The following is a 57671-nucleotide window of genomic DNA, read 5'->3' on the forward strand; positions in this document are numbered from 1 at the left end:
CCCGCCGCCCGCTGCCACTTGGCCCCCCCGCTGTCATGCCCCCGCCCCCCCCTCCCCGCGCCCGTTTCGGGGCCAGCACGCGGACCCCCACCCCCCCCCCCGGGGGGGGGCCCCCCCCCCGGGGGCCCCCCGCCGCTGTCGTGTCGGGATAATCCGTTACCACGTTCCATCGGCCGCTCATGGGTAATTCATAGGAATAGCGGAACCGATAGCCGGAATACCGGGAAAAGTGCTGGCCGCACGTCCTGTCCGCCCGTCAGGGACGGGGCCGCGACACGGTCACTCGTTGGGGTGATTTATCCGTCGGCCATGACCTGATCGGCCCTGAGCGCGTTGTCTCCGGTGCGGGCATGCAGCCCGTGAGGATTTCCGGAAGGCAGGAAAGCGTATGAACAGGGTTGCCCAGAAGGGACTCGTCACCGCCATGGTCGCCGGCGGTCTGTTGGCGGGCGCCGGGTATGCCCACGCCGATTCGGCCGCCCAGGGTGACACCACCGGATCGCCCGGTGTCCTGTCGGGCAATTCGGTGGAAGTGCCCGTCTCCATTCCGGTGAATGCATGCGGAAATACGATCAATGTGATCGGCTTGCTGAATCCGGTGACGGGCAACGCGTGCGCCAACACCTCGGCTCCGGCCGCCACGCACTCCTCCCCCGGCGCCAGGCCGGGACGGCACGCGGGCGCACCGGCCGACGAGCGCGCCGTCCCCGCCGGGACGAACTCGGGCTCGGGCGGCGGCGCACACGCGGCGGGCGGCACCCGTAACTCGCCCGGCCTGCTGTCGGGCAACAGCGTCCGGCTGCCGGTCGACGTGCCCGTCAACATCACCGGCAACAGCGTCAATGTCATCGGGATCGGCAACCCCTCCACGGGCAACACCTCGACGAACGGCTCGACTCCGCCGATCGTCAAGCCCACTCCGGTGCCGACCGCCCCGCCCGCCCCGGCCCACACTCCGGTGCCCGCGCCGCCGAACGTCGAGGACCCCGCAGCCCCGACGCTGGCGCACACCGGTGCGGACGGCCTGCCGTACACGGCCGGTGGCAGCGCCGCCCTGCTGCTCGGCGGCGTCGTGCTCTACCGCCGTTTCCGGCCCGGCCGCGGCTGAACCCGCAGCGCTCGCGGTGCGACGTCCGGGGCCGCTTCCGGCGTCTTCGACGCCGCCGGGGCCTCCGGCGGCGGCGCGGCCTTGCCGTCCAGCGCCCGCTGGGCGTTGAAGTGGGCGCCGACCAGCAGGGCCAGGTTGGAGAACCACAGCCACACCAGGAAGACCACGGTGCCGGCGAGCGGGCCGTAGAGCCGGTTGTACGTGCCCGCGCGGGCGGTGTACGCGGCGAATCCGACCGAGGTCAGCAGCCACAGCAGGACGGCGAGGGCGCCGCCGGGGGCCATCGCGCGCAGGCCGCGGGTGCCGCGTGGACCTGAGCGGAAGAGCACCAGGACCAGCGCGGCGGCCAGGACCAGCAGCAACGGCCAGCGCAACACCCGCCAGGCGGTGATCACGGGGGTGTTCATGTGCGGCAGCTCCCCTATCCGGTGGGCGACCTCGCCGCTGACCACCAGGCTGCTGGCGCTGCACACCAGCAGGACGAGCAGCGCCACCGAGGTGATCACGATGCGCGGGGCAGTGCGCCAGGCGGGGCGGTGGTCGGTCACCCGGTACATCGAGTGCAGGGCGCGCCGGAAGACGCTGGAGTAGCTGCACGCCGACCAGACGGCGCCCGCGCTGCCGATGATCACCAGGGAGAGGGTCGCGGACCGGTCGTCGGCCATGTCCTGGAGCGCGGAGGCGACGATCGGCCGGGACGCGGTCGGCAGCAGGGAGGTGACCTCGGAGGCCAGCTGATTCTCCGAGGCACCGCCCGCCAGGCCCAGCACCGACACGGTGACCAGCAGCGCGGGGAAGAGCGCGAGCACCGCGTAGTACGTGAGGGCCGCCGCCCGCTCCGTGGCGTCCTCCTCCCAGGCCGCCCCTATGGCGCGGCCGAGGGCCCGGATGGCGCGCAAGGTCGCGACGGTCTTCGGCAGCCGTCTTCTGTCAGCCGGCCGCGTGCCGCGGGCCGCGCTGTCCTCAGTGGTCAAAAGTGCCCCTCACAGCGTCGAGCGGTAGGCGACCTGTGGCCCGCAGTGACGTATGCCCGGTGCCGGTCCACCCATGTGCGCCTTTCCGGGTACTGCCCGCCGCGGGGTCGCGGCACCTATCGTCGGCAGCGAACAGCGGCCGAACGCTGGGCACACGACGAAGGGAAGGACCGGACATGGCACAGGAAGTCCGCGCAGTGATCGCACCGGGCAAGGGCGAGCCGGTACGGGTGGACACGGTGGTGGTGCCGGATCCGGGGCCGGGCGAGGCGGTGGTGCGGATCCAGGCGTGCGGGGTCTGCCACACCGACCTGCACTACCGGGAGGGCGCGATCAACGACGACTTCCCGTTCCTGCTCGGACACGAGGCCGCCGGCGTGGTCGAGACCGTCGGCGACGGCGTCACCGAGGTCGCGCCGGGCGACTTCGTGATCCTCAACTGGCGCGCCGTGTGCGGCCGGTGCCGCGCGTGTCTGCGCGGGCGCCCCTGGTACTGCTTCGACACCCACAACGCGAAGCAGAAGATGACGCTCAAGGACGGCACGGAGCTGTCGCCCGCGCTGGGCATCGGCGCCTTCGCGGAGAAGACGCTGGTCGCGGCCGGGCAGTGCACGAAGGTCGACCCGGCGGTGTCGGCGTCGGTGGCCGGGCTGCTCGGCTGCGGGGTGATGGCCGGGATCGGCGCGGCGCTCAACACCGGGAACGTGGGCCGCGGCGACTCGGTCGCGGTCATCGGCTGCGGCGGCGTCGGCGACGCGGCCGTGGTGGGATCGCGGCTGGCCGGCGCGGCCAGGATCATCGCCGTCGACATCGACGACCGCAAGCTCGCCACGGCGTCCGCGATGGGCGCCACGCACACCGTCAACTCCCGTGACCGCGACGCCGTGGAGGCGATCCGCGAGCTGACCGGCGGGAACGGCGCCGACGTCGTGATCGACGCGGTCGGCCGCCCGGAGACGTACAAGCAGGCGTTCTACGCGCGCGATCTGGCCGGGACGGTGGTCCTGGTGGGGGTGCCGAGTCCGGAGATGACCCTGGAACTGCCACTGTTGGACGTGTTCGGCCGCGGCGGCGCGCTGAAGTCGTCGTGGTACGGCGACTGCCTGCCGTCGCGGGACTTCCCGATGCTGATCGACCTGCATCTCCAGGGGCGCCTGGACCTGGGCGCGTTCGTCACGGAGACCATCGCGTTGGACGAGGTGGAGGCGGCGTTCGCGCGGATGTCCGAGGGCGACGTATTGCGTTCGGTCGTGGTGCTGTAGCGGCTCTAAGGTGAAGGCGGGCGCATGCGCGATGAGGCGCATGCGCGCACCTGTACTGCGAAGACGTCATTTCGAGGAGCCTTCAATGGCGCTGCCGCAAGGCACGCTCAGCCACCGCTACCGCGGCGAACACCCCGTCCGTACCCTCCTCTACCTCTTCGAACCCGACCGTCGCCGGGTCGGGTTCGCCGTACTCGCCTTTTTCGCCAAGCACACCCCCGTCTGGCTGCTGCCGCTCATCACGGCCAACGTGGTCGACGTCGTCGTGCAGCACCGGCCGATATCGGTGCTGTGGTGGAATTCGGCCGTCCTGCTGGTGATCCTCAGCCTCAACCTCCCGCTGCACCTGGCGTACGTGCGCTGCATGCAGGGCTCGATCCGCAGGACCGGTACCCGGCTGCGCACCGCGATCTGCCAGCGGATGCAGCAGCTCTCCATCGGCTACCACTCCCGTGTCAGCGCCGGTGTGCTCCAGGCCAAGGTGATCAGGGACGTCGAGACCATCGAGACGGCGGCGCAGCAGACCGCCGACAACGGTCTGGCCGCGATCGCCACCCTGAGCGGCGGCCTGGTGGTGATCGGCATCCAGGCGCCCGCCTTCCTGCCGGTCTATCTGATCGTGGTGCCCGCCTCCGCGATGCTGGTGGTGCGGCTGCGCCGCCGGTTGCGGCACGACAACGAGTCCTTCCGCCAGCAGGTGGAGCAACTGTCCTCGCGGGTCAGCGAGATGACGACCCTGATCCCCATCACCCGTGCGCACGGCCTGGAGAACACCGCGCTGCACCGGGTGGACCGCACGCTGGGCGAGGTGCTGCACGCGGGGCTGCGGCTCGACCGGCTCAACGGCTGGTTCGGCTCGCTGGCCTGGATCCTGCTCAACGCGATCGGTGTGGCCTGCCTGGCGGGCTCGGCGCTGGTCGCCTACTACGGCTGGCTGAACGTTTCGGCGGGCACCGTGGTGATGCTCAGCGCGTACTTCTCCAGCCTCACCGGGTCGGTGACCACGCTGCTGACGCTGACCCCGCAGATCGGCAAGGGCCTGGAGTCGGTCCGCTCGATCGGCGAGGTGCTCCAGGCGCCCGACCTGGAGCAGAACGACGGCAAGGCCGAAGTGAAGGGCGTGGTCGGGCACTTCGAGTTCCGCGGGGTCGGCCACACCTATCCCGAGAGCGACCGGCCCTCGCTGGTCGACTTCGATCTGGACGTGCGGCCGGGCGAGACGGTCGCCCTGGTGGGCGGTTCCGGCGCGGGCAAGTCGACCGTGCTCAATCTGGTGATCGGCTTCCTGCGGCCGACGCGGGGGCGGATCCTGCTCGACGGCGTCGACATGGAGGATCTGGACCTGCGCGACTACCGGACCTGGCTGTCGGTGGTGCCGCAGGACTCGATCCTGTTCGAGGGCACCGTCCGCGACAACGTCACCTACGGCATGACCGATGTGCCGGAGGAGAGGGTCAGGGCGGCGCTGCGGGACGCCAACGCGCTGGAGTTCATCGACCGGATGACCCACGGTCTCGACACCGTCGTCGGTGAGCGGGGCGCCCGGCTCTCCGGCGGTCAGAAGCAGCGACTGGCCATCGCCCGCGCGCTGATCCGCGACCCGCGCGTGCTGGTCCTGGACGAGGCGACGTCCGCGCTCGACTCCCGCTCGGAGGCGCTGGTCCAGCAGGCGCTGACCCGGCTGGTGCGCGGCCGTACGGTCTTCGTGGTGGCCCACCGGCTGTCCACGATCCGCAACGCCGACCGTATCGTCGTCCTGGACGAGGGCCGTATCGCGGAAGTCGGGCCGCACGCCGAGCTGGTGCGCGGCGGCGGCGCGTACGCGGGTCTCCAGGCCGCCCAACTGGCCTGAGCCGCCCGCGCGTCGAAGGACCTGTCGTCCCTCACCCGACGGAGCGGAGCACGCGCTCCGGGGTCTCTCCGTCGGGTGGAGGGCGCGGCGGTCAGCCGTTCAGGGCACGGGCGACGATGGCCTGTGCCTCCTCCTGGACGGTGGCGAGGTGGTCGTCGCCGAGGAAGGACTCGGCGTAGACCTTGTAGACGTCCTCCGTCCCCGAAGGCCGCGCGGCGAACCAGGCGTTGTCGGTGCTGACCTTGATGCCGCCCAGGGCGGCGTTGTTGCCGGGGGCGTGGGTGAGCACGGAGGTGACGGGGTCTCCCGCGAGTTCGGCGGCGGGCACCTGCTTGGGCGAGAGCTCGGCGAGTACGGCCTTCTCCTCGCGGGTCGCGGGCGCGTCGATCCGCGCGTATGAGGGGGCGCCGAAGCGCTCCGTGAGGTCCGCGTAGTGCTCGGACGGTGTGCGGCCGGTGACGGCGGTGATCTCGGCGGCCAGCAGTGCCAGCAGGATGCCGTCCTTGTCGGTGGTCCACACCGAGCCGTCGCGCCGCAGGAAGGACGCGCCCGCCGACTCCTCGCCGCCGAAGGCCAGGGTGCCGCCGAGCAGCCCGTCCACGAACCACTTGAAGCCGACCGGGACTTCGGTCAGCGGACGGCCGAGGTCGGCCACCACCTTGTCGATCATCGAGGACGACACCAGCGTCTTGCCGATCGCCAGGTCGGGCCGCCACTGCTCGCGGTGCCGCGACAGGTAGGAGATGGCGACGGCCAGGTAGTGGTTGGGGTTCATCAGGCCGCCGTCGGGCGTGACGATGCCGTGCCGGTCGGCGTCCGCGTCGTTGCCGGTGGCGATGCGGTACTCGTCCTTGCGGGCGATCAGCGACGCCATCGCGTACGGCGACGAGCAGTCCATCCGGATCTTGCCGTCCCAGTCGAGCGTCATGAAGCGCCAGGTGGGGTCGGCGACCGGGTTCACCACGGTCAGGTCGAGGCCGTGCCATTCGGCGATCCGGCCCCAGTACTGGACCGACGCGCCGCCCAGCGGGTCCGCGCCGATCGTGACGCCCTCGCGCCGTACGGTCTCCAGGTCGAGCACCGACGGCAGGTCGTCCACGTAGTGGCCGAGGAAGTCGTAGCGCCCGGTGGTGTCGGCGGCGAGCGCCCGGGTGTACGGGATGCGTCGTACGCCCTTGAGGCCGTCGGCGATCAGCTCGTTGGCCCGGTCCTGGATCCAGCCGGTGGCGTCGGAGGCGGCGGGGCCGCCGCTCGGCGGGTTGTACTTGAAGCCGCCGTCCGCGGGCGGGTTGTGCGAGGGGGTGACGACCACGCCGTCGGCGAGGTGGGTGGTACGGCCCCTGTTGTACGACAGGATCGCGTGCGAGACGGCCGGGGTGGGCGTCCAGCCGTCGCTCTCGTCAATCAGCACCGAGACCTCGTTGGCGGCGAAGACCTCGAGCGCGGTGACCCGCGCGGGCTCGGACAGCGCGTGCGTGTCGGCGCCGAGGAAGAGCGGTCCCGTGGTGCCCTGCGCGGTGCGGTAGTCGCAGATCGCCTGGCTGGTGGCGGCGATGTGGTCCTCGTTGAACGCGGTGTTCAGCGACGAGCCGCGGTGCCCCGAGGTGCCGAACGCCACCCGCTGGCCGGTCTCGCCGGGGTCCGGGTGCAGCGCGTAGTAGGCCGTGATCAGGCGGGGTACGTCCACCAGGTCGTCCGGCCGTGCCGGTGTTCCGGCGCGCTCGTGCGGCATCCGCGTCTCCTTCGCTGCGTCATCGGTCGGGCCTGCCCTGACCATTCTTACCCCCGATGCGCGCCGGTGATCAGCGGGCGCGGTCGCGGCCGCGTGGCGGGCACGGTCGGGGATGAGCGGCGGGCGCGGTCGCGGGTGCGCGGCGGCGCGGTTCTCACGGCAGACGCGGCGCGGGGCCGCGACACTCACGCCTCGGCTCCCGGCGCTCTATGGTGACGGTCATGAGTAATCCGGAGCCGCCCGCCGAGGGTGTGCGGCTCTCCTCGGCGACCGGGCGCTGGGTGCTGGCCTGCTCGGTGCTCGGCTCGGGCATGGCGATGCTGGACGGCACCATCGTCAACATCGCGCTCCCCCGGATCGGGGAGGGCCTCGGCGCGACCCTGGCGGCGCTCCAGTGGACCGTCAACGGCTATCTGCTGACCCTGGCCGGGCTGATCCTGCTCGGCGGCGGCCTCGGGGACCGGTACGGGCGCAGGAAGGTCTTCGTCATCGGCGTCGTCTGGTTCGCGCTGGCGTCCGCGCTGTGCGGCGCGGCGCCCAACAGCGGCGTGCTGATCGCGGCGCGGGCGCTCCAGGGCGTGGGCGGGGCGCTGCTGACGCCCGGTTCGCTCGCCCTGGTGCAGTCCACGTACCGCCCGCAGGACCGGGCGAAGGCGGTCGGCGCCTGGTCGGGCCTCGGCGGCGTGGCGGGCGCGATCGGCCCGTTCCTCGGCGGCTATCTGGTGGACGGTCCCGGCTGGCGGTGGATCTTCCTGATCAATCTGCCGCTGGCGGCGGTCGTGGTGGCCATCGCCGTCCGGCACGTGCCGGAGAGCCGCGACCGTACGGCGAGCGGGAGCTTCGACATCCTGGGCGCCGTACTGGCCGCGCTCTGCCTCGCGGGCGTCACCTACGCGCTGATCAGCGCGTCCGGCCACCCCTCCCCCGTCGCGGTCGCCGTGCCCGCGGCGGCGGGTCTGGCGTGCGGCTGGGCCTTCCTGCGCACCGAGCGGCGCCGCCCGTCCCCGATGCTGCCGCTGTCGGTCTTCTCCTCGAAGCTGTTCACCTCGATGAATCTGGTGACGCTGTGTCTGTACGCGGCCATCGGCGGGGTGTTCTTCGTGCTGCCGGTGCAGCTCCAGATCGCCGCCGGGTACAGCGCGCTGCGCGCCGGTCTCGCGACGCTGCCGGTGACCGTCCTGATGCTGCTGCTCTCGGCGCCCGCGGGCGCGCTCGCCCAGCGGATCGGGCCGCGCTGGCCGCTGACGGTCGGTCCGCTGGTCACCGCGTGCGGCCTGCTGCTGCTCACCCGCGTGTCGCCGGACACCTCCTCGTACGTCGTCGACGTGCTGCCCGCCGTCGTCGTCCAGGGGCTCGGCATGTGCCTGTTCGTGGCGCCGCTCACGGCGACCGTGCTGGCCTCGGTGGAGGTCGACCACGCGGGGGTGGCCAGCGGGGTGAACAACGCGGCGGCCCGCGTGGCGCAACTGCTGATCGTCGCGGCCCTCCCCCTGGCCGTCGGCCTGTCGGACCACGCCTACCGGTCGCCGCACGCGGTGAACTCGGCGTTCGGGAAGGCGATGCTGATCTGTGCGGGCCTGTGCGCCGTCGCCGCGCTGCTGGCCGCGGTGCTGGTGCCGTCGGGTGCGCTGCGCGAGGACGAGGCGAAGGGGCCGGTCGCGCAGCCGCAGTGCGCGCCGCACTGCGGCGTGCTGGCGCCCCCGGTCGAGCCGGGCCGGCCGGAGCGGCCGCCGCCCGGACAGCCGGAGCAGCCGGCCTGAGGGACGGGGGCAGCCGAGGGGCCACACCGTCAGGGCCAGACCGCCGGGGTCAGTCCGTCGGGGTCCGTTCGGTGAGGAGCAGTTCCAGGACGGGGAGCGCCGCGTCCAGCGTCGCGCGCTGCTCGTCGGTGAGCCACGCCATCCTCCGGGCGAGCAGTGCCGCCCGCTCACGGCGGATGCGCTCCAGCAGGGCGCGCCCTTCCGGGGTGATGCTGACGAGCCAGGAGCGCCCGTCGGAGGGGTCGGCCTCCTTGCCGATCAGCCCGGCCTCCGACAGCGGCCTGACCGTACGGGTCAGGGAGGGGGCGGCGACCTGTTCGCGGGCGGCGAGTTCGCCGAGCCGGATGGGGCCGAACTGCCCGATCCTGGCGAGCGCGGAGAGCTGCGCGTACGTCAGGTTGAGGTCGTCGGCGGACGCCTGGGCGAGCTGGCGGTAGAGCCGGGCCACGATCAGCGCGACCGCGGCCGGAGTGGCGCCCCCGCGCCCGTCGGTGTGGTCCATGGCGGGGGGCGCCTCCTCGGTCGGGTCGGTTACTCCTGCGGGGCGCTGGCCGCGCGGACGGCGCGGCTGCGGATCAGTGACGCGCCCGCCGCGACCAAGGACATCACGATGGCCAGTGCGAACACCACCACGAGGCCGTCGTGGAACGGCCCGGAAATCAGGTGCGGGAAGAATTCACGGCCGGTGAGCGTGTGCTGGTTGGCCGTCGGGAGCTTGCCGAGCAGATCGGGGCCGAGCAGGTGCTGGATCGGGTTGTAGCCGAGGAAGGCCGCGAAGAGCGTGCCGACCGGCGGCAGATTGGCGATGTCGTGCGCGTTGGCCCCGGGCACGCCCTGGGCGACCAGGCCGCTGCTGAGGGTGCCGGGCAGCGAGCGGGCGAGTCCGGCGACCATGAGCGAGAAGAACACGCCGATGGAGAGCACCATGCCCGCGTTCTGGAAGGTGGCGCGCATACCGGAGGCGGCGCCGCGGGCCTCGGCGGGCACGCTCGCCATGATGATCGAGGTGTTCGGCGCCGCGAACAGACCGCCGCCGACCCCGTTGAGGAAGATCAGGAACGCGAAGGCCAGATAGCTGAAGTCGGTGGGGAGCAGCAGCAGTCCCGCGAAGGACGCGGCCATCACCACGAATCCGGCGGCGGCGAAGAGCCTGGCGCCGTACCGGTCGGAGAAGTAGCCCGCGATGGGTCCGGAGACCAGGAATCCGACGGTGAGCGGCAGCAGGAAGATACCGGCCCACAGCGGGGTGTCGACGTAGTCGTAGCCGTGCAGGGGCAGCCAGATGCCCTGGAGCCAGATGATCAGCATGAACTGGAGGCCGCCGCGGGCGATGGAGCCGAGCAGGGTGGCCGCGTTGCCGCCCGCGAAGGCCACGTTGCGGAACAGGCCGAGCGGGAACATCGGCTCGCGCACCTTGGCCTCGACGAGGCAGAAGACGGCGAGCGTCGCGACGCCGCCGATCAGGCCCGCGAGCACCCAGGGGTTGGTCCAGCCCATGGTGTGGCCGCCGTAGGGCTGGATGCCGTAGGTGATGCCCGCCAGCAGCGCGGTCAGGCCGACGGCGAAGGTGACGTTGCCCCACCAGTCGACTCTGGCCTTGCGGCGGATGCCGGTCTCGTGGAGCGAGCGGTAGGCCCAGACGGTGCCGATCAGGCCGATCGGGACGTTGACCCAGAAGATCGAGCGCCAGTCCCACTCGGAGAGCAGGCCGCCGAGGACCAGGCCGATGAAGGATCCGGCGATGCCCGCGACCATGTTCACGCCGAGCGCCATGCCGCGCTGGCGGGCCGGGAAGGCGTCGGTGATGATCGCGGCCGAGTTGGCCATCAGCATCGAGCCGCCGACGGCCTGGGCGACGCGCCAGCCGATCAGCCAGAGCGCGCCGCCGCCGCCCTGCATCGGGTCCAGGGAGAGGATCACCGAGGTGACGGTGAAGATCAGGAAGCCGGAGTTGTAGATCTTGACGCGGCCGAGGATGTCCCCGAGCCGGCCGAGGGTGACCACGAGGACCGCCGTGACCAGCATGTATCCCATCAGCATCCAGAGCAGATAGCTGACGTTGCCGGGCTGGAGGGGGTCGAGGTGGATACCGGTGAAGATCGCGGGGAGCGAGATCAGCACGATCGAGGAGTTGATCGTGGCGATCAGCATGCCGAGCGTGGTGTTCGACAGTGCGACCCACTTGTAGCGCGGATGGTCGGCCGCTATGCGCGGTGGCCTCCGTTGTATTCGTGCCGCCGGCTCTTCGGCCGTCTTCTCGCTCGCCAACCCTCACACCCCACCGGTCGCGCAGGTACTTAACTTAGGTTAAGTAACTCTACCACCGAAGGGTGAACGGCCGACGCCGACACCGTCACCGCCTGCGCATCAGCAGCCCCCGCAGATACGCCGCCTGCCCGGCGTGCTGGAGGTCGTCGGAGACGACGCTGATCAGGCGTACGCCCAGGGTCACCGGCGGATTCCAGCGCTTGTCCACGACGCGGTCGAGGTCGTCGTCGGTCAGCTCCCGCACATGGCGGACGGTGTTCTCGTATACGGCGTCGTGGTAGCCGGTGAGCAGGTCGGCGGAGCTCACCCGGACGGCCGCGACGTCGTCCGGGCCGTCGCCGTAGCCGATCGCCCCGGCGGGGAAGGGCAGGTCGAAGCGGGCGTCCCAGCCTTGCGCGGTCCAGGCCTGTTCGGTGCCCGCGACCTCGGCGACATGGTCGTCCTGGACGCGGGTCAGGTGCCAGATCAGCCAGCCGACGCTGTTGGCGCCCTCGTCCACGCGGAAGGCCAGCTCTTCGGGGGTGAGGCCGTCCACGGCGTCGTGGACCACTTCCTGGATCCGGCCGAAGGCGTCGGCCAGCAGTTCCGTGCTGTTCATCGGGGCTCCTCGTGAAGGATCGACAGCGGGCCACCGATGACAAGCGGCGGCGCCCCCTACTCCTTCCCGCCCCGTGCACATACTCCGCAATAACTCCGCATCACAGTTTTTTTACGTATCCACGTCGATTGTTTGCGACGAGGTCCGTAAGATCACTGCGGTACAGCGCACCGGTCCCGGGCGGGTGACATCGTCCCCGCCCGGGACCGGTCGATTCGCCTGTCCGCTCAGCTAGCGCTCAGCGGACGCGCGGGTCACGAAGGCAGCGTCCACTGCTGGTTCGCGCCGCCCGCGCAGGTCCAGATCTGGAGCCGAGTGCCGTTGGCGGAGCTGGGCCCGGTCGCGTCCAGGCACTTGCCCGAGCCGGTGTTGACCAGGGTGCTGCCGCTGCGGGTCCACTTCTGGGCGGCCGTGCCGTTGCAGTCGTAGAGCTGCACCAGGCTGCCGTTGGCGGTGCCCGCCGCGGCCACGTCCATGCACTTGCCGAGGGCCTGGAGCGAGTTGTCGCTGCCGACCGTCCAGTTCTGCGCGGTGGTGCCGTTGCAGTCGTAGAGCTGGACCGCCGCGCCGTTGGCGCTGCTCGCGGAGGCCACGTCCACGCACTTGTTGGCGTAACCGGACCGGATCGGCCCGGTGGCGCCGCCGGTGGGCGGCGGAGTGGTGCCGCCGCCGGTGATGGCGTTGAAGATGCTGGAGAACTGGTACTGCGACTGGGGTGTGCCGCTGCACGAGTCCGACAACTGGCCGTTGGTGGCGCACGCCTTGTCACGGCCGAGCGACCAGAAGGACAGCTCCTGGATGCCGTTGTTCTTCGCGAAGGTCTCCAGCGACTGCGCGTTGGCGGTCGAGAAGACCTCGTTGGTCGAGTCGTTCACCCCGATCATGGGGGTGTTGCCCTCCATCGCCCAGAGCTGCGCGGAGGTCTTGGTGTTCCAGATCGCGCCGAGCTGGTTGTGCAGCGCGGTGGCCGCGCTGATGGCCGCCTGGCCCATGTCCATCGACGGCCCGTAGTCCATCGTCATGATGTTGACGAGGTTGACGTTGAGGCCGTTGCTCTTGGCGTTGTTCAGCAGGCTGAGCGAGTTGGACTCCAGGCCCGTGGGGTTGACCGGGAGCGTGTAGTCGATGTCGAGCTTCTTGCCGGCCGCCGCGTACTCCTGCTGGAGCTGCGCGAGGGCCTGGTTGCGCCGGTCGTTGGCGGTGGTGTTGTCGAGCGCGCCGCCCTCGATGTCGAAGTCGAGGCGGGTCAGGTTGAGTCCGTCGATCACGCGCTTGTACTGGGTCTTGAGCGCGGCGACCGACGTACAGGAGATGCCGATCTCGGTGCCGCCCGCGCCACCGAAGGAGGCGATGACATCGCCTCCGCCGGACCGCAGGGTGTTGATGGCCGACGTCCAGCTCGCGTCGGTGACCGAGGTACTGCCGTTGAAGGTGGCGTTGCAGCCGCCGCCGTCGATGACGAACGCGAGGGTGAAGTACTTCAGCCCGGTGGCGTTCTTCACCGCCGCCAGCGCCGACGGGGAGTTCCAGACCTCGGCGTAGGGCGCCGCGTACTGCGCGGGGAAGCCGGGGCCCGGATTGGCCGCGGCCTGCGCCGGAGCGCCCGCGGCCAGCAGCAGTCCCGCCGCGAGTGCGGGGACGGCGGCGAGTGCGGTCAGCGCCTTGAGCCGAATGCGCGGTCTGTTCATGGGGGGAGACCTTCCGGTAGCGGACAGCCGGACCCGCGCACCCGGATCGGTTCTGATCCGTGAACGGCGGACTCCGACATGACTGAGGGCGCATCGGCGAAGGTAGGACTAGACCAATGCCACGTCAAGCCCTCACGTTCACCAACTGAAGACAACCGCACGCCTGTTGCTCTCCAACCCCACCCGTGAACGCATGCGGGAGGTGCCCGCGTTCGGGAGCCGAACGCGGACACCTCCCAGCTGACGGCCGCTCCTCAGCGGCTGCTCTTAGTTGTTGACCTTGATGGTGAAGGTCGAGGTGGTGTTCTTGATGTCCTGGAAGTTGTCGCTCAGGTGCAGACCGTTGAAGGTGACGGAACCAACGGCCGGTCCCTGACCGGCCTCCGGCAGCTCATTGGCCCACAGACCGAATCCCGACTTGGCGTCGTACGCGTCACCGCTCTTGTGGGCACCGGTGATCGAGATGTTGGTCAAGATGGTGTCCGTGATCGGGAACTGCGGCTGACCGCCCACGTAGTTGGTCTGGAACATGATGCCGCTGTACGTCGGATCGGTGATGTCCACATCGCTGATGCGGATTCCCTGGAACACCTTCGAGGCCGAGAACAGCCAGATGGCGGGGAAGGTCTGGCCGTTCCAGAAGTGACCGCCCGTTCTGGCGAGCGACACGTTCTGGATGTTGGTCGGCACGGTTCCGAAGCCGTTCATCGCGTAACCGAAGTCCAGCGAACTGACGGTGATTCCGGAGTAGACCAGGGTGTCCGCGATGTAGATGTTCCGGAAGGTGTTGTTGTATCCGCCGTACACCGCGACGCCCGCCGCGCGCCAGGTCAGCAGCGACGTCAGGTTCTCGAACACGTTGTTCTTCTCGTCCGCGCCGCCGGCGTCGATGGCGGAGAACAGCGCGAAGCTGTCGTCACCGGTCGCCCGCGACTCGTTGTTGAAGACGTGGTTGTCCGTGGAGCCGTTCGTCATGTTGACGCCGTCGGCGAACGTGTCACGGATACGGGAGTTGCTGATCACCATGTTGTCGGTGTTGGCACCCCAGTACATGCAGACCGTGTGCTCGACCCAGATGTTGTCGATGGTCATGTTGGCCACGTTGGAGAGGTCGAAGACCTTTCCGGGACCGTCGATGCGCGAGGTGTAGTTGCCGAAGAACGCGAATCCGGAGAACGTCGTCCCGTTGGCGGTGGCGTCCGCGCGGAATCCGGCGTCGGTGTTCGACTGGTCGGCCGGAGTGCGGAACCGGGTGAACCACGGACCGGCGCCGATCACCTTGATCGACCGGCCGTAGACCTGGAACTTCTGGGCGGTCGAGTAGTCACCGGTCGGCAGGTAGACGCCGAGCTTGGTGGTGTCCTGTCGCGCCGCGTCCAGGGCGTTCTGCACGTCCTGCTGGGTGAAGCCGGCCGGCACGACGTACTTCGTCGGGTCCGGGTTCGGGATCACCGTGGCCTGCTCGGTGTTGATGAAGTCGATCGCGTACGTGCTGGTGTTCGCGGCGTCCTTCTGGAGCTTGATCGTGCTGCCCGCCGGGACGGTCGTCCCGAGCAGCAGGTTGGCCTCGTCGTAGATGTGACGGGGGCCGCCCGCACCCGGGCTGTTGCCGGGGCCGGTCTCGTTGCCGTACAGCCAGGCGTACTTGGACGTCAGGTCGATGGCCTTGAGGAACGTGCCGTTGACGTAGACGTTCAGGTTGGAGTTGATGCCGTCGCCGCCCGCGGCGTCCGGGATGGAGTAGCGGACCACCAGCGTGTTGGTGCTGGCGCGGGTGGTGAAGGACACCGACTGCCCGGTGGAGTTGAGCGTCACCGCCTTGCGGCCGGACGCCTCGCCCGCGATGTCGCCGACGGTCCGGTTGGGACCGACGACCTGGGCGCCGCCGCCGAGCACGCCGTCCTCGGCCTCGTACGAGTCGTACGGCATGTTGGCGCCGCGACCGACGAAGAAGGACAGGGTGCTGGTGTTGTTGGCCTGCTTGGTCGCCACCTCGTTGGCGTCGACGGCGATCACCGTCTTCACGGTGTACTTGCCGTTGACCGCGGTCCAGCTACCCAGGTTGATCGGGCTGGTGGTCGCTCCGGCCGCGATGGCGCCGCTGTAGGAGCCGGTCAGCGTCTTGATGACACTGCCGGTGGTGGCGTCGGCCAGGGTGAGCGTGACGTTGTGCGCGCCGCTCGCCGAGGCCACGGTGCCCTGGTTCTTGATGGCCACCGAGAAGTTGACGTTGTTGCCCGCCGACGGGTTGCCCGGCGACCAGGCGACCGGCGAGGCCACCAGGTCGGAGGTGTCGACCGGCTTGACCACCAGGGCGGTGGGGTTGGTGTAGCTGTTGTTGGTCTCGTTCTGCTCGACGACCTTGTTGGACTCGTCGACCTTGGCGGTGAGCTGGTAGCTGCCCGCGTCCTTGGCGCCGATGTTGGCGGTCACGACGCTGCTCGCGCCCGCGGCCAGCGCGCCGACGGTGCCGGTGCCGACCTTGGTGGTGCCGAGGTAGAAGTTGACGTCGGTGGAGGCCGCCGCATCGGTGCCGATGTTCTTCACCGTCGCGCTGAGCGTGATCGGGTCGGTCTCGATCGGCGAGGCGGGCGAGGCCGTCAGGGCGCTGACGGTCAGATCGGGGTTGGGCCCCGGTACGCCGATGACCTGGAACTCGGCCGCCTGGCCGCCGCCCGCACCGGTGTTGGAGCTGAAGGTGAGGCGCACGTCGGCGACCCGGCCGGAGACCGGGATCGTCACCGAGTTGCCGGTGGACGGGCTGAAGTTGTACGCGGTCGCGGGCGAGAGCTGGGTGAACGTGCTCGCGCTCTGCTCCCGGCCGGAGACCGCGATGGTCTGGGTCCGGTTGCCCCACGAGGCGTCGGGGTTGAGCTTGACCACCACGGAGCTGGTGTCCACGTTGGAGCCCAGCGAGACGGTCAGGGTGCTGGTGCCGCTGCCTTCCCAGTACGTCGACAGGCTGTCGTCGTTGGCGTTGGCGGCGACGAAGTTCTGCACGGTGGCGGACGCGACGATCGGCTTGCCGACCGCCAGGTTCGTCCCGCCGACGCTGGTGCCGTTGCGGGTCACCGTGTTGCTGTTCGCCGACTCGTTCCCGGCCGCGTCCTTGGCCCGTACGAAGTACGAGACGGTCGCGGTGTCGGGCTGGCTGTCGGTGTAGGTCAGCACGTTGGCCGCGGTGGTGGCGATCTGGCTGCCGTTGCGGAAGACCTCGTAGCCGGTGACACCGACGTTGTCGCTCGACGCCGTCCAGGTCAGCTTGATCTGGCCGGAGGCGGGCTGGGCGTACGCCAGGCTGCCCGGTGCGGTCGGCGCCTGCGTGTCACCCGAGGTGCCGGTGCGCGTCACGGTGTTGCTGTGCGCCGACTGGTTGCCCGCAGCGTCCTTGGCGACCACGTAGTACGCCACGGTCGCGGTGTCGGGCTGGCTGTCGGTGTACGTCAGCACGTTCCCGGCCACCGAGGTACGCAGCGCGCCGTTGGCGTACACGTCGTAGCCGGTGACGCCCGTGTCGTCGGTGGAGGCGCTCCAGGTCAGCTTGACCTGGCCGGACGCGGGCTGGGTGTACGCCAGGTTGGCGGGCGCGGTCGGCGCGGTGGTGTCACCGGTCGTCGGCCCGTACACCTCGAACTCGGATATCTGGCCCGCGGGCCAGCCGGTGTTGCCGGTGATGTTCAGCCGGACGTACCGGGTCGTCGTCGAGTTGAAGTTGATGGTCACCGTGTTGGCCGACGACGGGTTGAAGGAGTAACCCGCCGAGGCGACGATGTCGGTGAACGTGGTGCCGTTGGTGCTGCCCTGGACGGCCAGGGTCTGCGTGCGGGTCGCCCAGCTCGTGGCCGGCGGCAGCTTCAGCACGACCTGGTTGACCGCCACCGCGGAGCCGAGGTCGACCCGGAGCCACTGCGGGAAGGCGTTGTTGGAGCTCTCCCAGTACGAATTCGCGTCGCCGTCAACGGCGTTGCCCGAGCCGTAGACGTCCGCGTGGCTGGACTCCGCGGTCGGCTTGCCCTTGGCGAGGTTGACCGTCGAGGCCGCGGCGGCCTGCGCGGTGATCTCGGAGAGCTGGGCGGAGGACCCGGCGGAGTTCCCGGTCACCTCGGCGCGCACGTAGTGCGCCATGGAGGCCGGGAAGGAGATCTTGACGGTGTTGCCGGTCGACGGGCTGAAGGTGTACTTCGCCGAGCCGACCAGGGTGTTGAAGGTCTCCCCGTCCTCGCTCGCCTGGATCGAGAGCGTCTCCGACCTGGACTTCCACCCCGAGGGCACCTTGAGCCGCACCTGGTCGATGCGGGTGGTGCGGCCCAGGTCGATCTGCGCCCACTGCGGCAGGGACTTGCCCGAGCTCTGCCAGTAGGTGTTCTGGTCGCCGTCGTTGAGGTGGGCGGCGCTGTTCTTGCCGCTGGTGCTACTGACCGAGACCGCGCTGTCGGTCGCCGGACTCGGCTCTCCCGATGCCATGGCGGGAAGAGCGGACCCGCCCAGGAGCAGCAGGCTCGTCGCGGTCACCCCCGCCATCAGCCGTGGGATGGAGCGCTTCGTTCTCATAGCGTCCCTCTATGTCGTGTCCGGCGCTTCGTCGCGACCGGAGCGGTGGGAGGTTCAGGAGACGGACTATCCGAAACGTGCGGGTTGAGCATGTGAAGTTGCGCTCTTCCCATGCAGATCCATCGTTGTTCTGCGAGAAATTTGCGTTTGTGTTGGCAGAGTGTTACAGACGCGCTACGGCGGCGTCTACGCCTCGGAAGGCAACGATTCATGCCATGGCAAAGCCAGTTGGCGGACCTGCCGGTTTCCGGACATGCCTGAGCGCCCGCGCGTGGGCGGGTCGGGTGACAGTGGGTGCGCGTGAGAGCGGTCTCACGTCACAGCGGGTTCGCCCCCGTACTTCAGGGGAAGGCGCGCAGTGCGGCGCCGAGCGTTACGCGCGGTCGTCGGAGCCGGCCAGCGCCTCTTCGACGGAGTCACGGACGGCCAGCACCATCGGCAGTCCGACCAGGCCGAAAAGCCGGGCGACGAAGGGAGAGGGAGCGGCGATCCACAGGCGGCCGGGGCCAAGATCGACATCGGCCCGCAGCAACTCGTTCACCGTGGAGGAGTCACAGAAAGTGACCTGCGACAGATCGAGCACCACGCGGGGCGCGTCGTCGCGCCTGGCCGCGGCCAGCGCCGCCCGCAGCGGGTCCAGGGTCTCCAGGTCGAGCTCGCCGCGCAAGGCGAGGACCAGTGCGGTCCCGGCCCGGCGGACGGCCACCTCGACCGGTCTCCCGGCACCCTCTCCGCCACCGCTCACAGCGCTTCCTTCACTCTCTGCCGCACCGGCGGCCGTACGAGGCGTTCTGTCGCCCCCGTGCTGCCCGACATGCGCAGTCACGCGTGCCACCCTAGTAAGATCGTTGCCACTTGACAACAATATCCATCGGACAAGAGTCTGTGCCGACGCACACGTGTTCGTGTCGCGGCATGGGTGCGGGTCGGGATGCGAATGCGCGGGCGACAGCGCCCGGGGCGGGGAGCGGTGCGTGATGCTAGGCGGAGTCCGCCGCACGGCGTGCGGGGTCGGCGGTGGTCGCACCGGGTACGGCCGCACCGGCGGCGGCCCGGCGGAAGGCCGTCAGTCCCTCGGCGAGCGCCGCCAGCTCGTCCGGCGCCATCCGGCCCAGCACGGCCTTCACCTCGCGGGCCCTGAAGTCGCGGAATTCGGCGAGTGCCGCGTGCCCGCGCCGGGTCAGCCGCAGTTCCACCTCGCGGCGGCTGGTCGGGCTCGTCTGCCGGTCCACCAGACCGACCGCCTCCAGCCGGTCGCAGAGCCTGCTCACCGAGGATGGCCGCGATCCCAGCGCGTCGCCCAGCGTCCGCAGATTGGCGCCCTCGTACTGTTCGATCGCGAACAGCGCCCGCACCTGCGACGGTGACAGGGGGCCGGACGGTGCGGCCTCCTGGCCTCTCCCCCACAGGACCTCCAGCAGTTCCGACACAGCACTGGCTTCATGAGCGACCTGCTCATGGCGGTGAGGCGGAACGATGTGGGGCACCTGGCCACTGTGCCACTGACGACGGCCGTTTGTCAGCCCGCGCCTCCCCGCACGGGACCCCTGCCACCCGCCGCGCCCCACCTCTTCACCCCGTCCTCACCTCGGCCGCCGTCCCCGACCCCCTTCACCGCCACCGTCCGTCAGCACCGCTTCAGCCCCCCACCCGCCATCTCTCCCACCGACCGCAAAGGCTGTCCCGCCCGTGACGAACTTCCTGGCCGTAGAACGCGCTCTGCGCTCCGCGGCTCCCTACGCTCTGCTGGACACCGCGCGCACCGCGCTGGCCGAGCACTACGGCACGGTCTCGGCCGACCTGCTGCTGGCCGACTACAGCACGACGGCGCTCCAGTCGGTCGACATCTCGGCGCCCGCCAGGCTCTCGCTGCCGGTGCACAACACCCCGCAGGGCAGGGCGTTCGGCAGCCAGCAGCCGGTGGAGCAGCGTGCGGGGCGGGACGGCGAGGTCACCGTGCATCTGCCGGTCACCGTGCGCGGCGACCGGCTGGGCATCCTCACGGTCGTGCTGCCCGCCGACCGGCACGCCGTGCAGGGCGTCGGCGAGCTGGCCGAGGTGGCGGAGCTGCTCGGACGCGAACTGGTGGTCGCCGAGCGGGACACCGACCACTATCTGATCGCCCGCAGGGCCTCCCGCCTCACCCTGGCGGCCGAGATGCAGTGGGAGCTGCTGCCGGGCCGCGCCTTCGCCCGGCCCGAGTACGCGCTCGGCGCCCAACTGGAGCCCGCCTACGCCATCCACGGCGACAACTTCGACTGGTCGGCCAGCCCGGACACCCTGACCCTGGCCATCACCAACGGCATGGGCGCGGGCATCGACGCCTCGCTGCTGACCAGCCTGGCCGTCAACGCGCTGCGCAACGCGCGCCGGGCGGGCATCGGCATCGCCGACCAGGCCGCGCTCGCCGACCAGGCGCTGTGGTCGCGCTACCGCGGCGCCGCCCACGTCGCCACGCTGCTGCTCTCCTTCGACGTGCCCAGCGGTGTCGTGCAGGTGGTGGACGCCGGGTCGCCGCGGCTGTGGCGGCAGCGCGGCAAGACCGTCGAGCGGGTGGAATTCGACGAACAGCTGCCGCTCGGGATGTTCGAGGAGACCCTCTACGTGGCCGAGGAGTTCCAGGTGCTGCCCGGCGACCGGCTGCTGTTCGCCAGCGACGGCGTCTACGCCACGTACTCCCCCGAGGGCGACGCGTACGGCGACCGGGCGCTGATCCGCGGCCTGTCGGCGACGAGTCTGCTGCCCGCCGCCGACGTGCCGGGCGCGGTGCTGCGCGAGCTGCCCGACTACCGGGGGCACGAAGCGGACGACGACGCGCTGGTGGTCTGCCTCGACTGGTTCGGCCCGCAGGAGGAGACCGGGGCCTGAGCCGTACGGTCGTATACGGTCGCCGCGCACGTCAGCCGTGCGTTGACGCAAACTCTCGCGCCGGCCGTCAGCGCAGGACCGCACGGGCAGCGCCCAGCCGCTTCTTGATCATGTGCAGCCAGGGGTGCCGGTCGCTCTGCTCGCGCGAGTAGCGGTCCAGCTCCTCCACCAGGCGCTCCGACCGCTTCTCGACGGCCAGCTCGTCCAGGATGCGGTCGACCTCGGCCAGCAGCGCGCCGTGCAACTGCCACTGCCGGGGGTGCTCACGCACCTTGGCGAGCAGCAGCTGGGCGGTCCTGTCGCGGCTGGCCATGCTGTCGGTGAGGGCCTGGGCCAGCTGCTCCTCCGCCGACTGCGCGTTGGCCGCGACCTGGGTGGTGATCAGTACGGCGAAGCTCTCGATCGCGTGCGCCACGTGGTCGAACAGCTCCTCCAGTTCGACGGCGACGTCGTCGGGGAACAGCGACTCCTCGGTGCGGTGCTTGGCGAGGTCGGTGAGCGTCCTGGACAGCACGCGCAGTACGACCGCGCAGATCTCCAGGGTGTCGAGCCCCGTCCGCAGCACGATCCGGGAGAGCACGCCCTCGCGGACCCGCGGATTCCACCGCAGGCTGTCCTCCGCCTGCCGCAGCGAGGCGTCGACCTCGACGATGTCGTGGTCGACGCGGCGCGCCTCGTGCAGCCGGGCGGCGGCGCGCTCGACGGGGAGGTGTCCGGCCAGCTCGCCGCCCATGTCGCGGAAGAGGGCGCCCATCCGGCGGGACAGCGACTCGATGGAGCCGCCCGCGGACTGCACCCAGACCGGCGGCGCGAACAGCAGGTTGAACAACAGGCCGACGCCCGCGCCGATCAGCGTCTCCAGCACCCGGTCCCACGCGGTGTCCGCGACCCGGGTCACGCCGAGGACGAGCATCGCGCTGATCGCGACCTCGGGCACGAACTCGCCGACCCGTACGACGCGGCCGATCAGCAGCGCGCTGAAGATCGTCAGACCCAGGCTCCACCAGCTCAGCCCGACCAGCGCGCTGAAGCCGATGGCGATCAGGACGCCGACCACCACCGAGTTCACCCGCCGGATGCCGGTGGTCAGCGTGGAGTAGAGGGTGACCTGGACGACCAGCAAAGCCGTCAGGGGCGCGGTCAGCGGGGCGGGCTGCGGGGTGAGCTGGACGGCGGCGGCATAGGCGATGACGGCCGCGGCGGTGGACCTGAGGGTCTGGGCGGCGGCCGGTTCCGTGGTCCACCGGACCAACTTGACCATAGGTTCTGGTACGTCGGGCATCCCGTGCACGTTCCCGCTCTCGGCGATCTCAGTGGTCCGGGCCCACCCTAAAGTCGATCTCCTCCGGAACGGCCGGTGGCGCGCCTCGTACGGTCATTCGGGATTGACGCACGGCACGTCGGGGTTCACCGCCCCGCCCTTATTGACATGCTCACGCTGCACCGCTGAAATGTGGTTGCTTTCGTTCGACCCCGTTGGATTGTGCGCCATTGAAATGACTCGGAGCCGCACATGCCGCACGAACGACACCCCAAAACACACCACCTCCGGCAGCGCCTCGCGGCCTCGGCCGCGTCGCTCACCCTCGTCGCCGGGGCGGGGGCCGGGCTCACCGCACTGGCCGCGACCGCCGCCGTGACCGCTCAGATCGCCGCCGCGCCGCCGGCCGCGGCCCTCGACAACGGCCTGGCCCTGACCCCGCAGATGGGTTTCAACAACTGGAACTCCACCGGCTGCGGGTCCCAGTTCAACGAGGCGATGGTCAAGGGCATCGCCGACCTCTTCGTCTCCCAGGGCCTCAAGGCCGCCGGATACACCTACGTCAACCTGGACGACTGCTGGGCGCTGCCCAGCCGCGACGCCTCGGGCAACCTCGTCGCCGACCCCGCACGCTTCCCCGACGGCATCAAGAACGTCGCCGACTACGTCCACTCCAAGGGGCTGAAATTCGGCCTCTACTCCTCCGCGGGCACCAAGACCTGCAACAGCGCGGGCTTCCCCGGCGGCCTCGGCCACGAGCAGCAGGACGCCAACCTGTGGGCGTCCTGGGGCGTGGACTACCTCAAGTACGACAACTGCAACAACAACAACGTCGACGCGCAGCAGCGCTACAAGGCGATGGGCGACGCGCTGAAGGCCACCGGCCGGCCGATCCTCTACAGCATCTGCGAATGGGGCTCCAACCAGCCGTGGAACTGGGCGCCCGCGGTCGGCAACTCCTGGCGTACGACCGGGGACATCAGCGACTCGTGGTCCAGCATGATCAACATCGCGCACCAGAACCAGCAGCTCGCGCCGTACGCCAAGCCCGGCGCGTGGAACGACCCGGACATGCTGGAGGTCGGCAACGGCGGCATGACCGACACCGAGTACCGCACCCACTTCAGCCTCTGGTCGGAGATGGCCTCGCCGCTGCTGATCGGCAGCGACATCAGGACCGCGTCCGCCGCCACGCTGACGATCCTGAAGAACGCCGACGTGATCGCGGTGGACCAGGACCCGTTGGGCAAGCAGGGCTCGGTGGTCTCCTCCTCCGGCGGGCTCGTGGTGATGTCGAAGCCGCTGGCCAACGGCGACCGCGCGGTGACGCTCACCAATGAGAACGCCTCGGCCCAGACCGTCAGCACCACCGCGCAGGCCGTCGGCGTCGGCGGCGCGTCCTCGTACGCGCTCAAGGACCTGTGGTCCAAGGCGACATCGAGCACCGGCGGCACGATCAGCGCGTCGGTGCCCGCGCACGGCACGGTGATGTTCCGGGTCACCCCGGGCAGTCCGGTGCCGCCGCCGACCGGGCTCAACGAGCTGAGCGACCTGTCGTGGACCTCGGCGGTGAACGCCTGGGGCCCGGTCGAGCGCGACCACAGCAACGGCGAACAGGCCGCGGGCGACGGCAGGACGCTCACCATCGGCGGCACCACGTACGCGAAGGGACTCGGGGTGCACGCGCCCAGTGACATCTCCTACTACGTCGGCGGTCTGTGCGGAAAGCTGACCGTGGACGTCGGGGTGGACGACGAGGTGGGGAGCAACGGCTCGGTGGACTTCCAGATCTACCGCGACTCCACCCTGGTCGCCGACAGCGGGACCCGCACGGGCAGCGACGCGGCGGCGCGTCTGACCGCCGACCTGACCGGAGGGACGACGCTGCGGCTGGTGGCCACCGACGCGGGCGACGGCATGAACTACGACCACGCCGACTGGGCCGACGCCAAGATGGCCTGCGGCAAAGGCCCTTCGGCCGGCACGCACGCCCTCAGCGACCTCAACTGGTCGTCGGCGGTGAGCGGTTGGGGCCCGGTCGAGCGCGATCACAGCAACGGCGAACAGGCCGCGGGCGACGGCAGGACGATCACCGTCGGCGGCACCACGTACAGCAAGGGGCTGGGCGTGCACGCGGCCAGCACGGTCGTCTACTACCTGGGCGGCGGGTGCTCCTCGGTCACCGCCGATGTGGGGGTGGACGACGAGGTCGGCAGCAAGGGCTCGGTGGACTTCCAGATCTACCGCGACTCGACGCTGGTCGCCGACAGCGGGGTGGTGACCGGCAGTGACACGGCCCGCCATCTGACGGCCGCTCTGAGCGGCGGTACGGAGCTGCGGTTGGTGGTCACCGACGGCGGCAACGGCAACGACTCCGACCACGCCGACTGGGCGGGGCCGGTACTGACCTGCGGCTGACGCGCAGGACTGGACCAATCATGGCGGCGGAGATTTTCTCCGCCGCCATCGCCATTTTCACCGTCTCAAGCTCTTGCACACAGCGACAAGCCGCTTAACTCCCTTATCGGGACGAGTGGTTCGTTGACCCTTCGGGTGTCGACATCAAGGCGGGCCCGAGTGAATTCGCGGGGCGAATCTCGTTCACTTTCTTGACGTGTCAGCAACAGCGCCGTAATCATCACAGCATTCAGAGAGCGCTCTCTCGCTCGGCGACCAATCAGGAGACGCCGTGATCGGCAACCCCCCACAGACCCTTCCATCCCCCACGACACGATTCCCCAGATCGCTGATCTTCGCCTTCGTCGCGGCCCTCGTCGCGACGCTCGCGCTGGCGGTCTCGCAGACTCCGGCCAAGGCCGCGGGCACCCTGCTCTCGCAGGCGAAACCGGCCACCGCCTCCTCCACGGAGAACGCGGGCACGCCCGCGTCGGCCGCGGTCGACGGCGATCTCGGCACCCGCTGGTCCAGCGCGGCGGCCGACCCGCAGTGGCTCCAGGTCGACCTCGGCGCCACGTCCACCCTCTCCCAGGTGGTGCTCAACTGGGAGACGGCGTACGCGAAGGCGTACCAGATCCAGGTCTCGGCCAACGGCACGACCTGGACGAACGTCTACAGCACCACGACCGGCGCCGGTGGCACCGAAACCCTCGACGTCACCGGCTCCGGACGCTACGTCCGGATCAACACCACGGCGCGCGCCACCCAATACGGCGTCTCGCTCTGGGAGTTCAAGGTCTACGGCTCCACCGGCACGGGCAACGCGGCCTGTGGTACGGCCAACTCCGCGCTGAACAAGCCCGCGACGGCCTCGTCCACGGAGAACGCGGGCACTCCCGCCTCCGCCGCGGTCGACGGCAACATGGGCACCCGCTGGTCCAGCGCGGCGGCCGACCCGCAGTGGCTCCAGGTCGACCTGGGCAGTTCGCAGAACGTCTGCGGTGTCCAGTTGAGCTGGGAGACGGCGTACGCGAAGGCGTACCAGATCCAGGTCTCGGCCAACGGCACGACCTGGACGAACGCCTACTCCACCACCACGAGCCCCGGCGCGACCGAGCTGATCACCCTGACCGGCACCGGCCGCTACGTCCGGGTCTACACCACCGCGCGCGCCACCCAGTACGGCGTCTCGCTCTGGGAGTTCCAGATCTTCACCGGTGGCGGCGGCAGCACGACCCCGCCCACCACTCCCCCGACCACCCCTCCCACCACGCCGCCGGGCGGCGCGGTCCTGCTGTCGTACAACAAGCCGGCCTCCGCCTCGACCTACCAGAACGCCAATAGCTGCGTCGGCTGCACGCCGGCCAAGGCGTTCGACGAGGACCCGGCCACCCGGTGGGCGACCAGCGACACCAACGGCTGGGTCGACCCAGGCTGGATCAGCGTCGACCTGGGCGCGACCGCGCACATCACGCAGGTCGTCCTCCAGTGGGACCCGGCCTACGCGACCGCCTACCAGATCCAGGTCTCGCCGGACAACACCAACTGGACGAGCATCTACTCCACCACCACCGGCAAGGGCTTCAAGGAGACCCTGAACGTGGACGGCACCGGCCGCTACGTGCGGATGTACGGCACCGCGCGCAGCAACGGCTACGGGTACTCGCTGTGGACCTTCGACGTCTACGGCACCGGCGGCAACCCCACCGCGCCGCCCGCCCTGCCGCCCGACCCGGGCAACCCCACGCACCTGGTGTGGAGCGACGAGTTCAACGGCGCCGCGGGCACCAAGCCGGACACCGGCAAGTGGACCCAGGACATCGGCGGCGGCCAGAACGGCGAGCTGGAGTACTACACCAACGGCGACAACACCTCGATGGACGGCAACGGCAACCTCGTCATCGAGGCCCGGAAGGAGAACGTCCAGGGCCACCAGTACACCTCGGGCCGGATCAACACCTCGGACCACTTCAACTTCACCTACGGCCACGTCGAGGCGCGGATCAAGGTGAGCGGCACGCAGGGTCTGTGGCCCGCGTTCTGGATGCTGGGGTCCAACTTCAAGACGGGCACGCCGTGGCCCAACTCCGGTGAGATCGACATCATGGAGCACGTCGGCAAGGTCGCCGACTCCGTCTACTCCACGCTGCACGCCCCCGCCTACAACGGCGGAAACGGTTACGGGTCCCCGTACACCCTCGCGGGCAGCGACTTCGCCTCGGACTTCCACACCTACGCCGTGGACTGGGACTCCCACCACATGACGTTCTCGGTGGACGGCCACGCCTTCTTCACCGCCGACAAGGCGACGGTGGAGGCGACCAGGGGTCCGTGGGTGTACGACCACCCGTTCTACATCATCCTCAACAACGCGGTGGGCGGTGACTGGCCCGGAGCTCCCGACGCCACCACGGTCTTCCCGCAGCGCATGCTGATCGACTACGTGCGCGTGTCGCAGTAACCGCGACGCCGCGCCCGCCGCGGTAAGCGCGTCCGCCTCCCCGTATGTGATGACGGCTCACACGGGGAGGCGGACGTATGTCCGGGGCCGGCGGGTGCCGCACCGGGGGTTCAGGGGTCAGGGGGTTCGGGGACCAGGATCCGCGAGCCCCGCACACAGGGCGGCAATGTTGTCAGGGTCGCGTCATGAGCCTAGAGTGACGCGCGTAGTTTCCGGCCCCCACCCACCGGCCGCGCGCGGCGAGAGCTGACCGGCAGCATTCACCCGCTCGTAACGCACGGCACATCAGTCACAGGTTCTACGCGCGCAGAATCGTCTCCCGCCCCCCACTGACCGCCCCCCACCTGGAGGTTGACGGATGCTTGGATCCCGTGTGCCCCGCAGCCGCGTCCTGATCGGCGCGGCAGCCGCACTGGGCGCGATCGCGCTCGGCGCGGCCGGCCTCAGCGGCGGCTCCGCTCAGGCCGCCCCCGGCGCCCCGGTCGCGCCGGCCGCGGCGACGACGCACCGCGTGCTCTTCGACAACACCAAGGCCGAGACGGCCGGGAACGCCGACTGGATCATCAGCACGAGCCAGCCCGACCCGCTCGGCCAGAACGCCAACCCCACCAAGGAGACGGACTGGACCGGCGCCTTCTCCGCCTGGGGCGTCGCGCTCCAGAAGGCGGGCGGGTACACCCTCAACACCCTGCCGTCCGGCCGCACGATCACCTACGGCAACAGCTCCAACGCCCAGGACCTCAGCAACTTCGACACCTTCGTGCTGCCCGAGCCGAACGTGAAGCTGAGCGCGGCCGAGAAGACCGCCGTGATGAAATTCGTGCAGAACGGCGGCGGGCTCTTCCTGATCTCCGACCACAACAACAGCGACCGCAACAACGACGGCTGCGACTCGCCCTGCGTCATCAACGACCTGCTGACCAGCAACGGGGTCGACAACACCGACCCGTTCGGCTTCTCCGTCGACCTGCTGGACATCAGCACCGACAATCCGCGGGCGATCAGTGACGCGTCCAACCCGGTGCTGCACGGCCCGTTCGGCAATGTGACGGGCAGCATCCTGCGCGACGGCACCACCTTCACCCTCAAGCCCGCCGACAACCCGAACGTCAAGGGGCTGCTGTACAAGACGGGTTCGTCCGGCAACACCGGCGCGTTCTTCGTCACCAGCACCTTCGGCAGCGGCCGGGTGGCGATCTGGGGTGACAGCTCACCCGCCGACGACGGCACCGGCCAGTCGGGCAACACCCTCTACAACGGCTGGGACGACCCGGCGGGCACCGACGCCGCGCTCGCGCTCAACGCGACGGCCTGGCTGGCGGGTTCGGGATCGGGCAGCACGACGCCGCCCACCACTCCCCCGACCACCCCGCCGACCGGCGGCACCTGCACCGCGCGCCAGCTCCTGGCCAACCCCGGCTTCGAGTCCGGCACTTCGTCGTGGACGGCGACCAGCGGCGTCATCAACAACAACGCGTCGCAGGCGGCGCACAGCGGCTCGTACAAGGCGTGGCTCGACGGATACGGGACCGCCACCACGGACACCGTCGCGCAGTCGGTGACCATCCCGGCGGGCTGCGCCGCGAGTCTGAGCTTCTGGCTGCACATCGACACCGCGGAGACCGGCACCACCGCCTACGACACGCTCAAGACGCAGGTCCTGAACTCCTCCGGCACCGTACTGAGCACCCTGGCCACGTACTCCAACGTCAACGCGGCCTCCGGCTTCCAGCAGCGCACCTTCAACCTGGGCGCGTACGCGGGGCAGACGGTCACCGTCAAGTTCACCGGGACCGAGGGCTCCAAGCTCCAGACCTCGTTCGTCATCGATGACACGGCGCTGAACGTGAGCTGAGCACGGCCGCGGTACGGGCGGCCGGGTCCCGGGAGTGGGGGCTCAGCCGTCCGTACCGGTCTCGTCCGGGTCGAATTCGCACCAGACGGCCTTGCCGTCGCCGCGCGGCTCCACGCCCCAGCAGGCGGCGAGCGCGTCGATCATCAGCAGGCCGCGGCCCGAGGTGGCCGCCTCGCCCGGCGATCTGCGGCGCGGCCAGACGCTCGATCGGTCCTGGACCGACAGCCGCACCCGGCGTACCGGTTCCGGCAGCACCTCAAGGGTGAGGACGGCGCCGCCCTCGGTGTGCAGCAGCACATTGACCAGCAGCTCGCCCGCGGCGAGTTCCACGTCGTCGGCGAGGTCGGCCAGGCCCCAGTCGGTGAGCGCCTGCCGCAGGGCGGACCGGGCGTCGGCCAGGCCCTCGGGGTCGGCCTGATGGACGTAGCTGTGCATCCGCGGGGCACGCGGGGTGCCGGTGTCGGGGGCGCGGCGCAGGATCAGCAGCGCGACGTCGTCGCCTGAGCCCCAGCGCTCCCAGAGGCTCTCCGCGAGGTGGTCGGCGAGCGCCTCTGCGGGCTGCGGGCCGAAGTGCACCGCCTCGGCCAGCGCATCCATACCGATGGTGATGTCCAGACCGCGCTCCTCGACCAGGCCGTCGGTGCAGAACACCAGCGTCTCGCCGGGCACCAGGTCGATCCGGGTCTCGGGGAACTCGTGCAGTTCCAGGGTGGTGGCCAGGCCCAGCGGCAGGCCGCCGCGCACGTTCGGCCAGCCCGTACGCCCGTCGGTGTGCCGGATCAGCGGCCCGAGGTGGCCCGCGCGGGCGGCGGAGATGGAGCCGGTGGCGAGGTCGATCTGCGCGTAGGCGCAGGTGGCGAAGCGCTCGGTGTCCAGTTCCGCCAGGAAGCGGGAGGCGCGGGCGAGCACGGTGGACGGCGGGTGGCCCTCGGCCGCGTACGCGCGCAGGGCGATCCTGAGCTGGCCCATCACGGCGGCGGCGTGCGTGTCGTGGCCCTGCACGTCGCCGACGACCAGGCCGACCCGGTTCTGCGGGAGCGCGACCACGTCGTACCAGTCGCCGCCAACCTCCCGCCCGCTGCGCGCCGCGTGATAGCGGACGGCGATCTCGGCGCCGTCGACGCGCGGGATGTGGCGGGGCAGCATCGCGGCCTGGAGGCCGGTGGCGAACTCCCGCTCCTGGTCGAAGAGGATCGCGCGCTGGAGGGACTGGGCCAGGATGCCCGCGAGCGTCATGTACAGCTCGCGGTCCTCCGGCCGGAATTCGGTGCGGTCGTGGTAGAAGAGCGCGAGGCCGCCGATGGAGCGGGCCTGGGCGACCAGCGGCAGGAAGGCCGCCGCGAAGTTGCTGTCGGAGTCGACGCCCGCGCCGGGCTTCATCTGGGCGCGCAGCAGCGGAAACCTCTCGGCCAGCGCCGGGAAGTTCGTGGCGAATCGCGGCTGCTGCGTGATGACGGCCTGGGTGAGCGGCAGCGAGTCGTCGAGCCGCCGCAGCCGCAGCCCCTCGTAGAAGGACATCTCCCGGCCGCTGAAGGCGACCACCTTGAGATTGCCGCTCTCTATCAGGCCGAGTGTCAATCCGTCGGCGCCGAAGCGCTCCAGGCCGCCCGCGCCGGTGAGCACCGCGATGACGTCGTCGACCGTGACGGCCGTGGACAGCGCCTCGATCGTACGGCGGACGATCGAGGGCAGGCTGCGGCGCTCGTGCCGCGGCGGCGGGGTGCTGGGCGCGGGGGTCTGGGTCAGCTCGGCGGTCGCGTCCCTGACGATGCCCAGGACGCGGTACGCGTTGCCGAGGTCGTCGCGCAGGATGGCGCCCTGGGTGTGCGTCCACTGCTTGGCGCCGTCCCTGCGGGTGACCTGGAAGTATCCGCCGTAGCTGCGGCGGCCCGCTTGCAGCGCCCTGCGCAGCGCGATGTCGAGGCGGGCGCTCTCCTCCGGGGTCACCCGCAGCACCAGCGAGTCGATCCGTCCGTCGAATTCCTCCGGGCGCAGGTCGAAGACGTCGAGTCCCGCCTGGTCGAGGTCGAAGGTGCCGAGGTCGAGGTCCCAGTCGAAGGTGCCCATGCCGTTCATGGCAAGCCGCTCCCCGGGGCCGATCTCCGGGGCCGTCGGCAGACCCGTCGGGAAAGGCCCCACGCGGGGGTCGTAGCCGCCACCTGGGGGCCGCTTGCGTGCCGTCATGCACCTGCTCCGGGGTCGGGCGGCGGTCATCTGACCACATCCGCGAGGCGGGCCACACGGACCACCAGGATAGCTTTGGCATGATTTATCGCCATGAGGGACATTATCCAGCGTCCCACATTCCGCCACGGGGCGGCGCTTCCGCCTCCTGGGCGGCTCGTGCGGGCCGCTCGCGCGGGACCCAGTCGGGGCGTGGGGACGCGCGTCAGGTGCGCGTGGACGACCGCGACGAGGGAGCCTCGCGTGCGGCGGTACGCCGTCAGCTGCGGGCGGCGCGTCTGCGGCGGACGACGAGCACGCCCGCGGCGGCGACCAGGACGCCGCCCGCCAGGATCTCCCGCGCGTTCGGGCCGGACACGTCGCCGCCGAGGCCGGTCCGCACCGCGCCGGTGGGCTTCGTACCGGTGGACGTCGTACCGGTGGACGTCGTACCGGTGGACGTCGTACCGGCCGCGACGGTCAGCACGGCCGTGCCACGCCGGCTTCCGCAGGTGAAGGTCACGTCGTACCGCGCGCCGGGCTTGGCCTCGCCGTCCACCGTGGCGGTGGCGACCTGCCCGGGCCCGTCACCCTTGCCGAGGGTCACGTCGCCGAAGACCGCCGGGGCCGAGGCGGTCGCCTGGCCAGCGCAGTCGGTGGCCGTGAGGGTGACCTTCCCGCCGGGCACGACGGTGGTCGGCGAGACGCCGAAGCCGAAGGACGTGAGGTCGGAGTCGGCCCGCGCGGCGGGTGCGGCCAGGGCCAGCGCGAGCGCCGTTCCCGCGACGAGGGCGGCCGTTGTCCGTCCGGGGGCACGTCCAGAACGCATGCGGTCTCTCCACGCACCGGGGCGGTCTGGCGACCGCTCATGGGGGACCGGCACTCTCCCCACCCAACCCGGCTCCGTCGCGGTCCGCCTTCCCTGCCGCCGCCTCCGGCCGCCCGGGTCCTCCCAACCTCCGTACCGCCGCGCCCCCTTGCCCCGCCCGCCCCGTCCCCGGCCTGCGACCCATCCGGGTGACGCCCCATCCCGTCGGCCGGGCGCGCACCCCCAAACACCCGATGGGCCATTCGGCCGCCGTCCCCGCAGGACCGGCCTTGGGGGGCTCACCCACAACGCTCCCGCACGTCACCCCCGCCCCGGAGGGGCAGTCCGGTCGTCCCCGGACCCCCAGCCCGGCGGGGGCCGGCCGCGCAGCAGCCCGCGCCCCGGAGACGGGAGCCGTCAGGCGGTGGGGGCGAGGGCGGCCAGGACGACGAGGCCGGGCGGGAACAGCCCGGGGCAGGTGGACCGACCGCGGGAAAGCGGTCGACCAGGGCATCGAAGACGCGATACGCGCCGGCCTCGTCGCGCGCGGTGATCAGGACGTGCACCACACCAGGTTCCCGAAGGCCTTCCCAGTCCTCTGCCCTCACCGGCTTCTTCCGCCGTGGATCAGCCCCCCGGGCAGACAACGCGCCGTGGGCGCGCAGTTGCGGGCGCCGACGCGGTTCACTCCCACGGGAGCGCGCGCGGGGACGTGCGGCATAGGCGCGCGATGACCGGGTACGTGTCGTGTCCAGTCGGCGAGGATCACGAAGAGGCCCTCGCCAGGACCTTCGGAGGCAGCGATGACCAACCCCGTGCCCGAGCCCTTCCCGACGCCGGGGCCCGATCCGTTCCCGTCGCCGGTGCCCGGTCCCACCCCCGGTCCGGGTCCGGTCCCGGTGCCGGATCCGACGCCGACACCTCCGGGACCCGAGCCGGTGCCTCCCGGCCCGGCGCCCGACCCGGTGCCGCCGACGCCTGAGCCGAGTCCCGCGCCGCCCCCGCCGCCGCCGTCGATGTACTGAGCACTGCCGCCGCACCGCCGGTCGCCGGGCCGGACGCGCAGCAGAAACGATAATTCTGCCGCGTCGGGCCCGACCGCGGGCGACAACCGTGGATCACGCACGGTGCCGCTGCGCCTGTTGATACGAAAGAGGGGACGCCGAGGGACCGGTTCGGCCCGTCGGCTCCCCGATGGCTCACCCTTGTCCGCGGATGTCAAGGGCCCTTGGCGGGGCCACCTTGTTACCGCACCCTGGGTGCGGGAGTTTTCGCGGGTGGGGATGATCCGGCAGTGGCGTGAGTGAAACCGGTGATGGACATGGAAGACGACAGGGCTGGGCGGCGGACAGCGGACGGGGAGCGCCGGTACCGGCCGGACGGCGCGGCGACGGCGGTCGCGGCACCCGAGTCCCGAGGTGGCGGCCAAGAGCCGCCGGATGTGATCGACGTGGTGTTCCCCGTACCGGGGGCCGAGGACACCGGCCGCGCGGCGGCCGGAGGACCCGGTGGCGGGCAAACCCGACGTGAACGGCTGCGCGGGCGCCCGCTGTTGCTCGGCGCGGTGTCCATCGCCGCGGTCGCGGTGGCGGCGGTGATCGCCTGGCATGTGTGGCCGCAGTCGCCCGGCGCGACGGCGCCGGACCGGCCGGCTCCCCTGCCCTCCAGCACCCGGCCGCTGACCAGCGGCGGCATATCCGGCCACGCGGCCGGACCGCTGCCCTCGACCGACGGCCACACCGGCCGGTCACCGGCGGCCGACGGCGATCCGACCCGTCGGGCCACGCCACCGGCCGGGCCGTCAGCGACGCCCCGGAGCGGCACGGAAACCGGGACAGGGCAGGGGAACGGCTCCCCCGCGCCGGGGTCGAGCGCGACCGGCGCGCCGCCCACCACCGCCCCCAGCGGCTCCCCCTCGCCGAGCGCCACGGCCACAACTCCCCGCACACTCCACACGGGTGACAGCGGATCGGATGTGACCGGTCTTCAGCAGCTGCTGTTCGCGCAGGGGTTCACCTATGTGTCGCCCACCGGGGTGTACGACGACGCCACCGTGCGCGGTGTGACGCAGATTCAGCGGGACCGCGGAATCACCTGTGACCCCACGGGTGTCTATGGCCCCTGTACTCGCGCCGCATTGGCCTCGTAACCGCTTTCCGCACGGTCTCGCCCCGGCACGCCCCCGCTATGCGTCTTATACGCCCCGCGTATTCCCCTCGCTCTCCGGGAATTCGATTCGATCATTTTCCGGTCATTTTCCACCACGCGGACGATCGATCCCCACCGGGGTCGAGAAAATCGTAAATCCGAGCGATGATTCATCATTCAGGTCGATAATCCTTTCGCGCCGTGCTCATGTCATTCAGTAAATTCCCAGGTGGGAAGGGTCGGGCAGGTGCGTCACGCCGTTCGGTGTCCCCTGCGTTCCGGCCACCTCCGCAGAATGGTCACAAGTCCTCCGCACCGTGCCCCACGATGGTCCCCGTAATTGCGGCCGGGATTCGGCCGCTGCCAGTAGGAAGACGCTGAGCCGATTCATGCCGTCTTCCGGGGGAGGAAAACTATGGGCAGAGCATTGCGTGCTGCCGCTCTGAGTTCAGCGGCGGTTCTCGTGGCCCTGGGGGTGGCACCGAGCGGGGTGCAGGCCGCGACACCGCCCCGTATCGACCTGAGGGTGCTGGTCGTCGACGACGGCGGACCGGCGACACAGGCCATCACCGCGGAACTCGACGGGGCGGGTACCCCGTACACCAGGATCGATCTCAACCAGGCGGGCCGGCCGACCATCAACGCCGCCTACCTCAGCGACACCGTGAGCGGCCGGGCACGCGCCAAGTTCCAGTCGGTGGTGCTGCCCAACGACAACCCGTTCGGAGCGGGTTCCGCCGAGATGGCCGCCCTGGCGGCGTACGAGACGGACTTCGGCATCCGCCAGGTGGACGCGTACACCTACGCGCAGCCCGGCGTCGGGCTGAACTACGCGCAGGATCCGGGGTACATCGGCCAACTCGACGGCATTCAGGGCCAGGTGACGGCGCAGGGGACCGCGGGTGACTTCGGTTACCTCAAGGGCGCGGTGCCCTTCGAGGACAACGACCCGAACGTGGCGGAGAGTTACGGCTTCCTCGCGACGCCGCTGGCGACCCAGGCCGCCGGGGCGACCTTCACCACGCTGGTCGACGCGCCGATCCCGGACAGTTCGGCGCGCGGTGTGCTGGTCGGGCAGTACAACCACGACGGGCGCAGCGAGTTGGTGCTGCCGTTCGTCTACAACCAGTACCAGCAGCAGTTCCGGCTGCTGGCGCGCGGAATCGTGGAGTGGATGACCCAGGGCATCCACCTCGGCACCGACCGCAACTACTTCGAGGTGCAGGTCGATGACATCTTCCTGGCCGACGACCGGTGGAACACCACCCTCAACTGCACGCCGGGCGACGTGGACTGCCCGATCGGCACCGGTGAGGACACCGACCCGATCCGGATGACCGCGGCGGACGCGCAGTACGCCAAGCAGTGGTCGCAGACGCACGGCCTCACCCTCGACTTCGTCTTCAACGGCGGCGGCAGCGAGGACTGGAAGGCCGACCACGACACCACTGTCGACCCGCTGGCCACCCAGCTCCTGGCCGACAAGAGCGCCTACCGCTGGGTCAACCACACGTATCTGCACCCCTTCCTCGGCTGTGTCCAGGACGTGAGCGTGGTGCCATGGGTCTGCCGGACGGACGCCTCCGGGAATGTCCAATGGGTCAGCAAGGCCGACATCACGGCCTCGGTGCAGGACAACCGCAACTGGGCCGCCTCGCACGGGCTGTCGCTGAACAACCAGGAGCTGGTGACCGGTGAGCACTCCGGGCTCAAGGTGCTGCCGCAGCAGCCGGTCGACAATCCGAACCTCGCGCCCGCGCTGACCCAGCTCGGCGTGAAGTACCTGGCCGGCGACAACTCCCGTGACCCGGGCCAGCGTCAGGTCGGTCCCGCGCTCACCGTGCCGCGCTTCCCGATGAACGTCTTCTACAACGCCGGTACGGCGCAGGAGGAGACCGACGAGTACAACTGGATCTACACCCCTTCCGCCCAGGGCGGCAGCGGAGCCTGCGCGACCTCTGGCAACTCCACCTGTCTGACCGCGCCGTTGGACACCGACACCGGCTACGCGTCGTACATCGTGCCGCTCGAGGCCAAGATCGACCTCGGGCACGTGCTGGGCAACAACCCGCGCCCGCACTTCATGCACCAGTCCAACCTCGCGGAGGGCCGCATCGCCTACCCGGTGCTGGAGCGCATCCTCAGCGACTACGCGTCGCTGTTCGCCGCCGGCACCCCGACCGTCAACCTGCGGACCTCGGACATCGCCACCGAGTTGCAGCGCAGGGCGGCGTGGGACACGGCGTGGAAGGGCGGCCAGGTGACCGCCTACCGGATCGGTGACGCGGTGACGGTCAACGCGCCGAGCGGTACGCAGATCACCGCGACGATGCCCGCCGGTACGCGCCAGTCCCAACTGCTCGGCACGACCGCCTTCGGCAGCTCCTACGCGGGCAAGGTGTCCGGCTGGACCACGCCCGGCGTGCTCCAGAGCAATGTGTCGCTGACGCTGCCGTCCGGCGCGGTGCCCGCGCTGATCAACCTGAACGTCTCGCTCGGGCCGATCACGATCAAGGCTTCCGTCGGCCATCTGCCGGTGCCCAAGGGCGTCGCCAAGGCCGTGCCCGTGGGACCGGGCGACCACACCAGGAAGTAGCACCGGAAAGTGAACCACGCGCGGGCGGAGCGCACTTGGCCCCACCCGCGGTACCGGGGCGCCGCACGGTCACCGGCGCCCCGTGACACGAGAACGTCCAGGGGGGACACCATTTCCACGCACAGAATCTTCGGCGCACCGCCCTCGCGCACCGCGCGGGTGACGCTGCTGACCGAGGGCACGTATCCGCACAGCCCCGGCGGGGTCAGCGTGTGGTGCGACCAGTTGGTCCAGGGGATGCCGGACATCGAATTCTCGGTGATCGCGGTGACGGGCACCGGCCGCGAGACCCCGGTCTGGCCGCTCCCGGCGCAGGTCACCGGGCTCGACGTGGTCCCGCTGTGGGGGCAGGCGCCGGAGGGCAGGGCGCCGCGCGGCCGGGACCGCCGCGCCCTCCTCGCGGTGTGGGAACGCTTTCTGCGGGCGCTGCTGCACGAGGACGGCGCGGACGAGCCGCCGGCCCGCGGTGGCCGGTCCGCGTCGCCCGACGAGGACTTCGGACCCGCGCTGTACGCGCTCGCCGGGTGGGCGGGCATGGGCGCGCTGTCGGCCGGGCTGCGCTCGGAGGAGGCCGTGCGGACGCTGGTCCGGTTGTGGCGCCGCCCCGGTACGACCGTGTCGGCCGCGGTGCCGACCCAGGCCGACGCGCTCAGCGCCGTCGATCTGCTGGAGCACGCGCTGCGCCCGCTGGCCGTCGTGCCGCCGCCGGGTCAGGTCGCGCACGCCGTCAGCGGCGGGCTGGCCACGCTGCCGGGACTGGTGGCGCACGAGCGGTACGACACTCCCCTGCTGCTCACCGAGCACGGCGTCTACCAGCGCGAACGCTATCTCGGCTACCGCACGGGCCCGTACCGCTGGCCGGTCAAGGCGCTGCTGCTCACCTTCTTCCGGCTGCTGTCGCGCGAGACGTACCGCAACAGCGCGCTGATCACTCCGGGCAACCGCTACAACCGGCGCTGGGAGGAGCACGGCGGCGCGGCGCCGGACCGGATTCGTACCGTGTACAACGGAGTCGATCCCGGGGCGTTCCCGATGGCCGGCCCCGAGCCGGAGGTGCCGACGCTCACCTGGGCGGGGCGGATCGACCCGATCAAGGACCTGGAGACGCTGATCCGCGCCTTCGCGCTGGTCAGGGCCGAGATACCCGCGGCGCGGCTGCGGATCTTCGGCGGCACTCCGCGCGGCGGCGAGGCGTACCGCGAGCGGTGCGAGGCGCTGGCGGCGACGGTCGGCGCGGCCGACGCGGTCACCTTCGAGGGCCGGGTGGACGACATCCGCACCGCGTACGCGGCCGGGCAGGTCGTGATGCTCTCCAGCATCAGCGAGGGCTTCCCCTTCACCCTCATCGAGGCGATGTCCTGCGGGCGGTGCACCGTGTCGACCGATGTCGGCGGGGTACGGGAGGCCGTGGGCGACACCGGTCTCGTCGTGCCGCCGCGCGATCCGAAGGCGATGGCGCGGGCCGCGGTCGAGCTGCTGCGCGATCCGGCGCGGCGCGCCTCGATGGGCTGGGAGGCGCGGCTGCGGGTCATCGACCAGTTCACGCTCCGTCAGACGATCGACGCCTTCCGGGGGATCTACACGGGACTGAGCCGGGTGGAGGACCGCGGCGCGCAGATCTACGGCGGCGTCACCTGGATGTCCCGTGTCTGGCGCGGGGGTTCGGCCGACGCCGAAGCCGATGGGCCGTCAACAGGATTCGCCGAAACGGCTGATGCCGCGACAGTTTTCGGTGTGCGGGCTGTCGGGGACGGCCGGTGAGCGGGCCGATGTCCCTGCTCAGCAGGGTCGCGGGCGGCGGCATGGCCGCGCTGCCCGAGCTGCCGCGCCCACGCCGGGTGCCGTCCTGGGCGGTCGGCGACCCGGTCGCGGAGCTGGCGGAGCGGCTGTCGGCGGCGTGCTCGGCGGCCGTGCACCCCGACGAGATCGCGGCGGTGCTGGAGTCCGAGGGGCTGACCGACGAGCAGATCACCGGCCGCTACGGGCACCCGGACCTGTTCTCGCTCGCGCGGGAGCTGTTCGAGACGGTGCCGCGGCGCTTCCCCGAGCCCGAGCCCGCCGACGACCCGTGGCAGGTCGACGTGTGGCGCTGCGTACTGCGCGGCCTGACCTTCGCCCTGCCCGGCGTCGCCTACGTGCTCGGCGGGCGCTGGGCGGGCGGCGACGACGGGCCGTTCGGGGTGTCCCGCGCGGTCGCCGCGTGGGGCGCGGCGGCGCTGTGCGGGTGGGGCTGGAACCAGGCGCTCGCGCACCGCGCGCACCTGCACCTGCTCGCCCAGCGCCCGCGGGCCGCCGCGCGCTGCCTGGTCACCGGCGCGGCGGTCGGGGCCTGCCTGGCCGGCGCCGCCGCCGCGGCCGTCGCGGGCCCCGGCCACCTCTCCGCCCTCGCCTTCGCGGCCGGCCAGTCGGTGTACGTCGCGTCCGCGACCGTCCTGCTCGTGCTCGGCCGCGAGCGCTCCCTCCTCTACGTCCTGACGCCGCTCGCCGTCGCGGTCGCCTGCGGCGCCGGCGGCCTGCCGTCGCCCGCGGTCGCCGCCGTCCTGGTCGCCACCGCGGCGGCGGCCGGCGGGGCGGCCCTCGCCACCGCGCTCCGCACCGCTCTGACCGGCGAGCCGCCCGAGCGCGGGCCCGCCAAGCCGCCGCGCGCGCCCTGGCGCGAGCGCGTGCGTGCCCATCGCGGCGCCCAACTGCGCGCTCGCGCACGCTGGTTCGGCCGCAGGCCCGCAAAGACCGGTAAGGAAGCCCGCACCACACTCGGCCGGTTCGGCCGCGGGGCAGCCGGACCCGGTACGGGCACCCGCACCGGGCTCGTCTCCTCGCTCCGGACCCTGCCGGAGGCGGCCCGGCTGCTGTGGCGGGCCGACGACGGCGTCACCGACACCAAGGGCCCGTCGCCGTATCTGTCGCTGCCGCACGGGATGGCGGGGCTCGCGGGCGGCGCGCTGGTGGTCGCGGCGGCTCTCACCGGGGAGTTCGTGGCCGCGCTCACGGTGAGCATGGGCGTCGCCGAATGGCTGCTCTTCCGCTTCCGCAGCCGGTGTCTGACCGCACTGCGCGGGACGACCGTGCACGAGCGGCTGCTCGCCAGGTCGTGGCGCGTGCTGGCGGGCTGTCTCGTGCTCTACGCCGTGGCGCTTGCCGCGCTCGCGGCCGTCGAGGCGGCGGTCGTGCCCGGCGCCGCCGCCTGGAACCCGGCGCACCTGTCGGTGCTGCTGGCCCTCGGCGGCACGCTGTGGCTGTCGCTGCTCCTCCAGTCCTGCGGCCGGGCGTGGACGGGGAGTTACGTGCTCGCCGCCGCCGTCCTGACGGCGGTCGTACTGCTGGCGGCGCACACCGCGACGGCCGGGACCGTACTCGGCCCGGTCTGCGCGGGAGCCGCCGCAGTCCTGCTCACGGCGGCCTTCACGATGACCGGCCGCGTGACCACCCACCGCTGACCCCGCGTCCGCGGCGCGCACACCCGCGCCTCACACCACCGACCTCCGACCTCACCACTGCAACCGACCCTCCGCAGAAGGAGATTCATCCGTGTCCACCGAGACACCCGTCGCCGTCACCGGCGCGGAAGGCTTCATCGGCTCGCACCTGGTGGAGGCGCTGGTCGCCTCCGGGCGCCGCGTCCGCGCGATGGTGCAGTACAACTCGTTCTCGTCCCACGGCTGGCTCGAAGTTCTCGCGCCCGACGTACTGGACCGGGTCGAGGTGGTCCTCGGCGACGTCCGCGACTCCGGTTCCGTACGGGATCTGGTCGCCGACAGCGACACCGTCTACCACCTGGCCGCGCTGATCGCGATCCCGTACTCGTACCGCGCGCCGCGCAGCTATGTGGACACCAATGTGTCCGGCACCCTCAACGTCCTCGAAGCCGTGCGGGAGTTCGGCGTCCCGCGGCTGGTGCACACCTCCACCAGCGAGACGTACGGCACCGCGCGGACCGTGCCGATCACCGAGGACCACCCGATCGTCACGCAGTCGCCGTACGCCGCGTCGAAGGCGGGCGGGGACCGGCTGGCGGACAGCTACCACGCCAGCTTCGAGACGCCGGTGGTGACGCTGCGGCCGTTCAACACCTTCGGGCCGCGGCAGTCGATGCGCGCGGTGATCCCGACGGTGATCGGCCAGGTCGCGGCGGGCGAGCGGGAGGTGACGCTCGGGGACCTGCGGCCGACCAGGGACTTCAGCTACGCCAAGGACACCGCCGCGGCCTTCGTCGCGGTCGGCACCGCGCCCGCCGAGAAGGTGGTCGGCCGGACCTTCAACGCCGGTACGGGCGGCGAGATCTCGGTCGGCGACCTGGTGCGGCTGATCGGCAAACTGATGGACACCGAGCTGCTGGTCCGCGAGGACGCGCAGCGGCTGCGGCCCGCCGGTTCCGAGGTCATGCGGCTGGTCTGCGACGCGACCCGGCTGCGCGAGGCCACCGGCTGGCGACCGGCCCACAGCCTGGAGGACGGGCTGGCGCACACCATCGACTTCTTCCGCGACCCGGCCCACCTGGCCCGTTACAAGACCACCGCGTACAACGTCTGACGCCGCCTCACCAGCGCCGCGCCGGGCACCTGTTGACCACTTTCGTCGCAGCAGAGAACCGCTGACATCCAATCGCAGGGGGGACCACCATGCACGCAGTCATTCTCGCCGGGGGCAAAGGCGTGAGGCTTCGGCCGTACACCACCGCACTGCCCAAGCCACTGGTGCCGATCGGCGACAGCCACGCGATCCTGGAGATCGTGATGCGCCAGCTCGCGGGCTTCGGCTTCCGCCGCTGCACCATCGCCATCGGCCACCTCGGCAACATCATCCGCGCGTACGTCGGCGACGGCTCCCAGTGGGGCATGGAGGTCGACTACGTGACCGAGGACAGTCCGCTGGGCACGATGGGCCCGCTGCTCACGATGATCGACCAACTCCCCGAGCACTTCCTGGTGATGAACGGCGACGTGCTCACCGACCTCGACTTCTCCGCCGTGCTCGACCAGCACCGGGGCACCGGCGCGCCGCTCACCATCGCCACCTACGCCCGTACCGTGAACATCGACTTCGGGGTGCTCAGCACCGACGACGGGCGGGTGGTCGCCTTCACCGAGAAGCCGAGCATGGACTACCGGGTGTCGATGGGGGTGTACGGGGTCTCCCGGAGCACGCTCCTGCGCTACACCCCCGGTCTGCCGCTGGGCTTCGACGAGGTGGTGCTCGATCTGCTGGCCGCGGGTGCGCAACCGCGGGCCTTCGACTTCGACGGCTACTGGCTCGACATCGGCCGCCCCGACGACTACGACCGGGCGAACGCCGAATTCAGCAGCCGTCGCGGCCTGTTGCTCAAGGGGGCGTGAGGGCTCATGACGCGGACGCGGATTCTCGTACTGGGCTGTGGCGGTTTCCTGGGCTCCCGGGTGACCGCGCGGCTCCAGCGGACGCCCGGTGCGCGGATCCTGCGCGGCGGGCGGGGCGCGGGGGACGGCGCCAAGGGCGGCGCGCGGGGCGGTCCGAAGGGCGGCGCCGGACTCGATCTGGCGGCCGACCTGGCGACCGTGCCGGTCGACGTCCTGGCCCGGCGGCTCGCCGCGCTGGCCCCCGACGCGGTGGTCGACTGCGCGGGCGTGGTGGCGGGCCGCGCCAGCGCGCTGTGCGCGACCAACGCGCGGGGGCCGGCCGCGCTGTGCGAGGCGATGGCGCTCGCCACGCCGTCGGCGCGGCTGGTGCACCTGGGCTCGGCGGCCGAGTACGGACCGGCGGAGCCCGGCACCGCGTTGGCGGAGTCGGCGCCCGCCCGGCCGGAGGGCGTCTACGGGGCGGCCAAGCTCGCGGGCACCCTCGCCGTGACCGGCTCGGGCCTCGACGCGGTGGTGCTGCGGGTCTTCAACCCGGTCGGCGCGGGCTCGCCGACCTCTGGGCTGCCCGGCAGGCTGGCCGCCGCCTTCCGCGAGGCGCCGCGCGAAGGGGTGGTGCGCACCGGCAGTCTGGCCGCGTACCGCGACTTCGTCGCCGCCGACGACGTGGCGGACGCGGTGGCCCTCGCGGTGGCCGCGCCCGGCTCGGTGCCGCCCGTGATCAACATCGGCTCGGGCGAGGCGACCCAAGTGCGCACGCTGGCAGCGGAGTTGGCCTTGGTCAGCGGCTTCACCGGCCGTCTGGAGGAGTCGGGGCGGGGCTCGGAGCGCTCGGCCGGGGTGTCCTGGCACCAGGCGGACATCACGCTCGCGGCGTACGCGCTGGGCTGGCGGCCCACGCGGACGCTGCGGGACGCGCTCACCGCGCTGTGGGCGGCGGTGCCGGGCGAGCCGGTCAGGATCTCACCGTGAGCCATGGCTCCCCCGCGCCCTCCGCGGGCTCGCTGCTCGTGCCGCTGTACGTCCACCCGGCGGTGGACCCGGCCGCGTGGCGGGCCCTGGAGGACGCGGCACCGGCCCTGTACGGGGTGGTGCTCAACGCCGCGGACGGTCCCGGCGACCGGCCGGACCCGGTGTACACGCTCGCCGCGCGGCGGATGCGCGAGGCCGGTGCGCCGGTGCTCGGCTACGTCGACACCGACTACGCGGCCCGCCCGGCCCACACGGTCTACCGCGATCTGCGCAGGCACCGGGCCTGGTACGCCACCGACGGCGTGTTCTTCGACCGGGTGGCGTCCGACGCGCGGCGGATCCCGTACTACCGGTGGCTGGCCAGGACGGCCCGGCTCTGCGGGGCGCGGACGGTGGTGTTCAATCCAGGGGTGCACCCTGATCCCGGCTACGCCCGTCTCTGCGACCTGCTCGTGACCTTCGAGGGGACCTGGGACGACTACCAGGGCGCGGGCGTGCCGCGCTGGACGGCCGGGCATCCGGCCGAACGGTTCTGCCATCTGGTGTACGGGGTGCCCGACGGTCTCGCGGGGCGGGCGGCCCGGCTGGCGGCACTGCGCGGTGCGGCCGTGCGCTGCGCGGTCCCCGGTCTGCCGCCCAATCCGTGGCGGACCGCGCCCGTCCCGATCGGAGGAAACGTATGACTGCCCGCCGTACGGCGCTGAATCTCACCGTGCGCACGGTGACCGCCGCCCTGCTGCTCCTGCTGGCGGCCTGCTCGTCGTCGGGCGACGGGGACGGAGGCGGGGGCACGGACGGCGGGGGCACTGCGGGCAGCAGGCCCTCGGCGACCGCGTCCGGGCCCGCGAAGGGCGCCGCGTCGAGCCCCGCCACGACCGGCCCGACGCGCGCGCCGGGTACGCCCACGCACGCGGCGACCGGGCGGGGCGCGCCCGCGTACTGGCATCCGCGCGCCCGCACCCCCTGGCAGTGGCAGCTCAGCGGCACGGTCGACACCTCGGTGGACGTACCGGTCTACGACATCGACGGCTTCGAGAACGGCGCCGAGGTGGTCAGGAAGCTGCACGCGGCCGGGCGCAAGGTGATCTGCTACATCAACGTCGGGGCGTGGGAGTCCTTCCGCCCCGACAGCGGGAAATTCCCCGCGTCGGTGCGCGGCGAGGGCGACGGCTGGGACGGCGAACGCTGGCTGGACATCCGCCGGGTGGACGTCCTGCGCCCGCTGATGGCCGCCCGCTTCGACATGTGCCGCGAGAAGGGCTTCGACGCGGTGGAGCCCGACCTGATGGACGGCTACGCGAACACCACCGGCTTTCCGCTGACGGCCGCTCAGCAGATCACGTACAACCGGATGATCGCCGACCTGGCGCACGAGCGTGGGCTGGCCGTCGGCCTGAAGAACGACGTCGGCCAGGTGGCCACGCTCGTGCGGTACTTCGACTTCGCGGTCAACGAGGAGTGCGCGCAGTACGACGAGTGTGCGCAAATGGCGCCGTTCATCGCGGCGGACAAGCCGGTATTCCACGTCGAGTACAAGCTGAAGGCCGGTCAGTTCTGCCCTCAGGCGAAGAAGTTGGGACTCAGTTCGATGGTGAAGCACCTTTCGCTGGACGCGTGGCGGGATCCCTGCTGAGCGGTCGGGCGACGGCGCTCAGATCATCCGCCACAGGTGGTCGGCGCTGCCGTTGTCGGTCCACTGGGTGACCTGGGCGGCGTCGGCCTGCGACATGCCGTCGACCGCGAGGACCTTGCCCGAGCGGACGTTGACGATCTTCTTCCAGCCGTCGCCGTTGTCGACGATCCGCCACAGGTGGTCGGGCGTTCCGTTGTCCTGGTACTGCTGGACGTGGGCGCCGTCGTCGAGGCTCTGGTCGTGGACGGCGAGCACTTTGCCGCTGTTGCGGTTGATGATGCGTACGGTGCCGTCGCCGTTGTCGAGCACGGTCCAGACGTGGTCGGCGGTGCCGTTGTCTGCGTACTGGGTGACCTCGGCGGTGTCGGCGCGGGACATGCCGGAGACGGCGAGCACCTTGCCGGAGTTGCGGTTCTGGATCCGGCACCACACCACGGTGGACGCGGCGGGTTTCAGGAGCAGGGCCAGCGCGCCGCCCACCACCGGGCGGGCCTGGAAGCCGCGCTGGGCGGCGCTGGCCACGGTGTACCAGTCGCTGAACGGGACGCGCTGTCCGGTGGTGTTGGCGTAGGCGTAGACGCCGTTGACGAGCAGGTCGCGGACGACGGGCCGGTCGGCGAGCCAGGCCGCCGTCCACAGTTCCCAGTCGGCCTTGGTGTAGTCGTTGCGCGGGTCGAGTTCGATGCCGTAGGTCCCGGCGTGGGAGGCGTACCAGTTGGCCTCCTGTTCGGCGAAGCCGACCGGGACCAGGTCGAGGCCGAGCAGCCGGTCGGGGAAGCCGTTGTACTTCAGGCTCCAGGTGCCGTCCTGGTCGTAGGCCAGTTTGAGGTGGGTGCCGGAGGAGTCCTGGGCGAGGGTGGTCCACTGGCTGAGGTAGCCGCGGGAGACCGAGCGGTAGCGGGCGGCGTCCGCGGTGTTGCCGGTGGCGGCGGCGATGACGCCCATCGCGCCGATGCCGACCATTCCCTTGAGCGCGAGGTTGGCGCTGTGCGCGATGAAGCCGGTGAAGTCGTCGGTCTGGTTCTGGTAGCCGGGGTCGAGGGTGTTGGCGACCAGGTACTCGGCCCAGCGGCGCAGCACCGCGTAGTGGGCGGCGGCGTATGACGCGCCGTCAGCGGTGGGCAGCCGCTGGACGATTGCCGCGACCATGATGAGCATGTTCGCGGACTCCTCGACCGGCATGCTCTCCTCGTTGCCGTCGGCGCGGCCGAAGGCGTTGGGGTAGGTGCCGAGGTCGTGCGGTGCGAAGTCCTGTGACCAGCCGCCGTGTTCGACGTAGTCGAAGATCGGTTCGAGCACCAGTCGCAGGTAGGCCGGGGAGAGGTAGAGGTAGGCGGGGAAGGCGGGGTAGATCACGTCGACGGTGGACATGTCGCCGTTGGAGGAGATCTCCTTCAAAAACGCCCAGGGGCCGCCGTCGCGGTCGACCAGTTCGGTGCCCGCGACGGCCTGGCGCAGCGCGAGGGCGCAGACGGCGGCATAGTGGTCGCCGGTGCTTCCGCCGCCGACCGCGGTGACCGCGTCGTCGCGGATCTTCTGGTCGAGGGCGGTCGCGGCGGTCAGCGCGGCGCCGCGGTCGGCGTCGAACCAGTCCACCATGGCGGTCCAGGAGCTCCAGTAGTGCGTCCACCAGGGCTGGAGTTGTGCGCCGAGGTGGGTGACGGCGGGGGTGCGGACATGGCCGAGCACGACGGTGAACTCCGCCGACGGTGTAACGGAGTCGACGGTGCCGAAGTCCCGGTTGAGGCCGAGCACCGGCCATCGGTCGTTGATCGCGCGCGGCTTGGCGGTGTCCACCGAACCGTCGAGCCGCCCGGTGCCCGCCGAGGCCGCGCGCACCACGGTGTCCTGGCCGATCTGATACGTCACCGCGCCGCCGGTGGCGGTGGCCAGCACGAGCCGTCCCCAGGACGCCTGGTCGCCGCTCTCCTGAAGGACGCCGGCGGTGGCGGGTTCCGCGCTGAGCACGGTCATCCGGCCGGTGGTCGTACGGTCCCAAGTAATGGGCGTGGCGACGTTGTTGTGCACCCACTCGCCGGAGGCGTCGAGGTGGACGTCCACGGTGTGGGGGCGGCCGTCGTTGCTTGCGGCCCGCACGGTGACGTAGCTGAGCGGTACGCACTGGCGCTGGAGATCGCCGACGTCGACGGGTGAGAAGAAGGTGACGGTGAGCGTCACGCCACCGCCGCTGAGCTGGTAGATCGAGCGGGTGGCGGTGAGTTGCAGCGACACCTGCTGCATGGGGGTGAGCGCGGGGCCGCCGGGCAGCGCGGGGTTGCCGAGGAAGACGTACGCGGCGCCGTCGATCCGGGCGAGACCGCACAGCGCGGTGACGTGGCCGGTCCAGAAGGCGGGCCAGGTCCCCGCGAGATTGTCGGCGGGCAGCCAGGTCGACAGGTACGGCGAGCGGACGGCCAGCGGTACGGCGGGCGGGCGCAGCGGGCTGAAGGTGGAGGCCGCCTGGGCTGCCGGGGCGGCGTGCGGGGCCGCGCCCGGAACGGCCGTCGCGGTGACGGCGTTCGCTGTGGCGGCTTGTGCGGGCGCGGTGGCGAGCCAGCCGCCGGTGGCCGCGGCGGCGGTCAACGCGCCGCTCCAGCGCAGGAGTTCACGGCGTCCGGGGCGGGCGTGCGGGGTCGGGGAGTCGTCGGGGGTCACGGGGGTCCGTCCTCAGAGGTGGGGGGAAGGAGAGCGGAGCGAGGGTGAGGGGAGCCGGGGGCTCAGCGCAGTTGCCACAGGTGGTCCGCGGTGCCGTTGTCGTCGTACTGCACGACCGGCGCGCTGTTGGCCGTCGACATCAGGTCGACGCCGAGCACCTTTCCCGAGTTCTTGTTGCGGATGCGGTACCAGCCGTCGCCGTTGTCGACAAGCTGCCACAGGTGGTCGGCGGTCCCGTTGTCGTCGAACTGCACCACCTGGGCGCTGTTCGCGGTCGACATCAGGTCCACGCCCAGCATCTTCTGCGAGTTGAGGTTGCGGATGCGGTACCAGCCGTCGCCGTTGTCGACAAGCTGCCACAGGTGGTCGGCGGTCCCGTTGTCGTCGAACTGCACGACGTGGGCGCTGTTCGCGGTCGACATCAGGTCGACGCCCATGACCTTGTTGGAGTTCTTGTTCCAGATCCTCAGGTAGTCGCCTGCCGGTGCCCACGGGGTGCCGTTGGGGGTCGCGGTGGGGAAGGCGGAGATCCGCAGCCGGGCGGCGCCCATCGGGATCAGCGTGACGGTCTCGACGGCCGCGGTACTGCGGGCCGGGCTGGTCTGGAGCGGGTTGACGACCTGCTGTCCGTCCGCCTTCCACTCGGCGATACGGCGGGCGGGCACGGTGATCCGTACCGGCGTGCCGTCGTGCGTGAAGGGGTTGGCGGCCAGCGAGCCGCCCGACTTGGTGAAGGCCGGGGACCCGGAGTCGAGCGCGAGCCCGTAGTTCCAGGGCGTGGTGGCGTGCACCTCGTACTCGGGGAACTCGGCGTCACCCGCGTACTGCACGTAGTTCTCACCGATGTTCAGCGCGTACGTGAGCGGCCCGTGGTCGACGGAGACGGCGCCGTGGTTGGCGGACCAGGTGCGGACGGTGGTCTGCTGCGGGAGCTGGACGGTGACGGTGTCCCCGCTGTTCCAGGTGCGGCTGATCTTGGTGAAGGCGGGTCCCGAAGGGGCGCTGACCGCTCGGCCGTTGACAGTGACGCGCGGGGCGGAGCACCAGCCGGGAACCCGCAGGTACAGCGGGAAGGCCAGGGCGCGCGGTGCGGTGATCTTGAGCGTGACCGTGTCCGCGAAGGGGTAGTCGGTGGTCTCGGTGATGGTGACCGAGGTGCCGTCGGCGACCTTGGCCGTGACGCTGCTCGGTGCGTACATCGCGGCGGCCAGACCGTTGTCGGGGGTGGCGAGCCACAGCTCCTCGGTGAAGTACGGCCAGCCCATGCCGTAGTTGTGCGGGCAGCAGCGGTACTGGTCGACGCCCGGCTGAAAGGACTGCATGGCGAAGCCGTTCTGGAACTGCCCTTGTGTCTTCGGGGTGTTGTTCAGATCGACGCTGTTGGCGCTGGTGATGTAGTGCACGCCCTTGCCCGCCGGGTCGAGGGCCGCGGGCAGTGAGTTGAAGGCCAGGTCCTCGCAGCGGTCGGCCCACAGCGGGTCGCCGGTGATCCGGGCCAGCAACTGGTGGCTGGCCATGAACTCCACGATGCCGCAGGTCTCGAAGCCCTGCCGGGGGTCGCCGAAGCCGGGCCTGGCGTTCTCGTCGCCCGCGAAGCCGCCGCCGGGGAACTGGCCGTAGGAGGACATCACCGCGGTGTAGTTCTGGTAAGCGGCCCGGGTGAGGGCGTTGGACGGCGAGCGGAGCGCGTACTGCGCCGGTTCCCTGAAGCCCTGGGCGATGTTGACGTTGTGCAGCGACGGGAGGTTGTTGACCCAGTTGGCGCCGCCCGCGTGGATCTTGTCGGCGAGGTCGAGCAGATAGCTCTCGCCGGTGCGGTTGTAGAGCCAGAAGACGCTGTCCAGGCCGTCGCCCCAACGCACCGACACCCAGCTCTGGTTGAAGGCGCCGGGGCCCTGGGCGTTCATGTAGCGGAAGAAGGCGGACAGCAGCGGGATGATCCTGGTGTCCCCGCTGTACTCCTGCCAGTTGCGCAGCGCCCAGGTCAGCGGCAGGAACGGCCAGAAGTCGGGGCCGCCGCCGAGCGAGGTGCGCAGGGCCGTCGGGCCGAAGAAGCCGTCGGACTGCCGGGTGGCCACGATGGCGTCGATCCAGCGGCGTACGGCGGCCAGCGCGGTGGCGTCCTGGGTGAGCACGGCGAGGTCGACATAGCCGCGCAGCCAGTACGGCACTTCCTCCCAGCCGGCGCGGTCGGGATGCACCCAGCCGCTGTTGTCCATGGCGAGGAAGTGCGAGATGTCGGCGTACCGGCCGCACAGACCGGCGAGTTGGAGGCGCAGTTGGCCGTCGAGCCAGCCGCGCGCGGTGACGGCGCCGGGCGGCAGCCGCAGGAAGGCGGTGGGGGCCAGCGGTGCGGCGTTCGGCGCGTAGAGGCCGCCACGGGCGGGGGCGACGCGGGCCGCGGCCGGGGTGGGGGCGGCCTGGGCGCCGCCCGCGAACCGCAGTTGGAGCCCTGCGGTGCCGGCGGCCAGTGCGGTGAGTGCGAACTGACGACGGTTCAGGGGCATGGGGGGTGGCTCCTGGTGGCTTCGGGTGGGGCGCTGCGGGGGCGCGAACCCTGGCTGCGAGACGGTCCTTCCAACGTTGGAAACGGCGGTGCCACCCGGAATGACAGCACGCAGGGATGGGCATGTCCAGAGCAGCGACAGAAGTCGTACGGCCCTGCCGGGGTTGTTGCCTGAGCACGGATCACAGCCGTGGGAAGCATTTTGGAAACATCGGGAACGACGGGTTGTCGAGGTGCCGCCGCGCGTATATAACGTTGTAAAGCCGAGGGAGGGAACGGGCGTTCCTACCCCCGGAGCGCCGCCATCTCCGCACGTCATACCGCCTCCTCGGGGAGCCCGGACCGGGCCCCGGAAGCGCACCCGCCCCGGCACCGAGCCGGACCCACGTACGACTCGACGGCCGCTGCCGTCGCGACCAAGGAGTGTCGTGAGCATGACGAACCACAGAACCCGCGCACTGGCCGCCACCTGTCTGCTGCTGGCCACCGCAGGGCTGGCCGCCACCGGCTGCTCCAAGTCGGAGTCCAGTGACAAGGGCGCCTCCCCCTCCGGCTCGGACCAGGCGGCGCAGCAGCAGGTCACCACGGACCCGACGGCGTCCGGCGCGGGCTGCACCCTGACGGCGTACGGCGCCCCCAAGCTCGACCTGAAGAACGCGGTGGTGGGCTTCTCCCAGTCGGAGAAGGAGGACAACCCGTTCCGTATCGCCGAGACCCAGTCCATCAAGGACGAGGCCGCCAAGCTCGGCGTGAAGAAGCTGCTGACCACCGACGCGCAGTCCCAACTCCCCAAGCAGATCAGCGATATCCAGGACATGCTCGCGCAGGGCGCGCAGCTCCTGATCGTCGCGCCGCTCAACTCCGACGGCCTGGACCCGGCGCTGAAGGCCGCCGCCGCCAAGCACGTGCCGGTGATCACCATCGACCGGAAGATCAACGCCACGTCCTGCAAGGACTACGTCACCTTCCTCGGCTCGGACTTCGTCGAGCAGGGCAAGCGCGCGGCGGACGCCATGATCAAGGCCACCGGCGGCAAGGGCCAGGTCGCGATCCTGCTCGGCTCCTCTGGCAACAACGTGACCACCGACCGCACCAAGGGCTTCGTGGACGAGATCGCCGCCAAGGCGCCCGGCCTGAAGGTCGTCGCCCAGCAGACCGGTGACTTCACCCGCGACAAGGGCCAGCAGGTCATGGAGCAGCTCATCCAGTCCAAGCCGGGCATCACCGCGGTCTACGCGGAGAACGACGAGATGGGCCTCGGGGCGGTCACCGCGCTCAAGAGCGCGGGCAAGAACCCGGGCAAGGACGTCAAGGTCGTCTCGGTCGACGGCACCCGCAACGCCGTGCAGGCGATCGTCAACGGCACGTACAACGCGGTGATCGAGTCCAACCCGCGCTTCGGCCCGCTGGCCTTCGCCACCGCGCAGAAGTTCTACAGCGGCGAGGCGATCCCGGAGGACGTCATCATCTCGGACCGCGCCTACGACGAGTCCAACGCCAAGGCGTCGGTCGGCGGGGCGTTCTGACCCTCGGTCAGGAGGAATCGGTGGCGCGGCTCCCCCCGCGCCACCCCTCGGACAGGCGTACGGCGGGGTGCCTCCCCGCCGTACGCCGCACCATCGGCGGGTCGGCCCGCCGGGCTGTCGAGCCGGTGGGGGCGCCTGTAGCCCGTACGTCCACAGAGCCGCCGCCTGCCGGCCCGCCCCACCCGTAGAGCCCGCCCTGCCCGTCAGCGCGCCCAGCCCGTCAGCCCGTCAGCCCGCCCAGCCCGTAGAAGAGTTCCCGCTCCCCGCGACCCCGGAAGGCCACGACCATGGCACCACCCGAAGCCGCCGCGGCCCAGTCCGCGCCGCCCGGTCCGCCGAGCCCGCCACCGGCGGCCGGGGCCGTACTGGAGGCCGTCCGCGTCAGCAAACGCTTCCCCGGCGTGGTGGCGCTCGACGACGTCTCCTTCACCCTGCGCGAGGGCGAGATCCACGCGCTGGTCGGGGAGAACGGCGCGGGCAAGTCGACGCTGATCAAGCTGCTCACCGGGGTCTACCGGCCCGACGACGGCGAACTGCGGCTGGCGGGCGAGCCGATCGCCTTCCACCACCCGCACGAGGCGCAGCGGGCCGGGATCTCGACCATCTACCAGGAGGTGAACCTGGTCCCGCTGATGAGCGTGGCCCGCAACATCTTCCTGGGCCGGGAGCCGAAGAACCGCTTCGGCCTGATCGACTTCCCCCGGATGCACCGCGAGACCGCGGAACTCCTCGGCGGCTTCGGCATCACCGCCGACCCGCGCCGCCCGCTGCACACCCTGGGCATCGGCACCCAGCAGATGGTCGCGCTCGCCCGCGCCGTCTCCGTGCGGGCCCGGGTGGTCGTCATGGACGAGCCCACCTCGTCGCTCGAACCGCGCGAGGTCGAGACGCTGTTCCGGGTGATCCGTGAGCTGCACGAGCGCGGCATCTCGATCCTGTACGTCAGCCACCGGATGGACGAGCTGTACCGGATCTGCGACCGCGTCACCGTGCTGCGCGACGGCCGGCTCGTGCACAGCGGCGACCTGGCCGACACCGACCGGGTGCGGCTGGTCTCGCTGATGCTCGGCCGGGAGATCGCCGAGGTCCGCAGGCACGGTGCCACCAGCTTCGGCGAGGGACACACCGCCGAGCGCCAACCGGTGCTCACGGCCAGAGGACTGACCCGCCGTCACCTCCTGCACGACATCGGCCTCGACCTGCGGCCCGGCGAAGTGCTGGGCCTCGGCGGCCTGTTGGGCTCGGGGCGCAGCGAGACCGCCAAGGCGCTGTCCGGGGCGCTGTCACTGGACAGCGGCGAGGTCACCGTCGGCGGGCACACCGTGCGCCGCCTCACCCCGTCCGCCGCGATCAGGGCCGGGATCAGCCTGCTGCCCGAGGACCGCAAGGCCGAGGGCATCGTGCCCGGCCTCTCGGTCCGGGAGAACATCGTGCTGGCCGCGATGCCCCGGCTGTCCCGCGCCGGGATCGTGTCCCGGCAGCGGCAGGACCGGATCGTCGACATCTTCATGAAGCGGCTGCGGATCAAGGCCGCGGGCCCCGAGCAGAAGGTCGGCGAGCTGTCCGGCGGCAACCAGCAGAAGGTGCTGCTGGCCCGCTGGCTCTGCCTGGAGCCCAAGGTGCTGCTGCTGGACGAGCCCACCCGCGGCATCGACGTCGGTGCCAAGGCCGAGGTGCAGTCGCTGATCGACGACCTCGCGGGAGAGGGCCTGGCCGTCCTGCTGATCTCCTCCGACATCGAGGAGCTGGTCGAGGGCGCCGACCGCATCGTGGTGCTGCGCGCCGGAGCGGTGGCCGGTGAGCTGACCGGCGACGACGTCGAGGAAAGCGCGTTGCTCGCCGTACTGGCGGAGACCGGGGACGACAGCGCCGCCGAACGGGACACCGACCCTGAGCCCGCGGACGCGGACCCGTCGGCGAAGGACGTCGCCGGGACCGCCCCGGAAACGGACGCCGAGCGCATGCGAAAGGCCGCGCCCGACGACGTCCCCGAGCCGGACACCGGCTCCGACGCCGTAGCGGACCGGACACCCGCCGCCCCGGCGGACCCCGCCGACGCGGAGCCCGCACCCGCCGACGCGGAGCCCGTACCCGCACCCGCTCCCGCGGCGGATTCCGGCTCCGCCACCGCGAAGGAGGACCCGCGATGACCTCGGCCCCGTACTCACTCCCGCGCGGCCTGGACCGGTCGCGGATCGCGGACTGGCTCCAGCGGTACGGCGTGTACGCCGCGGTCGCCGCGCTGCTGGTCTTCAACGGCGTCTTCACCGACCACTTCATGACGACGGACAATCTGCGCACGCAGCTCGTCCAGGTCTCCCCCGTCGTCATCGTGGCGCTGGGCATGGCGCTGGTGATCGGCACCGAGGGCGTCGACCTGTCGGTGGGCTCCACGATGGCGCTGGCCAGTTCCGTGCTGCCGCTCTACCTCGGATACGGCCTGCTGCCCGCGCTGTCGGTGGCGCTGCTCGCCGGTGTGCTCGTCGGCCTGATCAACGGCTCGCTGGTGTCACTGGTCGGGCTGCAACCCATCGTGGCCACCCTGGCGCTCTTCGTCGGCGGCCGGGGCCTGGCCCTGGTCATCGCCGACGGGAAGCTCAAGCAGATCGAGAACCAGAATCTGCTGGACCTCGGCACGAACAGCGTGCTCGGCGTCCCGATCGTCGTCCTGATCGCGGGCGTGCTCGCGCTGTTGGTCGCCTTCCTGGTGCAACGCACCACCTTCGGACGCCAGTTGGTCGCCATCGGCGGCAACCGCGCCGCGGCCAGGCTCGCCGGACTGCCCGTCAAGCGGGTGCTGATCGGTGTGTACGTGCTGTGCGGTGTGCTGGCCTCGCTCGCGGGTGTGCTCGCCACCGCGCGGCTGACCGCCAGCGACCCGTCCTCGCTGGGCAATCTGATGGAGCTGTCGGCCATCACCGCGGTCGTGGTCGGCGGCACGCCCCTGACCGGCGGCTCGGTACGCGTCCTCGGCACGGTGTTCGGCGCGCTGCTGATGCAGCTCCTGCACGCCACGCTCGTCACCCACAATCTGCACGACTCCACCGCCCAGATGGTCCAGGCGGCCATCATCCTCGTCGCCGTCTACGTCGCCCGGGAGCGTCGATCCCGATGAAAGCCCTCGTGAAAACAGCCGCCCCCGCTCCCGCGCTCGCCGTGGCCGGTGACGCGCCGCTGCCGGTGAGCGCGGAGTCCCGCCCCTCCGGGGGGCAGCGCGCCGCCGAACTCCTCCAGCGCCAGGGCGTCCTGGCCGTCCTCGTCCTGCTCTGCCTGATCTCGTCCTTCGTCTTCGACTCCTTCGCCACCCTCGACAACACGCGCGGCATCACCATCCAGGCGTCGTTCCTGTCGATCGTCGCGCTCGGCATGACGATGGTGATCGTCACCGGCGGCATCGACCTGTCGGTCGGCTCGGTCTTCGCGCTCGGCGGTGTGCTGGCCGCGTGGGCCTCGCAGTACGGATTCCTGCCCGCGCTGCTGGTGCCGCTCGTGGTGTGCGGCGCGATCGGCACCTTCAACGGACTGCTGGTCGCGCGGGCCGGGATGGCCCCGTTCATCGTGACGCTGGCCTCGCTGCTCGGCGCGCGCGGGCTGCTGCTCGCTCTCACCCACGAGGGCGCCACCACGTATCTCGTGCCGCGCGGCTCGGCCTTCCAGGAGCTGGGCGGCGGCGCGGTGTGGGGCTTCGGCTACCCGGTGCTGATCGCGCTGGCCCTGTTCGGGGTCGGCGGTCTCGTGCTCCAGCGCACCTCGTTCGGCCAGGCGCTGTTCGCCGTCGGCGGCAGCGGTGACGCGGCGCTCCTGATGGGGCTGCCGGTGGCCCGTACGAAGGTGCTGGTCTATACGCTCAGCGGGCTGCTCGCGGGGCTGGCGGGCGCGTTGAACGCGGCCCGGCTGTCCTCGGGTGTGACCATCATCGGTGTCGGCATGGAGCTGGACGCGATCTCGGCGGTGGTGATCGGCGGCACGCTGCTGGTCGGCGGCGCGGGTTCGGTGTCGGGCACGCTGTGGGGCGTGCTGCTGCTCGGCGTGATCCAGAATCTGATCAATCAGATCGGTTCGCTCAACTCCTCCTACCAGTCGGTGGTCAGCGGCGGCTTCCTGATCGTGGTCGTCGTCGCCCAGCGCTATCTGTCGGCCGCCCGCCGGGGCACCTGACCGGGCCGGGAGGGGCCGTCCGCGATCCGCGGGACCGGCTCCAGCACACTGAGGCCGGAACCGCCGCGCCTCGCACGAGGTCGGCCGAGGGAAGGAACTCCGTGGGCGCCAGCCTGAAGGATGTCGCGCGACTGGCGGGCGTGTCCGTCAAGACCGTGTCGAATGTGGTGAACAACTATCCGCATGTCACGCCGGGGATGCGGGAGCGCGTGCAGCGGGCCATCGACGAGCTGGGCTACCGGCCGAATCTGACGGCCCGCCACCTCCGGAAGGGCCGCACCGGCATCATCGCGCTGGCCGTCCCCGAACTCGGCAACCCGTACTTCGCGGAGCTGGCCGGCGCCGTCATCGACGCCGCCGCCCGGCACGACTACACGGTGCTGCTCGACCACACCGCGGGCCAGCGCGAGAAGGAGGTGCTGGTCTCGCAGGGCTTCCGGGCCCATGTCATCGACGGCCTGATCCTCAGCCCGATCGAGCTGGAGGCCGCAGACCTGCTGGGCCGCATGGACGACGCGCCGCTGGTGCTGCTCGGCGAGCGGGAGTACGACGCCCCGTACGACCAGATCGCCATCGACAACGTGGCGGCGGCCCGTACCGCCGTACGGCACCTGACCGGCCTCGGGCACCGGCGGATCGCGTTCCTCGGCGCCCGCAGGGAGAGCGCCAGGCAACCGGCGCACCTGCGACTGCGCGGCTGGCGCGAGGAGTTGGCGGCGGCCGGGCTGCCGGACGACGACTCGCTGGTGGCCGCCACCGACGGCTACGGCCGCTGGGACGGCGCCGCCGCGATGAATGCGCTGCTCGACCGCGGCACCCGCCCCGACGCCGTGTTCGCGTACAACGACCTGATGGCGCTCGGCGCGATGCGGGCCCTGGTCGAGCGCGGGCTGCGGGTGCCGCAGGACGTGTCGGTGGTCGGCTTCGACGACGTCGAGGAGGGCCGTTTCTCGACGATCGCGCTCACCACGGTGTCCCCGGACAAACAGGCCATCGCGCGGCTCGCCGTGGAGCGGGTCGTGGCGCGGCTGACCGGTACGCCGCAGATCAGGGCGGAGCGGATCACGCCCGGATACACGCTGGTCACCAGGGAGTCGACCGCGCCCAGAGCGGGGTGAGCGCGCCGCGTAGCGTTGTCCCCCGGGGGTCGGCCACCGGTACTCGACCGTGGTCGCCCGTGGTCGCGCCCCGGCCGGTTTCCCCGTCGTCTTCTCGCCGTCTTCCCGTCGTCGGACGCCCGCCGCGTCCGGCATCCGTCGCCCCGACCCCCTTTACGAGGACTGCCGATGCCCCGTCCCACCCCGCTCAGCGAACCCTTCGGCACCACTCCCGACGGGTGGCGAGTGGAACGCTGGCGGCTCAGCTCGGCCGCCGGGGTGAGCGCCGAGATCCTCACCTACGGCGGCGTCCTGCACGCGCTGCACGTGCCCGACCCGACGGGCCGCCCCGCCAACGTGGTGCTGTCGCTCCCCGACCTGGCGGCGTACGCCTCCGACACCCCGTATTTCGGCGCGCTCGTCGGCCGCTACGCCAACCGGATCAGCGAAGCCCGCTTCACGCTCAACGGCCGCCACTACCGGCTCCCGGACAACGACGGCGGTCACAATCTGCACGGCGGCCCCGAGGGCTTCGACAGCCGCGTCTGGCAGGCGGAGCCGCTCCCCGGCGCGCTGCGGCTGACGCTGCACAGCCCGGACGGCGACATGGGCTTCCCCGGCGCGATGGACGTCACGGTGACGTACGCGCTCGACGACGACGGGACGCTGTCGCTGGACTTCGAGGCGCGCAGCGACCGGCCGACGGTGGTCAACCTGACCAACCACGCGTACTTCAACCTGGGCGGGTCGGAGGCGAGGGCCGGTGCCGAAGCCGCGTCGCGGATCGCGGGAGGCGACGTCCTGCGCCACACCCTGTACGTCGACGCCGACCGCTTCCTGCCCGCCACGCCCGAGTCCATCCCGTGGGGGCCGGAACAGGCCGTGGAGGGGACGCCGTTCGACCTCAACGAGCCGCGCCCCATCGGCGACGGCGTGCGGGACGCCGACCCGCAGATCAAGTCGGCCGGAGGGTACGACCACTGCTTCGTGCTGCGCGGCCCCTCCGGCGGTACGGGCGAGGCCGTGGGCGAGCCGCGGGTCGCCGCCGTCCTCTCCGACCCCGACAGCGGCCGGGTGATGGAGGTGCGCACCACGGAACCGGCCATCCAGGTCTACACGGCCAACAAGCTCGACGGTTCGCTGACCGGCCCCGACGGGCGGACGTACCACGCGCACGACGCGGTGTGCCTGGAGACCCAGCACCTGCCGGACTCGCCGAACCACCCCGAGTACCCCTCGACCGAACTGCGCCCCGACGAGGTCTTCCGCAGCCGCACCGAATTCCGCTTCCCGCACCTGGCGGGCGGCCGGTGACGAGCGCGCCGACCGCACCCCTGCTCGTCGTGGACGGCGCCAACGTCGTCGGATCGGTGCCCGACGGCTGGTGGCGCGACCGGCGCGGCGCCGCCGAGCGGCTGCGCGACGCGCTCGTGCCGCTCGCCGT

Annotated in this window: 38 protein-coding genes (1 of these 38 running past the window's edge); 24 read left to right on the plus strand and 14 right to left on the minus strand. The window is 71.3% G+C overall.

Annotated elements, in window-relative coordinates; genetic code table 11:
• Positions 1–388 precede the first annotated feature (388 nt).
• A complete protein-coding gene (locus ACFZBB_RS23595; protein ID WP_391125704.1) occupies positions 389–1108 on the plus strand; it encodes a chaplin family protein in 720 nt (239 codons plus the stop codon).
• Here the strand turns inward: ACFZBB_RS23595 and ACFZBB_RS23600 are convergent.
• Positions 1078–2007, minus strand: a complete 930-nt coding sequence (locus ACFZBB_RS23600; protein WP_391125707.1) for a YhjD/YihY/BrkB family envelope integrity protein — start codon at positions 2005–2007, stop codon at positions 1078–1080. The genes ACFZBB_RS23595 and ACFZBB_RS23600 overlap by 31 nt on opposite strands.
• A gap of 251 nt (positions 2008–2258) precedes the next feature.
• Here ACFZBB_RS23600 and ACFZBB_RS23605 point away from each other — a divergent pair, with 251 nt between their 5' ends.
• Entirely contained in the window at positions 2259–3344 is a 1086-nt protein-coding gene (locus tag ACFZBB_RS23605) for an S-(hydroxymethyl)mycothiol dehydrogenase (protein WP_355347666.1), read from the plus strand.
• Positions 3345–3429: 85 nt separating this feature from the next.
• The gene (locus ACFZBB_RS23610) at positions 3430–5196 is read left to right on the plus strand and encodes an ATP-binding cassette domain-containing protein (protein ID WP_391125711.1); all 1767 of its coding nucleotides are present in this window, start codon (positions 3430–3432) and stop codon (positions 5194–5196) included.
• 91 nt (positions 5197–5287) lie between these two features.
• On the opposite strand, the gene pgm is transcribed toward ACFZBB_RS23610, so the two are convergent.
• Positions 5288–6928 (minus strand): phosphoglucomutase (alpha-D-glucose-1,6-bisphosphate-dependent), encoded by a 1641-nt coding sequence (gene pgm / locus ACFZBB_RS23615; RefSeq protein WP_391125715.1) that lies wholly within the window; start codon positions 6926–6928, stop codon positions 5288–5290.
• A 221-nt stretch (positions 6929–7149) separates the two neighbouring features.
• On the opposite strand from pgm, the gene ACFZBB_RS23620 reads away from it, so the two are divergent.
• Positions 7150–8688 carry a DHA2 family efflux MFS transporter permease subunit gene (locus tag ACFZBB_RS23620; RefSeq protein WP_391125718.1) on the plus strand — a complete coding sequence of 513 codons (1539 nt, stop codon included), beginning with the start codon at positions 7150–7152 and terminating at the stop codon, positions 8686–8688.
• Between the two features lie 49 nt (positions 8689–8737).
• On the opposite strand, the gene ACFZBB_RS23625 is transcribed toward ACFZBB_RS23620, so the two are convergent.
• The 7 genes from ACFZBB_RS23625 to ACFZBB_RS23655 form a co-directional block, all read right to left on the minus strand.
• Entirely contained in the window at positions 8738–9190 is a 453-nt protein-coding gene (locus tag ACFZBB_RS23625) for a MarR family transcriptional regulator (protein WP_391125721.1), read from the minus strand.
• 29 nt (positions 9191–9219) lie between these two features.
• Positions 9220–10917 carry an MFS transporter gene (locus tag ACFZBB_RS23630; RefSeq protein ID WP_391126279.1) on the minus strand — a complete coding sequence of 566 codons (1698 nt, stop codon included), beginning with the start codon at positions 10915–10917 and terminating at the stop codon, positions 9220–9222.
• Positions 10918–11041: 124 nt separating this feature from the next.
• Positions 11042–11554 carry a DUF664 domain-containing protein gene (locus tag ACFZBB_RS23635; protein ID WP_355347681.1) on the minus strand — a complete coding sequence of 171 codons (513 nt, stop codon included), beginning with the start codon at positions 11552–11554 and terminating at the stop codon, positions 11042–11044.
• A 254-nt stretch (positions 11555–11808) separates the two neighbouring features.
• Positions 11809–13242 carry a ricin-type beta-trefoil lectin domain protein gene (locus ACFZBB_RS23640; RefSeq protein WP_391125724.1) on the minus strand — a complete coding sequence of 478 codons (1434 nt, stop codon included), beginning with the start codon at positions 13240–13242 and terminating at the stop codon, positions 11809–11811.
• 267 nt (positions 13243–13509) lie between these two features.
• The gene (locus ACFZBB_RS23645) at positions 13510–17793 is read right to left on the minus strand and encodes a discoidin domain-containing protein (RefSeq protein WP_391125727.1); all 4284 of its coding nucleotides are present in this window, start codon (positions 17791–17793) and stop codon (positions 13510–13512) included.
• A 373-nt stretch (positions 17794–18166) separates the two neighbouring features.
• Complete coding sequence (locus ACFZBB_RS23650; RefSeq protein ID WP_391125730.1) at positions 18167–18538, minus strand: anti-sigma factor antagonist; 372 nt, start codon at positions 18536–18538, stop codon at positions 18167–18169.
• Positions 18539–18773: 235 nt separating this feature from the next.
• On the minus strand, positions 18774–19280 hold the full coding sequence (locus ACFZBB_RS23655; RefSeq protein ID WP_355347693.1) for a MarR family transcriptional regulator: 507 nt from the start codon (positions 19278–19280) through the stop codon (positions 18774–18776).
• Positions 19281–19482: 202 nt separating this feature from the next.
• Here ACFZBB_RS23655 and ACFZBB_RS23660 point away from each other — a divergent pair, with 202 nt between their 5' ends.
• Entirely contained in the window at positions 19483–20661 is a 1179-nt protein-coding gene (locus ACFZBB_RS23660; RefSeq protein WP_391125733.1) for a SpoIIE family protein phosphatase, read from the plus strand.
• 67 nt (positions 20662–20728) lie between these two features.
• Here the strand turns inward: ACFZBB_RS23660 and ACFZBB_RS23665 are convergent, their stop codons facing one another.
• Complete coding sequence (locus ACFZBB_RS23665) at positions 20729–21943, minus strand: aromatic acid exporter family protein (RefSeq protein ID WP_391125736.1); 1215 nt, start codon at positions 21941–21943, stop codon at positions 20729–20731.
• 231 nt (positions 21944–22174) lie between these two features.
• Between ACFZBB_RS23665 and ACFZBB_RS23670 the strand changes: the two genes are divergently transcribed.
• The 3 genes from ACFZBB_RS23670 to ACFZBB_RS23680 all read left to right on the plus strand — a co-directional run bounded on the left by ACFZBB_RS23670 (position 22175) and on the right by ACFZBB_RS23680 (position 28635).
• Positions 22175–24340, plus strand: a complete 2166-nt coding sequence (locus ACFZBB_RS23670; RefSeq protein WP_391125739.1) for an NPCBM/NEW2 domain-containing protein — start codon at positions 22175–22177, stop codon at positions 24338–24340.
• 331 nt (positions 24341–24671) lie between these two features.
• Complete coding sequence (locus ACFZBB_RS23675) at positions 24672–26780, plus strand: discoidin domain-containing protein (RefSeq protein ID WP_391126281.1); 2109 nt, start codon at positions 24672–24674, stop codon at positions 26778–26780.
• Positions 26781–27138: 358 nt separating this feature from the next.
• Positions 27139–28635 carry a hydrolase gene (locus ACFZBB_RS23680; protein WP_391125742.1) on the plus strand — a complete coding sequence of 499 codons (1497 nt, stop codon included), beginning with the start codon at positions 27139–27141 and terminating at the stop codon, positions 28633–28635.
• A 42-nt stretch (positions 28636–28677) separates the two neighbouring features.
• On the opposite strand, the gene ACFZBB_RS23685 is transcribed toward ACFZBB_RS23680, so the two are convergent.
• On the minus strand, positions 28678–30819 hold the full coding sequence (locus ACFZBB_RS23685) for a SpoIIE family protein phosphatase (protein ID WP_391125745.1): 2142 nt from the start codon (positions 30817–30819) through the stop codon (positions 28678–28680).
• A 259-nt stretch (positions 30820–31078) separates the two neighbouring features.
• Positions 31079–31627 carry a hypothetical protein gene (locus ACFZBB_RS23690; protein ID WP_391125748.1) on the minus strand — a complete coding sequence of 183 codons (549 nt, stop codon included), beginning with the start codon at positions 31625–31627 and terminating at the stop codon, positions 31079–31081.
• A gap of 1300 nt (positions 31628–32927) precedes the next feature.
• Between ACFZBB_RS23690 and ACFZBB_RS23695 the strand changes: the two genes are divergently transcribed.
• The 9 genes from ACFZBB_RS23695 to ACFZBB_RS23735 all read left to right on the plus strand — a co-directional run bounded on the left by ACFZBB_RS23695 (position 32928) and on the right by ACFZBB_RS23735 (position 44285).
• Positions 32928–33755: a peptidoglycan-binding protein gene (locus ACFZBB_RS23695; RefSeq protein ID WP_391125751.1), complete on the plus strand. Its 828-nt coding sequence runs from the start codon at positions 32928–32930 to the stop codon at positions 33753–33755.
• A 414-nt stretch (positions 33756–34169) separates the two neighbouring features.
• Entirely contained in the window at positions 34170–36350 is a 2181-nt protein-coding gene (locus ACFZBB_RS23700) for a hypothetical protein (protein ID WP_391125754.1), read from the plus strand.
• 159 nt (positions 36351–36509) lie between these two features.
• Positions 36510–38111 carry a GT4 family glycosyltransferase PelF gene (gene pelF / locus ACFZBB_RS23705; protein WP_391125757.1) on the plus strand — a complete coding sequence of 534 codons (1602 nt, stop codon included), beginning with the start codon at positions 36510–36512 and terminating at the stop codon, positions 38109–38111.
• Positions 38108–39787: a hypothetical protein gene (locus ACFZBB_RS23710; RefSeq protein ID WP_391125760.1), complete on the plus strand. Its 1680-nt coding sequence runs from the start codon at positions 38108–38110 to the stop codon at positions 39785–39787. The genes pelF and ACFZBB_RS23710 overlap by 4 nt, the downstream gene beginning before the upstream one ends.
• A 91-nt stretch (positions 39788–39878) precedes the next feature.
• A complete protein-coding gene (locus ACFZBB_RS23715; RefSeq protein WP_391125763.1) occupies positions 39879–40880 on the plus strand; it encodes a GDP-mannose 4,6-dehydratase in 1002 nt (333 codons plus the stop codon).
• Between the two features lie 89 nt (positions 40881–40969).
• A complete protein-coding gene (locus ACFZBB_RS23720) occupies positions 40970–41683 on the plus strand; it encodes a sugar phosphate nucleotidyltransferase (RefSeq protein WP_391125766.1) in 714 nt (237 codons plus the stop codon).
• Between the two features lie 6 nt (positions 41684–41689).
• The gene (locus ACFZBB_RS23725) at positions 41690–42652 is read left to right on the plus strand and encodes an NAD-dependent epimerase/dehydratase family protein (protein WP_391125769.1); all 963 of its coding nucleotides are present in this window, start codon (positions 41690–41692) and stop codon (positions 42650–42652) included.
• Positions 42649–43335, plus strand: coding sequence for a spherulation-specific family 4 protein (locus tag ACFZBB_RS23730; protein WP_391125773.1), 687 nt, complete (start codon positions 42649–42651; stop codon positions 43333–43335). Before ACFZBB_RS23725 ends, ACFZBB_RS23730 begins: the two co-directional genes overlap by 4 nt.
• On the plus strand, positions 43332–44285 hold the full coding sequence (locus tag ACFZBB_RS23735) for an endo alpha-1,4 polygalactosaminidase (protein WP_391125776.1): 954 nt from the start codon (positions 43332–43334) through the stop codon (positions 44283–44285). The genes ACFZBB_RS23730 and ACFZBB_RS23735 overlap by 4 nt, the downstream gene beginning before the upstream one ends.
• 18 nt (positions 44286–44303) lie before the next feature.
• Here ACFZBB_RS23735 and ACFZBB_RS23740 read toward each other — a convergent pair whose 3' ends face one another.
• Together ACFZBB_RS23740 and ACFZBB_RS23745 are read right to left on the minus strand one after the other, a co-directional pair.
• Entirely contained in the window at positions 44304–46940 is a 2637-nt protein-coding gene (locus ACFZBB_RS23740; protein WP_391125779.1) for a glutaminase domain-containing protein, read from the minus strand.
• Between the two features lie 62 nt (positions 46941–47002).
• The gene (locus tag ACFZBB_RS23745) at positions 47003–49447 is read right to left on the minus strand and encodes an RICIN domain-containing protein (RefSeq protein WP_391125782.1); all 2445 of its coding nucleotides are present in this window, start codon (positions 49445–49447) and stop codon (positions 47003–47005) included.
• A 433-nt stretch (positions 49448–49880) separates the two neighbouring features.
• Here ACFZBB_RS23745 and ACFZBB_RS23750 point away from each other — a divergent pair, with 433 nt between their 5' ends.
• The 7 genes from ACFZBB_RS23750 to ACFZBB_RS23780 form a co-directional block, all read left to right on the plus strand.
• A complete protein-coding gene (locus ACFZBB_RS23750; protein WP_188285161.1) occupies positions 49881–50972 on the plus strand; it encodes an ABC transporter substrate-binding protein in 1092 nt (363 codons plus the stop codon).
• A gap of 287 nt (positions 50973–51259) precedes the next feature.
• Positions 51260–53122 carry an ATP-binding cassette domain-containing protein gene (locus tag ACFZBB_RS23755; protein ID WP_391125786.1) on the plus strand — a complete coding sequence of 621 codons (1863 nt, stop codon included), beginning with the start codon at positions 51260–51262 and terminating at the stop codon, positions 53120–53122.
• Positions 53119–54087 carry an ABC transporter permease gene (locus tag ACFZBB_RS23760; protein ID WP_391125789.1) on the plus strand — a complete coding sequence of 323 codons (969 nt, stop codon included), beginning with the start codon at positions 53119–53121 and terminating at the stop codon, positions 54085–54087. The genes ACFZBB_RS23755 and ACFZBB_RS23760 overlap by 4 nt, the downstream gene beginning before the upstream one ends.
• Entirely contained in the window at positions 54084–55130 is a 1047-nt protein-coding gene (locus tag ACFZBB_RS23765; protein WP_391125792.1) for an ABC transporter permease, read from the plus strand. The genes ACFZBB_RS23760 and ACFZBB_RS23765 overlap by 4 nt, the downstream gene beginning before the upstream one ends.
• 101 nt (positions 55131–55231) lie before the next feature.
• Positions 55232–56248 carry a LacI family DNA-binding transcriptional regulator gene (locus tag ACFZBB_RS23770; RefSeq protein ID WP_188285165.1) on the plus strand — a complete coding sequence of 339 codons (1017 nt, stop codon included), beginning with the start codon at positions 55232–55234 and terminating at the stop codon, positions 56246–56248.
• A 168-nt stretch (positions 56249–56416) separates the two neighbouring features.
• Positions 56417–57541 (plus strand): galactose-1-epimerase, encoded by a 1125-nt coding sequence (locus ACFZBB_RS23775; RefSeq protein WP_391125797.1) that lies wholly within the window; start codon positions 56417–56419, stop codon positions 57539–57541.
• Positions 57538–57671: the 5' portion of an NTP pyrophosphohydrolase gene (locus ACFZBB_RS23780; RefSeq protein ID WP_391125800.1), read on the plus strand. 289 nt of this gene lie beyond the right edge of the window; only the first 134 of its 423 coding nucleotides appear in the window; it begins with the start codon at positions 57538–57540; its stop codon lies off the right edge, out of view. The genes ACFZBB_RS23775 and ACFZBB_RS23780 overlap by 4 nt, the downstream gene beginning before the upstream one ends.

It is taken from the genome of Streptomyces sp. NPDC008139 (assembly GCF_042957025.1).
GTDB lineage: Bacteria > Actinomycetota > Actinomycetes > Streptomycetales > Streptomycetaceae > Actinacidiphila.

Coding starts and splice junctions, on each gene's coding strand:
- ACFZBB_RS23595 (WP_391125704.1), top strand. CDS start 389: ATGAACAGGGTTGCCCAGAAGGGACTCGTCACCGCCATGGTCGCCGGC.
- ACFZBB_RS23605 (WP_355347666.1), top strand. CDS start 2,259: ATGGCACAGGAAGTCCGCGCAGTGATCGCACCGGGCAAGGGCGAGCCG.
- ACFZBB_RS23610 (WP_391125711.1), top strand. CDS start 3,430: ATGGCGCTGCCGCAAGGCACGCTCAGCCACCGCTACCGCGGCGAACAC.
- pgm (WP_391125715.1), bottom strand. CDS start 6,928: ATGCCGCACGAGCGCGCCGGAACACCGGCACGGCCGGACGACCTGGTG.
- ACFZBB_RS23620 (WP_391125718.1), top strand. CDS start 7,150: ATGAGTAATCCGGAGCCGCCCGCCGAGGGTGTGCGGCTCTCCTCGGCG.
- ACFZBB_RS23625 (WP_391125721.1), bottom strand. CDS start 9,190: ATGGACCACACCGACGGGCGCGGGGGCGCCACTCCGGCCGCGGTCGCG.
- ACFZBB_RS23635 (WP_355347681.1), bottom strand. CDS start 11,554: ATGAACAGCACGGAACTGCTGGCCGACGCCTTCGGCCGGATCCAGGAA.
- ACFZBB_RS23640 (WP_391125724.1), bottom strand. CDS start 13,242: ATGAACAGACCGCGCATTCGGCTCAAGGCGCTGACCGCACTCGCCGCC.
- ACFZBB_RS23645 (WP_391125727.1), bottom strand. CDS start 17,793: ATGAGAACGAAGCGCTCCATCCCACGGCTGATGGCGGGGGTGACCGCG.
- ACFZBB_RS23665 (WP_391125736.1), bottom strand. CDS start 21,943: ATGCCCGACGTACCAGAACCTATGGTCAAGTTGGTCCGGTGGACCACG.
- ACFZBB_RS23670 (WP_391125739.1), top strand. CDS start 22,175: ATGCCGCACGAACGACACCCCAAAACACACCACCTCCGGCAGCGCCTC.
- ACFZBB_RS23680 (WP_391125742.1), top strand. CDS start 27,139: ATGCTTGGATCCCGTGTGCCCCGCAGCCGCGTCCTGATCGGCGCGGCA.
- ACFZBB_RS23685 (WP_391125745.1), bottom strand. CDS start 30,819: ATGACGGCACGCAAGCGGCCCCCAGGTGGCGGCTACGACCCCCGCGTG.
- ACFZBB_RS23690 (WP_391125748.1), bottom strand. CDS start 31,627: ATGCGTTCTGGACGTGCCCCCGGACGGACAACGGCCGCCCTCGTCGCG.
- ACFZBB_RS23695 (WP_391125751.1), top strand. CDS start 32,928: ATGGAAGACGACAGGGCTGGGCGGCGGACAGCGGACGGGGAGCGCCGG.
- ACFZBB_RS23700 (WP_391125754.1), top strand. CDS start 34,170: ATGGGCAGAGCATTGCGTGCTGCCGCTCTGAGTTCAGCGGCGGTTCTC.
- ACFZBB_RS23720 (WP_391125766.1), top strand. CDS start 40,970: ATGCACGCAGTCATTCTCGCCGGGGGCAAAGGCGTGAGGCTTCGGCCG.
- ACFZBB_RS23725 (WP_391125769.1), top strand. CDS start 41,690: ATGACGCGGACGCGGATTCTCGTACTGGGCTGTGGCGGTTTCCTGGGC.
- ACFZBB_RS23735 (WP_391125776.1), top strand. CDS start 43,332: ATGACTGCCCGCCGTACGGCGCTGAATCTCACCGTGCGCACGGTGACC.
- ACFZBB_RS23745 (WP_391125782.1), bottom strand. CDS start 49,447: ATGCCCCTGAACCGTCGTCAGTTCGCACTCACCGCACTGGCCGCCGGC.
- ACFZBB_RS23750 (WP_188285161.1), top strand. CDS start 49,881: ATGACGAACCACAGAACCCGCGCACTGGCCGCCACCTGTCTGCTGCTG.
- ACFZBB_RS23755 (WP_391125786.1), top strand. CDS start 51,260: ATGGCACCACCCGAAGCCGCCGCGGCCCAGTCCGCGCCGCCCGGTCCG.
- ACFZBB_RS23760 (WP_391125789.1), top strand. CDS start 53,119: ATGACCTCGGCCCCGTACTCACTCCCGCGCGGCCTGGACCGGTCGCGG.
- ACFZBB_RS23765 (WP_391125792.1), top strand. CDS start 54,084: ATGAAAGCCCTCGTGAAAACAGCCGCCCCCGCTCCCGCGCTCGCCGTG.
- ACFZBB_RS23775 (WP_391125797.1), top strand. CDS start 56,417: ATGCCCCGTCCCACCCCGCTCAGCGAACCCTTCGGCACCACTCCCGAC.